The 56,786-nt window shown below is 71.5% G+C and carries 46 protein-coding genes and 5 pseudogenes; 26 read left to right on the forward strand and 25 right to left on the reverse strand.

Annotated features, from left to right (window positions below):
* The first annotated feature begins 272 nt into the window (after nucleotides 1–272).
* A complete protein-coding gene (locus tag ACZ6JT_RS03430) occupies nucleotides 273–1,163 on the forward strand; it encodes an SDR family oxidoreductase (protein WP_469206716.1) in 891 nt (296 codons plus the stop codon).
* A gap of 18 nt (nucleotides 1,164–1,181) precedes the next feature.
* On the opposite strand, the gene ACZ6JT_RS03435 is transcribed toward ACZ6JT_RS03430, so the two are convergent.
* On the reverse strand, nucleotides 1,182–2,102 hold the full coding sequence (locus tag ACZ6JT_RS03435) for an SDR family oxidoreductase (protein WP_469206718.1): 921 nt from the start codon (nucleotides 2,100–2,102) through the stop codon (nucleotides 1,182–1,184).
* 166 nt (nucleotides 2,103–2,268) lie between these two features.
* On the opposite strand from ACZ6JT_RS03435, the gene ACZ6JT_RS03440 reads away from it, so the two are divergent.
* Complete coding sequence (locus ACZ6JT_RS03440) at nucleotides 2,269–3,501, forward strand: amidohydrolase (protein WP_469206720.1); 1,233 nt, start codon at nucleotides 2,269–2,271, stop codon at nucleotides 3,499–3,501.
* A gap of 99 nt (nucleotides 3,502–3,600) precedes the next feature.
* On the opposite strand, the gene ACZ6JT_RS03445 is transcribed toward ACZ6JT_RS03440, so the two are convergent.
* Nucleotides 3,601–4,080, reverse strand: a complete 480-nt coding sequence (locus tag ACZ6JT_RS03445; protein ID WP_469206722.1) for an MSMEG_6728 family protein — start codon at nucleotides 4,078–4,080, stop codon at nucleotides 3,601–3,603.
* Nucleotides 4,081–4,352: 272 nt separating this feature from the next.
* On the opposite strand from ACZ6JT_RS03445, the gene ACZ6JT_RS03450 reads away from it, so the two are divergent.
* From ACZ6JT_RS03450 to ACZ6JT_RS03470, 5 genes are all read left to right on the forward strand, one after another.
* Nucleotides 4,353–4,679, forward strand: coding sequence for a plasmid stabilization protein (locus ACZ6JT_RS03450; protein WP_469206724.1), 327 nt, complete (start codon nucleotides 4,353–4,355; stop codon nucleotides 4,677–4,679).
* Between the two features lie 105 nt (nucleotides 4,680–4,784).
* The gene (locus tag ACZ6JT_RS03455; protein ID WP_469206726.1) at nucleotides 4,785–5,237 is read left to right on the forward strand and encodes an SRPBCC family protein; all 453 of its coding nucleotides are present in this window, start codon (nucleotides 4,785–4,787) and stop codon (nucleotides 5,235–5,237) included.
* On the forward strand, nucleotides 5,230–6,819 hold the full coding sequence (locus ACZ6JT_RS03460; protein ID WP_469206728.1) for a phytoene desaturase family protein: 1,590 nt from the start codon (nucleotides 5,230–5,232) through the stop codon (nucleotides 6,817–6,819). The genes ACZ6JT_RS03455 and ACZ6JT_RS03460 overlap by 8 nt, the downstream gene beginning before the upstream one ends.
* An 83-nt stretch (nucleotides 6,820–6,902) precedes the next feature.
* Nucleotides 6,903–8,159, forward strand: coding sequence for a cytochrome P450 (locus tag ACZ6JT_RS03465; protein WP_469206730.1), 1,257 nt, complete (start codon nucleotides 6,903–6,905; stop codon nucleotides 8,157–8,159).
* Between the two features lie 234 nt (nucleotides 8,160–8,393).
* The gene (locus tag ACZ6JT_RS03470) at nucleotides 8,394–8,786 is read left to right on the forward strand and encodes a hypothetical protein (protein WP_469206732.1); all 393 of its coding nucleotides are present in this window, start codon (nucleotides 8,394–8,396) and stop codon (nucleotides 8,784–8,786) included.
* Nucleotides 8,787–8,955: 169 nt separating this feature from the next.
* On the opposite strand, the gene ACZ6JT_RS03475 is transcribed toward ACZ6JT_RS03470, so the two are convergent.
* Nucleotides 8,956–10,071 carry a glutamate--cysteine ligase gene (locus ACZ6JT_RS03475; protein WP_469206734.1) on the reverse strand — a complete coding sequence of 372 codons (1,116 nt, stop codon included), beginning with the start codon at nucleotides 10,069–10,071 and terminating at the stop codon, nucleotides 8,956–8,958.
* Nucleotides 10,072–10,263: 192 nt separating this feature from the next.
* Here ACZ6JT_RS03475 and ACZ6JT_RS03480 point away from each other — a divergent pair, with 192 nt between their 5' ends.
* From ACZ6JT_RS03480 to ACZ6JT_RS03495, 4 genes are all read left to right on the forward strand, one after another.
* Nucleotides 10,264–10,680, forward strand: coding sequence for a DUF1622 domain-containing protein (locus ACZ6JT_RS03480; protein ID WP_469206736.1), 417 nt, complete (start codon nucleotides 10,264–10,266; stop codon nucleotides 10,678–10,680).
* Between the two features lie 72 nt (nucleotides 10,681–10,752).
* The gene (locus ACZ6JT_RS03485; RefSeq protein WP_469206738.1) at nucleotides 10,753–11,916 is read left to right on the forward strand and encodes an FUSC family protein; all 1,164 of its coding nucleotides are present in this window, start codon (nucleotides 10,753–10,755) and stop codon (nucleotides 11,914–11,916) included.
* A 143-nt stretch (nucleotides 11,917–12,059) separates the two neighbouring features.
* A complete protein-coding gene (locus tag ACZ6JT_RS03490) occupies nucleotides 12,060–13,340 on the forward strand; it encodes an alcohol dehydrogenase catalytic domain-containing protein (RefSeq protein WP_469206740.1) in 1,281 nt (426 codons plus the stop codon).
* A 95-nt stretch (nucleotides 13,341–13,435) separates the two neighbouring features.
* Nucleotides 13,436–14,059: a flavodoxin family protein gene (locus ACZ6JT_RS03495; protein ID WP_469206743.1), complete on the forward strand. Its 624-nt coding sequence runs from the start codon at nucleotides 13,436–13,438 to the stop codon at nucleotides 14,057–14,059.
* A 114-nt stretch (nucleotides 14,060–14,173) separates the two neighbouring features.
* Here ACZ6JT_RS03495 and ACZ6JT_RS03500 read toward each other — a convergent pair whose 3' ends face one another.
* The 4 genes from ACZ6JT_RS03500 to ACZ6JT_RS03515 form a co-directional block, all read right to left on the reverse strand.
* The gene (locus ACZ6JT_RS03500) at nucleotides 14,174–14,629 is read right to left on the reverse strand and encodes a hypothetical protein (RefSeq protein ID WP_469206744.1); all 456 of its coding nucleotides are present in this window, start codon (nucleotides 14,627–14,629) and stop codon (nucleotides 14,174–14,176) included.
* A gap of 106 nt (nucleotides 14,630–14,735) precedes the next feature.
* The gene (locus tag ACZ6JT_RS03505; RefSeq protein WP_469206746.1) at nucleotides 14,736–16,016 is read right to left on the reverse strand and encodes a preATP grasp domain-containing protein; all 1,281 of its coding nucleotides are present in this window, start codon (nucleotides 16,014–16,016) and stop codon (nucleotides 14,736–14,738) included.
* A gap of 111 nt (nucleotides 16,017–16,127) precedes the next feature.
* Nucleotides 16,128–16,343, reverse strand: coding sequence for a hypothetical protein (locus ACZ6JT_RS03510; protein WP_469206748.1), 216 nt, complete (start codon nucleotides 16,341–16,343; stop codon nucleotides 16,128–16,130).
* 109 nt (nucleotides 16,344–16,452) lie between these two features.
* A complete protein-coding gene (locus ACZ6JT_RS03515; RefSeq protein WP_469206750.1) occupies nucleotides 16,453–17,088 on the reverse strand; it encodes a carbonic anhydrase in 636 nt (211 codons plus the stop codon).
* Between the two features lie 465 nt (nucleotides 17,089–17,553).
* On the opposite strand from ACZ6JT_RS03515, the gene ACZ6JT_RS03520 reads away from it, so the two are divergent.
* Nucleotides 17,554–19,278, forward strand: coding sequence for a PP2C family protein-serine/threonine phosphatase (locus ACZ6JT_RS03520; RefSeq protein WP_469206752.1), 1,725 nt, complete (start codon nucleotides 17,554–17,556; stop codon nucleotides 19,276–19,278).
* A 92-nt stretch (nucleotides 19,279–19,370) separates the two neighbouring features.
* On the opposite strand, the gene ACZ6JT_RS03525 is transcribed toward ACZ6JT_RS03520, so the two are convergent.
* From ACZ6JT_RS03525 to ACZ6JT_RS03535, 3 genes are all read right to left on the reverse strand, one after another.
* Nucleotides 19,371–19,817, reverse strand: a complete 447-nt coding sequence (locus ACZ6JT_RS03525; protein WP_469206754.1) for a DUF2267 domain-containing protein — start codon at nucleotides 19,815–19,817, stop codon at nucleotides 19,371–19,373.
* A 54-nt stretch (nucleotides 19,818–19,871) separates the two neighbouring features.
* A complete protein-coding gene (locus tag ACZ6JT_RS03530) occupies nucleotides 19,872–20,267 on the reverse strand; it encodes a DUF2267 domain-containing protein (RefSeq protein ID WP_469206756.1) in 396 nt (131 codons plus the stop codon).
* A gap of 99 nt (nucleotides 20,268–20,366) precedes the next feature.
* Nucleotides 20,367–20,801 carry an Hsp20/alpha crystallin family protein gene (locus ACZ6JT_RS03535; protein ID WP_469206758.1) on the reverse strand — a complete coding sequence of 145 codons (435 nt, stop codon included), beginning with the start codon at nucleotides 20,799–20,801 and terminating at the stop codon, nucleotides 20,367–20,369.
* Between the two features lie 127 nt (nucleotides 20,802–20,928).
* Here ACZ6JT_RS03535 and ACZ6JT_RS03540 point away from each other — a divergent pair, with 127 nt between their 5' ends.
* Entirely contained in the window at nucleotides 20,929–21,600 is a 672-nt protein-coding gene (locus ACZ6JT_RS03540) for an HSP18 transcriptional regulator (protein ID WP_469206760.1), read from the forward strand.
* A 119-nt stretch (nucleotides 21,601–21,719) separates the two neighbouring features.
* Here the strand turns inward: ACZ6JT_RS03540 and ACZ6JT_RS03545 are convergent, their stop codons facing one another.
* On the reverse strand, nucleotides 21,720–24,344 hold the full coding sequence (locus ACZ6JT_RS03545; protein ID WP_469206762.1) for an RICIN domain-containing protein: 2,625 nt from the start codon (nucleotides 24,342–24,344) through the stop codon (nucleotides 21,720–21,722).
* Between the two features lie 242 nt (nucleotides 24,345–24,586).
* On the opposite strand from ACZ6JT_RS03545, the gene ACZ6JT_RS03550 reads away from it, so the two are divergent.
* The 3 genes and pseudogenes from ACZ6JT_RS03550 to ACZ6JT_RS03560 all read left to right on the forward strand — a co-directional run.
* Nucleotides 24,587–26,128 (forward strand): sigma-70 family RNA polymerase sigma factor, encoded by a 1,542-nt coding sequence (locus ACZ6JT_RS03550; RefSeq protein ID WP_469206764.1) that lies wholly within the window; start codon nucleotides 24,587–24,589, stop codon nucleotides 26,126–26,128.
* Between the two features lie 370 nt (nucleotides 26,129–26,498).
* Nucleotides 26,499–28,826, forward strand: coding sequence for a non-reducing end alpha-L-arabinofuranosidase family hydrolase (locus ACZ6JT_RS03555; protein ID WP_469208162.1), 2,328 nt, complete (start codon nucleotides 26,499–26,501; stop codon nucleotides 28,824–28,826).
* 474 nt (nucleotides 28,827–29,300) lie between these two features.
* Nucleotides 29,301–29,527 (forward strand): annotated as a pseudogene (locus ACZ6JT_RS03560) (endo-1,4-beta-xylanase); the annotation flags it as partial.
* Between the two features lie 93 nt (nucleotides 29,528–29,620).
* Here the strand turns inward: ACZ6JT_RS03560 and ACZ6JT_RS03565 are convergent.
* Both ACZ6JT_RS03565 and araD read right to left on the reverse strand, forming a co-directional pair.
* Complete coding sequence (locus ACZ6JT_RS03565) at nucleotides 29,621–30,103, reverse strand: NUDIX domain-containing protein (RefSeq protein ID WP_469208164.1); 483 nt, start codon at nucleotides 30,101–30,103, stop codon at nucleotides 29,621–29,623.
* Nucleotides 30,100–30,837: an L-ribulose-5-phosphate 4-epimerase AraD gene (araD, locus tag ACZ6JT_RS03570; RefSeq protein WP_469206766.1), complete on the reverse strand. Its 738-nt coding sequence runs from the start codon at nucleotides 30,835–30,837 to the stop codon at nucleotides 30,100–30,102. Before araD ends, ACZ6JT_RS03565 begins: the two co-directional genes overlap by 4 nt.
* 294 nt (nucleotides 30,838–31,131) lie before the next feature.
* On the opposite strand from araD, the gene ACZ6JT_RS03575 reads away from it, so the two are divergent.
* Nucleotides 31,132–32,154 (forward strand): LacI family DNA-binding transcriptional regulator, encoded by a 1,023-nt coding sequence (locus tag ACZ6JT_RS03575; protein ID WP_469208166.1) that lies wholly within the window; start codon nucleotides 31,132–31,134, stop codon nucleotides 32,152–32,154.
* Nucleotides 32,155–32,737: 583 nt separating this feature from the next.
* On the opposite strand, the gene yjfF is transcribed toward ACZ6JT_RS03575, so the two are convergent.
* The 4 genes from yjfF to ACZ6JT_RS03595 all read right to left on the reverse strand — a co-directional run bounded on the left by yjfF (nucleotide 32,738) and on the right by ACZ6JT_RS03595 (nucleotide 37,531).
* Complete coding sequence (yjfF, locus tag ACZ6JT_RS03580; RefSeq protein WP_469206768.1) at nucleotides 32,738–33,760, reverse strand: galactofuranose ABC transporter, permease protein YjfF; 1,023 nt, start codon at nucleotides 33,758–33,760, stop codon at nucleotides 32,738–32,740.
* Nucleotides 33,757–34,857 carry an ABC transporter permease gene (locus tag ACZ6JT_RS03585; RefSeq protein ID WP_469206770.1) on the reverse strand — a complete coding sequence of 367 codons (1,101 nt, stop codon included), beginning with the start codon at nucleotides 34,855–34,857 and terminating at the stop codon, nucleotides 33,757–33,759. Before ACZ6JT_RS03585 ends, yjfF begins: the two co-directional genes overlap by 4 nt.
* Nucleotides 34,854–36,413 (reverse strand): sugar ABC transporter ATP-binding protein, encoded by a 1,560-nt coding sequence (locus ACZ6JT_RS03590; RefSeq protein ID WP_469206772.1) that lies wholly within the window; start codon nucleotides 36,411–36,413, stop codon nucleotides 34,854–34,856. Before ACZ6JT_RS03590 ends, ACZ6JT_RS03585 begins: the two co-directional genes overlap by 4 nt.
* A 113-nt stretch (nucleotides 36,414–36,526) precedes the next feature.
* Nucleotides 36,527–37,531: an ABC transporter substrate-binding protein gene (locus tag ACZ6JT_RS03595; protein WP_469206774.1), complete on the reverse strand. Its 1,005-nt coding sequence runs from the start codon at nucleotides 37,529–37,531 to the stop codon at nucleotides 36,527–36,529.
* Nucleotides 37,532–38,037: 506 nt separating this feature from the next.
* On the opposite strand from ACZ6JT_RS03595, the gene araB reads away from it, so the two are divergent.
* Together araB and araA are read left to right on the forward strand one after the other, a co-directional pair.
* Nucleotides 38,038–39,732 carry a ribulokinase gene (gene araB, locus ACZ6JT_RS03600; protein WP_469206776.1) on the forward strand — a complete coding sequence of 565 codons (1,695 nt, stop codon included), beginning with the start codon at nucleotides 38,038–38,040 and terminating at the stop codon, nucleotides 39,730–39,732.
* Nucleotides 39,733–39,817: 85 nt separating this feature from the next.
* Nucleotides 39,818–41,329, forward strand: a complete 1,512-nt coding sequence (gene araA / locus ACZ6JT_RS03605; protein ID WP_469206778.1) for an L-arabinose isomerase — start codon at nucleotides 39,818–39,820, stop codon at nucleotides 41,327–41,329.
* Nucleotides 41,330–41,386: 57 nt separating this feature from the next.
* Here araA and ACZ6JT_RS03610 read toward each other — a convergent pair whose 3' ends face one another.
* Complete coding sequence (locus tag ACZ6JT_RS03610; protein WP_469206780.1) at nucleotides 41,387–42,598, reverse strand: ROK family protein; 1,212 nt, start codon at nucleotides 42,596–42,598, stop codon at nucleotides 41,387–41,389.
* 14 nt (nucleotides 42,599–42,612) lie between these two features.
* Nucleotides 42,613–44,043 (reverse strand): xylulokinase, encoded by a 1,431-nt coding sequence (gene xylB, locus ACZ6JT_RS03615; protein ID WP_469206782.1) that lies wholly within the window; start codon nucleotides 44,041–44,043, stop codon nucleotides 42,613–42,615.
* A gap of 93 nt (nucleotides 44,044–44,136) precedes the next feature.
* Between xylB and xylA the strand changes: the two genes are divergently transcribed.
* Nucleotides 44,137–45,309, forward strand: a complete 1,173-nt coding sequence (gene xylA / locus ACZ6JT_RS03620) for a xylose isomerase (RefSeq protein ID WP_469206784.1) — start codon at nucleotides 44,137–44,139, stop codon at nucleotides 45,307–45,309.
* Between the two features lie 63 nt (nucleotides 45,310–45,372).
* On the opposite strand, the pseudogene ACZ6JT_RS03625 reads toward xylA, so the two are convergent.
* Nucleotides 45,373–45,843, reverse strand: a pseudogene (locus ACZ6JT_RS03625) (family 1 glycosylhydrolase); the annotation flags it as partial.
* A 192-nt stretch (nucleotides 45,844–46,035) separates the two neighbouring features.
* Complete coding sequence (locus tag ACZ6JT_RS03630; RefSeq protein ID WP_469206786.1) at nucleotides 46,036–46,374, reverse strand: acetylxylan esterase; 339 nt, start codon at nucleotides 46,372–46,374, stop codon at nucleotides 46,036–46,038.
* 61 nt (nucleotides 46,375–46,435) lie between these two features.
* On the opposite strand from ACZ6JT_RS03630, the pseudogene ACZ6JT_RS03635 reads away from it, so the two are divergent.
* A pseudogene (locus ACZ6JT_RS03635) lies at nucleotides 46,436–47,204 on the forward strand (transposase family protein).
* Between the two features lie 75 nt (nucleotides 47,205–47,279).
* Here the strand turns inward: ACZ6JT_RS03635 and ACZ6JT_RS03640 are convergent.
* Nucleotides 47,280–47,786 (reverse strand): annotated as a pseudogene (locus ACZ6JT_RS03640) (IS5 family transposase); the annotation flags it as partial.
* Between the two features lie 29 nt (nucleotides 47,787–47,815).
* Here ACZ6JT_RS03640 and ACZ6JT_RS03645 point away from each other — a divergent pair.
* Nucleotides 47,816–48,271: pseudogene (locus ACZ6JT_RS03645) on the forward strand (phospholipase D-like domain-containing protein); the annotation flags it as partial.
* 192 nt (nucleotides 48,272–48,463) lie between these two features.
* Nucleotides 48,464–49,627, forward strand: a complete 1,164-nt coding sequence (locus tag ACZ6JT_RS03650; protein ID WP_469206788.1) for a PP2C family protein-serine/threonine phosphatase — start codon at nucleotides 48,464–48,466, stop codon at nucleotides 49,625–49,627.
* 11 nt (nucleotides 49,628–49,638) lie between these two features.
* Here ACZ6JT_RS03650 and ACZ6JT_RS03655 read toward each other — a convergent pair whose 3' ends face one another.
* Complete coding sequence (locus ACZ6JT_RS03655) at nucleotides 49,639–50,139, reverse strand: MarR family winged helix-turn-helix transcriptional regulator (RefSeq protein WP_469206790.1); 501 nt, start codon at nucleotides 50,137–50,139, stop codon at nucleotides 49,639–49,641.
* Nucleotides 50,140–50,458: 319 nt separating this feature from the next.
* Here ACZ6JT_RS03655 and ACZ6JT_RS03660 point away from each other — a divergent pair, with 319 nt between their 5' ends.
* From ACZ6JT_RS03660 to ACZ6JT_RS03670, 3 genes are read left to right on the forward strand one after another with little or no spacing between them, the layout of a single operon-like run.
* A complete protein-coding gene (locus tag ACZ6JT_RS03660) occupies nucleotides 50,459–52,072 on the forward strand; it encodes a SpoIIE family protein phosphatase (protein ID WP_469208168.1) in 1,614 nt (537 codons plus the stop codon).
* Complete coding sequence (locus ACZ6JT_RS03665; protein WP_469206792.1) at nucleotides 52,069–53,151, forward strand: cobalamin B12-binding domain-containing protein; 1,083 nt, start codon at nucleotides 52,069–52,071, stop codon at nucleotides 53,149–53,151. The genes ACZ6JT_RS03660 and ACZ6JT_RS03665 overlap by 4 nt, the downstream gene beginning before the upstream one ends.
* Nucleotides 53,148–53,576: an STAS domain-containing protein gene (locus ACZ6JT_RS03670; RefSeq protein WP_469206794.1), complete on the forward strand. Its 429-nt coding sequence runs from the start codon at nucleotides 53,148–53,150 to the stop codon at nucleotides 53,574–53,576. The genes ACZ6JT_RS03665 and ACZ6JT_RS03670 overlap by 4 nt, the downstream gene beginning before the upstream one ends.
* 736 nt (nucleotides 53,577–54,312) lie before the next feature.
* Here the strand turns inward: ACZ6JT_RS03670 and ACZ6JT_RS03675 are convergent.
* Entirely contained in the window at nucleotides 54,313–55,362 is a 1,050-nt protein-coding gene (locus ACZ6JT_RS03675; RefSeq protein ID WP_469206796.1) for an aldose epimerase family protein, read from the reverse strand.
* A gap of 283 nt (nucleotides 55,363–55,645) precedes the next feature.
* Entirely contained in the window at nucleotides 55,646–56,635 is a 990-nt protein-coding gene (locus tag ACZ6JT_RS03680; RefSeq protein WP_469208170.1) for a LacI family DNA-binding transcriptional regulator, read from the reverse strand.
* Nucleotides 56,636–56,786: the final 151 nt, after the last annotated feature.

Genomic DNA, 56,786 nt, shown 5'->3' on the forward strand with positions numbered 1-56,786 from the left:
CCTTTTTTCTTGTCCCCCCCTTTCCCTTTCCCCCCGTGCCAGTTGTTCCCCCCCCCCCCCCCCCCCCCCCCCCCCCTTCTTCCCCCCCCCCCCCCCCCCCCCCCCCCGCAGCCGGCTGTGGGCGTAGACGCCTCTCGCCTCTTCGGCACCGTTCAGGCCGCATGCGCAGGGCCGGCCGCCGCCGTCGGATGGCGGGCGGGTGCGGATGCCCACACCATGGCCGTGATGTGAAGCCCCCTGATCCGCCCGAGAAGGGCACCCACGGAGATCCCATGCCTCAGGAAGAGCCCCGGGTCCCCGACCCGGTGACACTCCACCCACGCCCGCCCTTTCCCGACCAGGAGCAGGACCATCCCGGCTCCACGGAGCGGATGGAGCCACGACCAGACCACGGCGAGGACTCCTACGAGGGCCACGACGTACTGGTCGACCGGGCGGCGGTCGTCACCGGCGGCGACTCCGGCATCGGCCGGGCCGTCTGTCTGGCGTTCGCCCGCGAAGGTGCGGACGTCGTCTTCACCCACCTTCCCGAAGAGGCGGACGAGGCGGCCGAGACGGCGCGCCTGATCCGCGCGGCGGGCCGCAAGGCCGTACCGGTCGCATGCGACATCCGTGACGAGGAGCAGTGCGAGGCTCTGATCGACCGGGCCGTGCACGAACTCGGGCGCATCGACCTCCTCGTCAACAACGCCGCCTATCAGATGTCCCAGCCCGACGGCATCGAGGCGATCACCACGGAGCAGTTCGACCGGGTGATGAAGACGAACCTGTACGGGATGTTCTGGCTGACCCGTAAGGCTCTGGAACACATGCCGCGCGGCGGCTCGATCGTCAACACCACTTCGGTGCAGGGCTATCAGCCGAGCCCGCACCTCCTCGATTACGCGATGACGAAGTCGGCGATCATCTCCTTCACCCACGGACTGGCCCAGATGCTCGCCGAGCGCGGCATCCGCGTCAACGCCGTCGCACCCGGGCCCGTATGGACACCGCTGATCCCCGCGACGATGCCCGACGCGACGAAGTTCGGCGAGCAGTCACCCCTGGGCCGCCCCGCCCAGCCCGCCGAGATGGCGCCCGCGTACGTGTTCCTGGCTTCGCCGCAGGCGAGCTACATCACCGGGGAGATCGTCAACGCCACCGGCGGCACACCCCTGCCCTGACCATGTCGCTCCGCACCTCTACCTGTCGGGTCCGTCCGCGCTCCCCCGCTCCGAACGCGGCGCGGTGTCGCGGCGTTCGTCGGCGCGGCCGCCGGCGCCCAGCAGACCGGTGGCTTCGAAGGGCTGCGTACGCTCCAGGCGCGGCAGTTCGCTGCGGGCGATGCGGGTGACGAGGGGCGGGAGAGCGGCCCGTACCGGTTGGACGGCACGAAGCCAGGCGGGCATGTAGACGGACGACGCCCGTCGTTCCGCAGCGGTGGCCAGCCGGTCGGCGACCTGCGCCGCCGGGTACACCTTGCGTGCGGGCGGCGGCATGTGGGCGCGCAGTTCGCGCAGGACGGCATGGCGGTCGGCGTCCCGGACCATGTCCGTGTCGGTCCAGTTGATGTAGGCGATGCCGACCCCCACCCCGCGGTGGGCGAGTTCGGCGCGCAGGGCGTGCGCGAAGGACTCGACGCCCGCCTTGGAGGCGCAGTAGGCGCTCATGAGGGGTGACGTCCCCAGGGATGCCAGGGAGGCGACCTGCAGGTAGTAGCCGTGGGTGTCGAGGAGGTCGGGCAGGAAGCAGCGTGCTGTCGCCGCACTGCCGATCAGATTGACCTCGATGACGCGGCGCCAGACCTGCGGATCCGAGTCGGCGAACGGGCCTCCTTCGGCGACTCCGGCATTGCCCACCACGACGGACGCGGGTCCGAGGCGGGCGTGGACCTGCCGGGCCGTGTCGGCCATGGCCGCATCGTCGGTCACGTCGACTTCCCAGCAGGCGGATTCGTTGTGCAAGGAGTCCGCCACCTCTTGGAGGCGTGGGCTCTGGTGGCCCAGCAGGGCCAGTCGCGCACCCCGCGCGTCGAACGCCCGGGCCAAGGCCGCGCCCAGCCCCCGGGCCGCTCCCGTCACCACGACCGTACGGCCCTGTAGGGGCCGGCTGTCCTTCCGCACGCCCACGTGGTGCCACCGCCCATCCGCAGCCCTGTCCTCCGGTCCTCCTGCTTCCAGGATGCGCCCGCTGAGCGGTCGCCCGCAGGCCGAGGGACCGGGAGCGCGGCGAGCGCGCGTAATCGGGCGGCCTGCGGACAGAAGCGGGACGACGCTACGAGGAGACGACATGGGCGATGGGGGCGATGGGGGCGGCGTGGGCGACGTGGGCGATCCACCCGATGAGCTGTACGGGCGACTGCGGCGGGAGTGCGGCCGCCGGGCGGGCGATCTGTGGGCCGTCAGCAGCGCCCTGCACGCGGATCCCGAGCTCGCCTACGAGGAGCACCACGCGGCCCGGCTGCTGACCGGCGAACTCCGGCGGGCGGGGTTCGCCGTCGAGTCGGGCACGGCCGGGCTCGACACGGCTTTCGTGGCCCGCGCGGGAAGCGGGCGGGGGCGGCGCGTGGCCCTGCTGATGGAGTACGACGCGCTGCCGGACCTCGGACACGCATGCGGACACAACCTGATCGCCGCGTCCGGACTGGGAGCCGCACTGGCGTTGCGCAGCGTCCTGGGGGAGGAGTTCGAGGGGACGGTGCTCGCCGTGGGGACGCCGGCGGAAGAGCGCGGCGGGGGCAAGGTCGCTCTGGCCGAAGCGGGCGTGTTCGACGGTGTGGACGCCGCGCTGATGTTCCATCCGGGCGTGCACGACTGGTCATGGGCGCCGCTCACCGCGCAGACGCAGGTGCGCGTGGGCTTTCACGGCCGGGCAGCGCATCCGACGGGCGATCCCACCCGGGGGATCGATGCCCTGGCCGCCCTCGTCCAGTTGTTCAACACGGCCGCCGTGATGGGCAGGCGGTTGCCGTCCGGCTCGCACGTGCAGGGGATCGTCACCGACGGAGGCAAGGCGACCAACATCGTGCCGGCCTTCGCCGAAGGCCTGTTCGGCCTGCGCGCGGCCACGAGCACCGCCCTCGACGCCCTGGTGGCCGAGATCGGCGCCTGGGCGGAAGGGGTCGCGGCCGCGACCGGCACCACGGTGGAGGTGACCCGACTGGGCAAGGGCTACGCCCACTTCCGGGACAACGACGTCCTCTCGGACCGGTTCGGCCTGCACCTCGCACGCTCGGGCATCCGGCTCACCCAGCCCGTCGGCGGGGTGTTCCTCGGATCGTCCGACATCGGCGACGTCAGCAGCCGCGTCCCCGCCATCCATCCGTTCGTCGCGATCCTGGGCGACGACGCCTCGGACCACACCCCCGCCTTCGCGCGCGCCGCCGCCTCGGAACGTGGGCGCGAGGTGATGCTGGCGGCTGCCGAAGCCCTGGCCTGCACGGCCGCCGACGTCCTGAGCGACGCCGACTTGACCGCCCGGGCCTGGGCCCGCCAGCGGGAGAAGGCGGCGGCGGGGCTCTGATGCCCGGGCCGCGGTGCTTCGCACCGCCGTCCGCGACTGTCCGTACGAGGGCGTGGGTGCTCCCGGGCGGGGTCGCCCCCTCCCCTCAGGGGCCTGCGCTCACGGCCCGCCGTCCGTCTCCCGGTCGGACCGGGGCCATACGTACGGCAGGTCGTCCGGCACGCCCGGGAAGCGCTCCCGGTAGAAGGCCGGGGCCTTGCGCACCAGGGCGGACTGATGGCTTCGATGGAATTCCGGTGCGCCCAGCCACGGCGGCAGATCACCGTCGGCGGCCAACTGCTCCTGCGTCCGCGGGGCTCCCGTCGGCTGCCACGCACCGAAGTCCCGCACCAGAGTGACGGCGCAGGTATCGGCACGCCCTGCGGCGGTCCAGACCCCGCAGATCTCCAACCCGTACCTGACGAGTGCCTCCTCGTACCCCGCCCACATCCGCACCGCCGGGTGCCTGCGCCATCCGTACCCCGGAACGACCAGGCCGCGCAGCACCTGCACGGCCTCGACGCGCTGCTTGCCGAGCCTCCTCACGTCCAGCACGGCCGCTGAGGCGTCGAACGACGGAAAGGGAAGGAATGTCTGCACGAGGTCTCCCTCCGGGACGACGGTGCAACCGGAAGCCGCGGGCCGCGGCCCGCTGCTCCGCGGGCACGGTGCGAGCCTGGCAGAGGTCACGGAGTAACGCGCCCGGACGCGTCTCGTCGGGGGATCGGATCCCGGTTTCCCCGTGTGCCGCAACGGACGGCACGGCACGACCTCGCCGACGCGAGCCGCTGGTCCGAATTGCGTGAGATGCGGCGTGATCGGGGTACGCGCACCATGACCGTGACATCACACCGTCGATGAAAGGTTCCGTCATGCCCCGAGGTTCCAGCCCCAAGCGCGAACGTCAGTACGAACACATCAAGGAGTCGGGCGAGAAGCGCGGCATGTCGGAGGACCGCGCGAAGGAGATGGCCTCCCGCACGGTGAACAAGGAACGCGCCCGTTCCGGGGAGAGCAAGACCGCGAGCCGCAGTTCCACCCAGGGCAAGTCCGCCTCGCAACGCGGCGGCGAGAAGTCAGGTGGCGGCGGCTCCTCCGAACGCACCAAGGACGACCTCTACCAGGAGGCGAAGGAGCGCGGCATCGACGGCCGCTCCACGATGACCAAGCAGCAGCTCAAGAACGCCCTCGGCCACTGACCGCGGGACGTGCCCCCGGGGGCCGGCGGCTCCGCCCTCCCCCGGCTCGGGTACTTCTCGCGCGTGCGCCCCGTCCATGCCGTTCCGGTAGCAGGAGGAGTTCCCGTGGCCGTCCGTCATCAGCTCATCCGGCGCCCCCCTCGAAGTGTGTGGGCCGTGCTGGCCGACCCGACCCTGTACGGGGAGTGGGTGGTGGGCCCGTCCGAGTCCACACCGCTCGATCAGAGCTGGCCGGAAGTCGGATCCCGACTCCGGTACACCCTGCGGCTGGGCCCCTGGTCGGCCGAAGGGGTGACCACGGTACGTCACCGGGAACTCGGCCGGGAGCTGGAACTGGAGGCGGCGTTCAAGGCATTGGGCACCGCGAGGATCTTCCTCCAGCTCCGGCCGTGGGGCGAGGAGACCCTCGTCGTCTGCGACGAGCACCCCCTGCGCGGCCTGGGTGGCTCCCTGCACAACTCCGTCGTCGAAACAGCCCTGCAGTTGCGGCACCGGGGCATGCTGGCCCGGCTGGCCAAGGTCGTGGAGGGGCAGCCGGGCAGGGTGCCGCATGCCTGACGCGGTGGTGATCGGCGCCGGCCCGAACGGGTTGGTGGCCGCGAACGTGCTGGCCGACGCCGGCTGGAGCGTGGAGGTTCTCGAGGCGCAGGCGGAGCCCGGAGGAGCCGTACGCAGTGACCGCGGGGTGCACCCGGACTACGTGTCGGACGTCTTCAGCGCCTTCTATCCGCTCGCCGCCGCCTCCCCGGTCCTCGCGGATCTCGACCTGGCCGCGGAGGGCCTGCGGTGGAGCCACGCCCCGGCCGTACTGGCCCACCCGCTGCTGGACGGGCGGTGCGCGGTGCTGGAGCGGCGGGTGCAGGACACCTGCGCCGGCCTGGCCGACTTCGCCGCTGCCGACGCCGACGCCTGGGAGAACTTGTACCGGGCGTGGGCCCGAGTGGGGCCGGACCTCGTGCAGGCCCTGTTCACGCCCTTCCCCCCGATCCGCTCCGGAATCCGGCTGGCAGTGAAACTCCGCACCTCGGGGGGCCTGCGGATGGCGCGGAAGCTGGCCCTGCCGGTGCGCCGGCTGGGCGAGGAGGAGTTCGCCGGGGAAGGGGGCCGGCTCCTGCTGGCCGGCAACGCGCTGCACGCCGACCTGGCTCCCGAGGCGGCGGGCAGCGGTGGTTTCGGCTGGCTGATGTCGATGCTCGGCCAGAGCCACGGCTTCCCGGTGCCCGTCGGCGGGGCCGGTGCCCTGACCGCGGCCCTCGTGAGCCGCCTGCGACGCAAGGGAGGTGTCCTGCGCTGCGGGGAGCGCGTCGCGTCCGTCGTCGTCCGAGGTGGCACGGCGGTCGGAGTCAGGACCGCGGGCGGGGAAACCGTCGGCGCGCGGCGGGCCGTACTGGCTGACACGTCGGCACCGGCCCTGTACCGGGACCTCGTGGGCGAGGAACACCTGCCCTCTCGCCTGCTGCGGGACCTGGAACGCTTCCAGTGGGACTTCGCGACGTTCAAGGTCGACTGGGCCCTGACCGGGCCGGTGCCGTGGACCGCGCCGCGGGCCGCGGGAGCGGGGACGGTCCACCTGGCCGACGGCGTCGACGGGCTGACCCGGTTCGCCGCCCAGATCGCCATGGGGCAGGTCCCCGACGAGCCGTTCGTCCTCTTCGGCCAGATGACCACGGCGGACCCCACCCGCTCACCGGCCGGCACGGAATCGGCGTGGGCCTACACGCACGTCCCGCAGCGCATCACCTCGGACGCCGGCCCCGACCGCATCACCGGCCGCTGGGACACCGGTGAACAGGAAGCCATGGCCGACCGCGTCGAAGCGCAGGTGGAACGCTTCGCCCCCGGCTTCCGCGGGCTCATCGGCGCCCGCCGCATCCTGGCCCCCACTACCCTGCAGGCGATGGACGAGAACCTGCACAACGGCGCCATCAACAACGGCACCACCGCCCTGCACCAACAGGCCGTCTTCCGCCCCACCCCCGGCACCGGCCGCCCCGAGACCCCCGTCAAGGGCCTCTACCTCGCCTCGGCGGCCGCCCACCCCGGCGGCGGCGTCCATGGCGCACCCGGAGCGAACGCCGCCCGGGCCGCCCTGCGCGCCCACGGCCTCCACGCCGTCCTCCACCGGGCCCAACGCGTGTGACGCATACGGCCCCGCACGACCACGCACGAGTGACACCGGGCCGTCCCACGCGTGCCTCGGGCCATGCCGGGTACGCGCGCTCCATGCCCTCCTCCAAGAAGACCGACGCCGCCCCGTGGAACGACAGCACGCTCGCACTCCTGGTGCACGGATACGCGTGGCTGCCCAACCGGATGCGCGGCAGCCATGACGGCACGGTCCGGACCCGTCTGATGGGTCGGCCCGCGATCGCCCTGCGCGGCCCGGACGCGGTCGCCTTCTTCTACGACGAGAAGCACGTCGTACGCACCGCGGCCCTGCCCGACCCGGTCCTGGACACCCTCTTCGGTCAGGGCGCCGTCCACACCCTCGACGGAGACGAGCACCGGGTGCGCAAGGCGATGTTCGTCGCCCTCCTCAAGGACGGCGCCGGAGTCGCCGCGCTGGGAGAGCAGGTCACCCGGCGGTGGCGCGAGGCGATGGCCGATCGGCGGCAGGACCGCACGGTGCTCTTCGACGAGACCGCCAAGGTCCTCGCACTCGCCGTCCGCGACTGGGCGGGCGTCCCGCTCTCCGACGCGGCGACCGCCGACCTGGCCCGCGACTGCACGTCCATGGTCGACGGGTTCGCCACCCCCGGCCCGCGCCACCTGCGCGCCCGCCGGGCACGGCGCCGCCAGGAAGACGCCCTCGCCGGCCTGATCACCGAGGTGCGCACGACCCCGGAACCGGACTCCACCGGTACGGCACTGGAGGCGGTGGCCTGGCACCGCGACCTGGACGGAACCCTCCTGGACCCGCGTACCGCCGCGGTCGAACTACTGAACATCATCCGCCCCACGGTCGCCATCGCCTGGTTCGCCACCTTCGCCGCCCACGCGCTGCACCGGTGGCCCCGGCACCGCGACCTCCTGCGGGCCGACACCGCAGGCTCGTACGCCGAGGCGTTCGCCCACGAGGTACGACGCTTCTACCCCTTCGCCCCCTTCGTCGCGGGTCTCGCCGCGCAGGACCTGACCTGGCACGGGGAACCCGTTCCCAAGGACGCCCTGGTCCTGCTCGACCTATACGGCCAGAACCACGACCCGGCCCTGTGGGAGGATCCGTACCGGTTCGACCCGCGCCGGTTCTCGAGCCCCGAGGGGCCGCGGGACCCGCTGGACACCCTCGTCCCCCAAGGTGGCGGGGATCCGGCGCGCGGCCACCGCTGCCCCGGAGAGGACATCACTGTCACCGCGCTCGCGGTCATCGCGACGGAGCTGGCGCGGCTCGACTACGAAGTCCCCGACCAGGACCTCGCCATTCCGCTGTCCCGCATGCCCACGCTCCCCCGAAGCGGCTTCGAACTCCGCCTGAGGTGAGCGGCCGGGCCGGTGGCCGGGCGGGCTCGCAGTCGGCCGGGCGGTGGTGGGGCGGGCCCGTAAGGCCCCGCCCGCATACGCCGGCCGCCGGATGGGCCTACGCTTGATGGGGCAGCACAGGACGCGGGCACCGAGGGTGCCGGCGCCCCACGGCTGCAGCGCACCGACCCGGGGGTCTCCGCACAGTGCGGAGGGAGGGGATTCTCCCTATCCGGAAGGCAGGCAGGTCACACCATGGCTAAGCAGCCGAAGTCATCCCAACCCCGGCACGGCGAAGGCCCGAGCCCCCACAAGGGGACCGAGCAGCACGGTTGGTCTCCCGACGTCGACGAGACCCGACAGCAGGACAATCCGAGCGCCCACCGCTCCTTCCACCCGGAGCAGTACGCCCCCGCCAAGGGCCCCGGCCGCAAGGTCTCCAAGGAGGAAGCGGGAAACCCGCACGGCAGACCCACGAAGAGCACGAGCGGTCGCGGCGAGGACCAGAGCAAGGCGGGCAGCGACGAGGCCGGCATGCACGACACCGGCCCCAAGGGCCGCTCGCAGCGCCCCAGCGGCACCAAGGACGCATCCGCCTACACCGGCGTCGACCCGCAGGATCCGCCCGGGACGCGCAGCGCCGGGTGACTCCCGGGCCGTTCGCACAGCCCGAGCCGGCCCGCCCGTACGGGTAGGGCCCTCCGTCGAGTGTCCCCGCCGACGCCTGCGCGTGGTCGGCGGCCGGCCGCTGCGCGTCGCTGCTCGGAGACGATGCGCCTTACGGGCAGGCGGTCCTGCCCGTAGGGCCCGCAGCGCCTCACGGCTGGATCGTCATCTCCGCGCACCGAGTGACGACGGATGCGAGTGCGCGACCGTCGGCCAGCAGCCGGCGCTGCATGCGGGCGCCGTTCCCCCGTTCGTGCAGGTGCGCGATGCCTTCCCGGACCCGCTCGTCATCGCCCAGGTCCTTCAACGCCTCGCGCACGTGCTGGTACAGGGCATCGACCGCGTCTTCGGCAGACGTCTCCCGCATGGTCTCAGGGTGCAACAGGGGCCCGTCCAGGCCTGACCGGCCGGCCCGCCAGGATGCCAGTCGCAGCAGACTCGTACCGATCCTGGCCGCAGGCTGCCCGTCCTGCCAGGCGCGGGCCGCCGTCTCCACCAGAGCGCGGATGAGGGCTGCGAGGAGGACCGGTGTGGAGGCGTCCAGGCAGACGTCCGCGACCCGTACCTCGACGGTGGGATAGCTGGCCGAGAGCCGCGCGTCGAAGTAGATCATGCCCTTGTCGCGCAGCACCCCGGTGTCGATCATCGCGCGGACCTGCTCGTGGTAGCGGTCGGCGGAGCCGAAGACGTCCACCGGGCCGGCGGACGGCCACCGGTTCCACACCCGGCTGCGGTAGCTTCCGTATCCGCTGTCCTCGCCCTGCCAGAAGGGCGAGTTCGCGCTCATCGCGGTCAGGACGGCCAGCCAGGGCCTGATGCGGTCCAGGACGGCGACGCCCTCCTCGTCCGACGCGACCGACACGTGGACGTGGCACCCGCAGGTCAGCTGCTCCTGCGCGGTCAGCCCGAACTGCTCACCCAGCCACCGGTAGCGTGGCCCGACGTTCAACGACGGCTTGACGGACAGCGGAGACGTCGCGAGCGCCGCCACCACGGCGCCGGCACTCGCCGCGTGGTGGGCCGCCTCGCGGCGGATGCGGACGATCTCCTCTTGGAGCTCGCCCATCTCGGTGACGGGTTTCGTGGCGAACTCCAGCTGCTCCTTCTGCAGTTCCTTCTCGAACTCGTGGTCCCGTCGGCCGTTCGTGCCGGGGCGCTGCCAGGCCGAGCGCTCCGCGGCCGCCAGCACGGCCCCCGACACCGCGAGGGGGGCACCGCTGTGCGCGTCAACGAGCAGCAGTTCCTCTTCCACGCCTACGCTTCGCATGTTGCCGCCTGTGAATCGAACCGTCAGATGCCCCGCACCTGCCCGGCCTCCCCTCGACCATGCCGTCGCCCTTGCGTTCTCCCCCCGTGGGGGCCTGCGGCCGGAAGGTTCGGCTGGGGCCGTGACCGAGGCCACGAAGTCCAGAAGTCCCGACGTCCCGTGCAACGGTGGTGCGCGGGGTAGACGAGCCGAATGACGCCGTCAAAAGAACCACTGTCCGAAGCCGGGGTCCAGGAGCTGATCGGATGGCTCGTCCATGCGATCGAGGCCGCCGGGGCACTGATCATCTTCGCCGGTGCGGTGTGGGCGTTCGCCCGGTTCGCCTCGACCGGGCTCCGCGGCCGCTCGCTCATCGGTGAGTTCAACAAGATCCGGTTGAGCCTGGGGCGCTTCCTCGTTCTGGGGCTGGAGTTCCAGCTCGCGGGGGACGTCCTGCGCACCGCGGTCGCCCCCGGCTTCACGGAGATCGGGCAGTTGGCCGCCATCGCCGCGATCCGGACCCTTCTGAACTTCTTCCTCACGCGGGAGATCGCAGAGGAACGGGCCGAGATCGCCCAGGACGCCAAAGAGCCCGAGCCCCGCTTCGCGACTCCGACTCCGACTCCCTGAAGGCGCGTCGCCACGATGATCCGAGAGTCGGGCGCAATCGGCGGGGCAGGCGCGGATCGGAGGTGGTCGATCTTGCCCGGACGGGTGGACGCGGCGCGAGGGATCTGGTCGGCGGTCACGGAGCGGGCCGATTATCTGCGTCGCGCGGCGCGAGGAGCCGGGGCCGAGCGTGACGAGGTACTGCTCGGTGCCAAGACCGTGATCGCGGCGATGGCGGCGTGGGTCCTGGCGCGCTACCTGCTGCCGCCGTCGGTTTCGACGTTCGCGCCGTTCACCGCGCTGGTGGCGCTCCAGGCGACCGTGTACCGCTCGGTGCGCGACTGCCTCCAGTACGTCCTGGCCATGGCGGCGGGGGCCACTCTCGCCGCATCCCTGGCGGCGTCGGCGGGCATCCACGGCTGGACGTTCGGCATCCTCACCCTGATCGCCCTCTGCGTCGGCAAAGTCCGGTGTCTGGGGCAGCAGGGCACTCAGGTCGCCATCGTCGGCTTCTTCGCGTTCTCCTCCGGACAGGGCCAGATCGCCTACATCGGCCACCTGGTCGCCGCGGTGGGCATCGGCGCGCTCTGCGGCCTCGCCGTCCATCTCGTTCTCGCTCCGGCCCGCCACACCCACCATCGGCAGCAAGCCGTCGCCTCCCTCTACACCACCATGGCCCAGCGCCTCGAGGACCTCGCCGAGACCCTCGAAGCAAGCGATCCCGACCCGGACCACCTGCGGCAGTGGCGACGCGACTGGCACGGGCTGTCCGCCGAGTGCGAGCGCATCCGCCACGGCATCGACACCGAGATCGAAAACGGCCGCATGAACCCCCGCCGGAGCGCCGGCGGCGGCGCCGGTGCGGCCCTCCCCCGCGCCCGGGAAGCGGTCACCGTTGCCGAACGCGGCATGGACCACCTGCGCTCCATGACCCGCACCCTCGACTACGCCCTCGACAGCGGGGAGCTCGGGGGTCTGCCTGCCGCCTTCCGAACCCGCTTCGGAGCCGTCCTGCGCTCCGCGGCCACCGCGATGGAGGAGATGGGCCAGGCGTCCCCGACCGATCCGGACGTGCTCGACGCCCGGATCGACCAGGCAGCCACAGAACTCGAGCGGGTGCAGCGGCAGGAACGGACGTCCCAGGGAGCTTCCCCGGCCGTCCACGCCGTGCAGGGCACGCTCCTCACGGATGCCGGCCGCCTCCTGGCCGATATCCGGTCGGGCTGGCAGGGCGTCGCACGAGCGGGCACGGGGTAGACGCGGCAGGAGGGACGCCGGCCGTCGGCAGCCGGGCGTCGCCCGCGGTCGAGTCGTCTGCGTGGCCGACCGTGCCAACCCCCCGAAGATGTCACCACCGCCGTCGACGGCCCGGTGAAGGGTGGCGTCGGCAAGGTCCAACCATGAAAGCGGCAGTGTACGAAGGACCGCGGACGGTGACGGTCAAGGACGTCCCCGACGCGAAGATCGAGCACCCCTGCGACATCCTGGTGAAGATCACCACCACCAACATCTGCGGCTCCGACCTCCACATGTACGAGGGACGGACCTCCTTCGAAACGGGCCGGACCCTCGGCCACGAGAACCTCGGCCAGGTCGTCGAGGTGGGCAGGGCCGTCAGCAAGGTCCAGGTAGGAGACTGGGTGGTCCTGCCGTTCAACATCGCCTGCGGCTTCTGCAAGCAGTGCGAGCAGGGCCTGACGAACTACTGCCTGACCATGCAGCCCGAGCCGGACATGGCCGGCGCCGCGTACGGCTTCGCCGAGATGGGCCCGTACCAGGGCGGTCAGGCGGAACTGCTCCGCGTCCCGTACGGCGACTTCAACGCCCTGCGCCTGGGCGAGGACGCCGCCGAGCGGCAGCTCGACTACGTGATGCTGGCCGACATCTTCCCCACCGGCTACCACGCCACCGAAATGGCGGGCGTGAAGCCCGGCGACCAGACGATCGTCTACGGCGCCGGTCCGGTCGGGCTGATGGCCGCCTACTCGGCGATCCTCAAAGGCGCCGGCCGCGTGTGGGTCGCCGACCACCAGCCCGATCGGCTCCGTCTCGCCGAGGAGATCGGCGCCATCGCCGTCAACACCGCGGACCAGGACCCGGCCGAGGTCGTCAAGGAAGCCACCCTCGGCCTGGGCGCGGACAACGGCTGCGAATGCGTCGGCTACCAGGCCCACGACCCCCAGGGCCGGGAGGACGCGACCCTGACCATGAACGGCCTCATCGACTCGGTCCGCTTCACCGGTGGCATCGGCGTGGTCGGCGTGTTCCTGCCCGAGGACCCGGGCGGCGCCGAGGCGCAGGGGGAGCTCGAAGCCCAGGGGAAGGTACCGCTGGACTTCGGCATGCTCTGGTTCAAGGGCCAGCGCATCGGCACCGGCCAGGCACCCGTCAAGCGCTACAACCGGGCCCTGCGCGACCTGATCGCCGGTGGCAGGGCCGAGCCGAGCTTCCTCGTCTCCCACGAACTCGGCCTCGACGAGGCCTCATCGGCGTACGAGCACTTCGACAACCGCGACGACGGCTGGACCAAGGTCGTCCTCCACCCCAACGGCAGCAGCCGCAGCGCGGGCGGATCCTCCCGCCACACACTGCGGGAACTGCGCCAGGAAGCGCAGGCGCAGGGCATCGAAGGCCGCTCCCACATGAACAGGCAGCAGCTGGAACGGGCGCTCAAGCGCTGAGCTCGCACAACACTGCGGTGAGCTGAATCAACCACACAACGGATGAAGAGGGACGCCCGGGACATCGAAGCGGGATGTGGGGGTAGCCGGACCTCATGGATCTCAACACTCACACTCCGCTCCGGGCCGTCGCGCTCGTCTGCACCCTTTCGCCCTCCCCCGCCCCCTCCAGCTCCCAGTTGCTGGCCGAGCAGACGATGGCGGCCCTCGCCGAGCACGGCGTCACGGGAAAGACCATCCGGATCGCGGACCACGACGTGAAGCCCGGCGTGAAAACGGACATGGGCGACGGGGACGCCTGGCCGGAGATCCGGGACACGATCCTGGGCTGCGACATCCTCGTCCTGTCGACGCCCATCTGGCTCGGCCACCCGTCCAGCCTCGCCCAGCGGGTCCTGGAGCGGCTGGACGCCGAGATCTCCGAGACGGACGACGAAGGCCGCATGCTCACCTACGGCAAGGCCGCCGCGGTCTGCGTCGTCGGCAACGAGGACGGCGCCCACCACGTCAGCGCCCAGCTCTTCCAGGGCCTCAACGACGTCGGCTTCTCCCTCGCCCCGAACGCCGTCACCTACTGGGTCGGCGAAGCCATGCAGGGCACCGACTACCAGGACCTCGACAAGACCCCGGAGAAGACCGCCGCCACCACGGCCACCCTGGCGGCCAACACCGCCCACCTCGCCCGGCGCCTCAAGGCAGCTCCCTATCCGGCGAGTTGACCCGTCCCCGCCGCCCGCCCGCCAGCCCGCGGGCGGGCGGGGGCGGTGGGGAGCGGGAGAGCGGGGCGGAACGCGGTCAGCCCGGGTCGGCCCGGTCCACGCGCGCCCCCGTCGTCAGCTGACCGGGGGCTCGGAGGGGGGCGTCGCGGTGTGGTCCGGATGGTGGTGCGTGCGGCGAATGGTTTTGAGGCGGGCCTCCAGGAGGTGGTCGCGCCCACCGGCAACCTCGTCGACGATGTCCCGTTCCACTGCCGCGAAGGGCTGGTAGTAGGTGGCGTTGTAGGCCTCGACGATCTGGAACGTCCAGTGGCCCGGGATGACATTGCGGCCCACGATCTCACGCTCCACCCGGTCGGCGTGCTCCTCGTGCCCCGCCTCGCGCAAGAGCCGGGCCGCGTCGCCGAGCTCGAAGTCCGCGGTCCCGGTGAGCTGGTGGAACCCGTAGAGGTGACCGCGAGCCCGCTCCGCGGTTTCCAGCGCCTTCGACAGCGCGCCCAGGGCCCGCACCGTCTTCTCGTCCACACCGTCCGGAACCTGGTGTGCCGGATCCATCTCCTGATTGCTGTCCATGGAGGATGTTCTGCCCGTAGGACGCTTCACCGCTCGGGAGGTGGGGCCAAGCGGCGTAAGTCAAATACCTGTTCTCGGTGAATTCAAGGCACCGGCGTCGTGGGGGTCAGCCGCCCTCGAATTCGAGGACCTCGGCCAACGCGGCCTCCTGCTCCTCCACGTCCCCAGCACTCCTGGCGATCACCGCGTACCGCCAGGAGCGGCCATCGGGCGGCGCGTCCGCGTACAGCACCACGCCCTCGCCGCGATCCGGGTCGAACGCGAGGCGGGACGCGCGCAGCCGGGCCAGGGCTCCTTCGAAGTCCAGGGGGCTGCGGGTCCGGCCCTTCGCCACCGACCATGCCGGGGGCGTCGCGGCCGATCCCGCGGTCAGCCGGGTGACCATGGCGTGGGGAGTGGTGGTGGCCGTACGGCGGATGTTGCTCTCACTCGCGTACGCGCGGCCGGCAGTGTCCACCAGGGCGTCGAGCCCGAAAGGCCCGGCGTAGCCGTGGTCGGCAAGGTGGCGGCCCAGGGACGTCCCCCACTCCTCCAGCGCGTCGGCCACGTGCGCACGGGAAGGCGGCAGCGGAGAGGCGTATCCCGTGAAGGAGCCCTGAACCGTGCGCATCGCACCGCTGAAGAGCGCGTGCGCCCCGGAGGCAGCCACCTCCATCTGGATACTCACCGAGTCGGCCACGTCGAGGCACTCCTCCACCACCCACAGGCCCTCGGGCCCCCCGACCGTGTCGAGCAGCAGGGTCGCCCCGCCCCTCAGGTCGTCGCGTGACACGAAGCGCATTCCGTGCCCTCCCGCCGAACGGTCCGGCTTCACCACCACCCGCTCGTGTTCCCGCAGGAGTTCGCGAGCCACGCCTTCGGTCTCCGCGCGACGGCACATCCGCCCCGCGGGCAGCCGCATGCCCAGGTGCCCGGCCGTCTCGCGGAAGCCGGTCTTCGTGTTGAGCAGCATGGTCATCTTCAGGGCGGCCTCTGCGGCCTCGACCGTCGGGTACGGGTGCACGGCGATGCCGATGTCTCGGGCGAAAGCGATCGCCGACGCGTCGAGCGCCGTCGGCAGCAGCGCCGCCCCCCGGTCGGCGGCGAGAGCCCGCACGTGCTCCACGAGGCCGGCTTCGCGCACCGCCCGCGCCAGCGGGACGGCGCCGGCTGGTGGTACCTCGACGACGGCCACCGATTCCGGGGGCACGCCCGTCAGGTCGTACACGTACCGCAGGAACTCCCGGCTCAGCGGCACGGGAGTGACGAACACGTCCCCCGGCCGGAGCAGCCACGCCTTCCGCGGCGCCTGCTGGGCCCACGTCGTCAGGATCTGACCTTCGTCGAGATCCACCGCCAAATCGGAGAGGAAGTTCGCGAACACCACGATCGGGCCGGTCTCAGTCACCGCTCTGCTCCTCTGGTCGCCGCGGGGGCCGTCCACGGGCAGCGTGCGATCGCCTGCTCGGCCCCTGCCGGGTGCGGCGCCCCGCGAGAGGTCGCCACTTGAACGTTGGAGTCAGGGGAAGGGTTCCCAGGTCTCGGGGCCGGCTCCACGCCACTCCACGAAGTCGGGGTCGGTGAGGTCGACGTCCTCGGCGTTCTCCATCCCGGCAGCGGCGAGGAAGGCTCGGACATCGGCCAGGCGGTGTGCCACTCCGATGGCGACGCCGTCATAGCGGACACGGCGCCACCCCTGCTGGTCGGGGGGGTAGATGATCAGCTTGGCGGCCATGGGCCCAGCCTCTGCCGCACCGAGCGCATCGGCACCCCTTCCCGTCCGAACGGGTGAACCTCCCGGGCCGGCTGTCGCCATGGCCCGGGCAAGGACGCGGGCAGTGGTCTCAGACGGCCGCTTCCCGGGGCAGGCCGCGGGTGGTGACGACTCGGGCGCTGCCGTCGGCCAGCCGGTAGGACAGACCGACCACGGCCGTGCGTCCGGTGCCGACCTGGTCGGCGAGCACGCGGGAGCGGTCCAGCAGGAGGTCGACGGTGTGGCGTATGTGCTCGGCGATGATGTCGTCCTCCTCGGTGAGCCCGGCGGCTCGGGCGGCCAGGACACTGGGCGTGACGCGCTCGATGACGTCGCGTACGTATCCGGTGGCCATGACACCGTCGGCCAGGGCGCTGCGGGTGGCCGCGACCGCGCCGCACGTGTCGTGGCCCAGCACCACGACCAGAGGGCAGTCCAGCACGCTGACCGCGTACTCGATGCTGCCCAGCACCTCCGCGCCGGCCACGTGACCTGCGGTGCGGACCACGAACAGGTCGCCCAGGCCGCGGTCGAAGATGATCTCGGCGGCGAGTCGGGAGTCGGAGCAGCCGAACAGGACGGCGAACGGGCGCTGAGCGGGTGCGGTCTCGGCACGCCGCGCCGCGTCCTGGTTCGGGTGCTCGGGCGCGCCTGCGGTGAACCGCTGGTTGCCGGCCAGCAGCAGCTCGAAGGCTTCGGACGGAGTCAGGGAGGGTGCGTCACTCATGGCCGCAGGCTACGACGCCGCCCGGCCCGGCACAGCACGGGGTCCACCCAAAGAGCGCTGGAACCCGCGGTTACAGCGTGAGACCCGCCCTTCCTCAGGGGTCACGGCTCCTGCACATGGGGTACGACCTTGCGCCGGGTCTCGGCGCTGATCGCGGGCGCCGAGAGGTCGGCGGTCGCCCAGGGGCTCCGCCCGAAACCGCGAGGCCACGGAGAAGCCCGGCGGCCGCTGAGCGACCTCGTCCGAGACCGCCACCCGCGTTGCCGACGGATCCCGCCCGCGTGGGTGATCCTGTACCCGAGGTCGGGCGGGAAATGATCCCGTCCGACATCGGGGCCGAGCTGAGCATCAGCCAGATGCAGGCCTCGCGCCCACTGATCCGCGTCCTGACCAGACTGCGTACGGGCAGGATCGCCGCGCACCTCGCGGCGCCGTCCGTGCCCGCTACCCAGCCGGTGATGAGATATGAGCCCCTTGATCCCCCAGGACCCCGAGACGCTCAAGCAGCACCTCGCCCGCGAGGTGAGAGCCTTGCGGGAGGCCGCCCGTCACGAGGCCGGTGTGCGGCTCGACGAAGGCCCGGCACCGGCCGGGGTACCACCGGCGGACGAGGGCGAGGAGCTCTGCTCCTGCGGTACCGGAGGGCCCGGGCACGGGTGCGGTGACGAGGGCGAGGGGCACGACCCGTGGGCGTGCATCTGCGCGACCCTGCCCGCCATCCCGTTGTCGGCCGCGCTGTTCACGCCGGTGCGCGACGAGACCGGGCGGACGGCCGACTTCGTGGTCAAGGCCGGAAACCACGTGCGGGCGGCCGAGTGGCTGGAGGCTCCTGACCGCCAGATCGGCCGGCGGCTGCTCGAAGTCCAGCCCGGGGCCGCGGTCGGCGGACTCGTCGGGGCCCTGGACGCCGTCCTGAGCACCGGTCGTGCCCTGAAGGGGTACGCCCTGGACTACACGGAGCAGCGCAGCGACGGCCTGCACCGCACGAAGCTGCTGTACGACGCCTCGGCCTGCGGTGGCAAGGTACTGGCGACGTGGCGGGCCGCCCACAACCGGATGGAACTGCTCTCGCTCGACGCGCAGTACATCGCGTCCATGGGCTGGGGCACGTGGGACCTGCTGTCCGGCGAGGTCACCTGGTCGGAAGGACTGTCCTCGATCTTCCGCAACGATCCGTCCCGGCCCCTGTCGCTCGCCGAACTGTGCGACACCGTCCTGCTGGACGACGTACCGCGCTTCGGAAAGTTCCTGCTCGCCCTGGTCGACGGCGAGGAGCCGTCGGGGACCGACATCCGCTTCAGCGTACTGGGAGAGGTGCGCACCCTTCACCTGGTCGGACATCCCGTGATCGCGACCGACGGGCTTCCCTGGTCGGTGCACGTCATCGCGCGCGATCTGACGTCCCAGGTACGCAGTCGGCAGCGGCTCGCCGCAACGCGGAGACAGTCCGACCGCCTGCGGCAGGAGGCGGCCGCAGAGCGGCGGGTCGCCGCCGCTCTGCGGGAGGCCCTTCTGCCCACGCACTCCGCCGAGCTCGCCCAGGCGGGTTTGTCCCTGGCGGCCGCGTACATGCCGGCCGAGCCGGACGCCGCGGTGGGCGGGGACTGGTACAAGTGCCGCCTGCTGCCGGACGGACGGATCCTGCTCGCCATCGGCGACGCCTGCGGCCACGGGCTGAGCGCGGTCGCCCGGATGGCGCAGCAACGGCACGCCCTCGCGGGCCTCGCCCACTCCCCCGGGGCCCATGCAGGCCAATTGACCACCTGGCTCAACGAGCTGGTGTGCGCCGACCCGGCCGCCGAGACCGCGACCGGGATCATCGGGCACATCGACCAGGAGAAGCGGTTCCGTTGGGCGTGCGCGGGCCATCCGGCGCCGCTGCTGCTGCGCGAGGGGACGGCCTCGGTGCTGGACACGGAGCACCGGGGTCCCCTCTTGGGACTCCTGCCCGGGCACGAGTACGAGACCGCGACCACGGGCCTCCTCCCCGGCGATCTCCTGCTGCTGTACACCGACGGCATGGTCGAGCGCCGGGGCGAGGACATCGCGGACAGCATCGAGATCCTGCGCAAGGTGCTGAGGGGCTGTAGTGGGCTCGGCCCTCAGCACACCCTCGACCGGATCATGGACGCGTACACGCCCGAGGAACACGAGGACGACACCTGTCTGGTAGCCCTGGGCGTCCACTGACACCCGACCCCGCTCGCCTTGTGGGGCAAGGCCCGTAGAGCGCGAGCCGCAAAGCACTGACCCGTCGCATGTCCGCGCGCAGCCGGCTCCGGTCAGGCGGCGGCGCGCTGAGGCTGGCGTAGCTGCGCCTGCCCGAAGAGGAGGGCGTAGTCGTCGGGCAGTGCTCGCAGGATCCTGGCGAGGAGGCCGGGTCCGGCGAGGGCGGCGACGGCGGCGAATACGGCGCCGGTGTCCCACCGGGCGATGGCCGGGCTCACGCCGGTTCGTGCGGCCAGGTCCTTGACGAAGCCCCAGCCGGTGAGCTGCTCGGTATCGGGGACCTGGGCGGTCAGGGCGAGGGCGGCTTCGACGGGCAGGCACTGGGCGAGATCGACGCGCTCGTCACCGGTGACCTGTCGGCCGAGCCCGGCGAGAACGGCACGGACGGCTTCCTCCGCACGTTCGCGGGTGGGGTAGGCGCCCTCATAGCGCACGCGTTCCAGCATCTGTTCGAACGTCATGGCGGGGGTGGGCCGGTCCGGTCGAGGCTGGTCGTACATGGTGCTGCGGTTGCCTTTCTCTTCGCAGGTTCGGGTTCCGGCCGTCGGAGCCGGTCAGGTGGGCTGGGGGTGACCGAAGAGGAGGTCGTAGCCGGGAGGGAGCTGGAGCAGTACCTCGCGCATGAGGACATCACCCGCCGCGGCGGCCACGGTGGACAGGACCGCGCCGATGTCCCACAGGGCCGTCTTCTCGGTGGCGCCCTCGATCCAGGCCGCGGTCGCGCGGACGAACCGCTCGGGCGAGAGCGGCTCCGCGGCCTGCAGCGGGTTGAGCAGGATCAGGGCGTACTCCTCGGGGAGCCGGGCGGCGAGTTCGGCCCGTACGGTGCCGACCAGGTGCGCGCCCAGCAGGGCCAGGACCACGCGGGCCGCCCGTTCCGCTTCCTGTGGGGTGTGGTATTCGCCGCGTTCCTGCACGTGTGCCAGGAACGACTCCCTGCGTATCGGCATGACGTCACCTCCGGGGCGGGCGAACGATCCGAGGGGTGCGGAGGACGGGGTGCCGGAGGGGGATCGATTCCCCGTCCTCCGCCGCTGATACGGGTCTGGTCAGCCGGAGATCTGCTTGCGGCCGGACTCGCCGCCGATGCTGATCTTGCGGGGCTTGGCACGCTCGGCGATCGGGATCCGCAGGGTCAGGACACCCGCGTCGTAGTCCGCCTCGATGTGCTCGGTGTCGAGGGTGTCAGCGAGCATGACCTGGCGGGAGAACACCCCGAGGGGCCGCTCGGAGAGCTCCATCTGCACGCCGTCGGACTTCCCCGTGGGCCGGCGCTCGGCCTTCACCGTCAGCATGTTCCGCTCGACGTCGATGTCGATCGCCTCGGTGCTCACACCGGGGAGGTCGAAGGCGATCACGTACGTGTCGCCCTGCCGGAAGGCGTCCATCGGCATGACGGACGGCTTCGACCAGGTCCCCGACGTACCCGAGAGCTGCTGGACGATCCGGTCCATCTCGCGGAACGGGTCGGTGCGCATCAACATCGCGAAACACCTCCAGTTGGTTCGGGCAGGAACTGCCAATGCGCTTCAACGTGCCTCCGTTGTAACATGTCATCGAAACGATGACAAGCACGCAGTCATCTGAAGGATGACAAGCCGGGAGAACGTCATGAACGAGGCCCCCGAGCCGCCCGAGCCGATCCCTTTCCTGGCCGCCGCCGCGGCACTGGAGGCGATCAACCAGGCCGTGAGGGACACGCGGCAACCCTCCGCGCGCCCGACGACGGCCGACGCGGCGGCGACCGACGCGGACACCGACCCCCGCGTCGCTCTGGCGGCGCTGGTGACGCTGCGCGAGGTCCGCGAACAGCTCGCCGGCTGGGAGAGCGGCCTGATCGAGACCGCCCGCGGGCAGGGCGCGAGCTGGGCCGACCTCGCTGGCCCGCTCGGGGTCGCCAGCCGCCAGGCCGCCGAACGCCGCTACCTGCGGCTGCGCCCGGGAGCGGCCGGGAGCACCGGTGAGCAGCGCGTCCAGGCCATACGCGACACGCGCGCCGCCGACCGCACCGTGACCGCCTGGGCCCGTGACCACGCGGCAGACCTCCGCCGCCTCGCCGCCCAGGTCACCGCACTGACCGGTCTCCCCGCCGGCGCCGAGGGCGCCGTCGGCGACCTGAACCTGGCCCTCGCCGACAACGACGCCGCCCGCCTCGTCCGTCCCCTGGTCGACACCCGTGACCACCTGCGGCCCGAGGACGCGGAGCTCGCAGAACGCATCGACGCCCTGACCCGGCACACCGACCAGCTCCGCCAGGACACCCACGACCAGCGGAGCCCCTGACACGTCCCTCCCCCGAACCCTCGACCGGACCTCGGCGGGCTTCGGGGGCGGCGGTCAGGTCCCTCGGCCGTGGCGGGGCCGCAGGCCGCCCGGCCTGCGGCCCCGCCGGAGCATCGGGGTCAGGACGGGTCGCCGTACTGGAGGCCGCGGCCGTTGGTGCCGACGTACACGCGGCCGAAGGCGTCGGGGTCGCCGGTGATGACGCCGGTGCCGCCGATGCCGCCCCACTGGTGGGCGTCGTCGTTGACGCGGAGCCAGGTGGCGCCCTTGTCAGTGGAGCGGAAGACTCCGGTGACGTCCTTGACGGTACCGATCAGGTACAGGGCCTGATAGGAGGCGCCGGGTGCGGCCTTGCCGAAGCCGAGGGCGGAGGCGGACTGCACCGTGGTGAGCGTGGTGAAGGTGTGGCCGCCGTCGGTGGAGTGCAGCAGGCCCTTGCCGTGGCCGGAGATCCACAGGTCGCCGGCGACGCCGGGGACGGCCGTGAGCCGGCCCGCGGGCAGGCTGCCGGCTCGGGCGGTGAAGGTCGCGCCGCCGTCGGTGCTGGCGTAGAGCTTGCCGTCGGACAGGGAGTAGAAGGTCTTGGCCGAGGAGCGGTCGGCGACGACCACCGCGTCGGTGCCCAGGCCGCTGACCTTCGACCAGCTCGCCCCCTTGTCGGTCGAGCGGTACGGGGCCTGGCCGGCCTGGGTCCAGACGATGGTGGAGCCGTCCGCCGAGAGCGCGACACGGCCGTCCCGGGCCCCGGCCACCGGCTCTGCCTTGAAACCCTTCCAGGTGCTGCCGCCGTCGGTGGAGTAGGCCCCGTCCTGCTCGCCGCCACTGCCGACGCGGACCATCATCGAAGGGTTGGACTGGGCGAAGTCGATGTCGGTGCTGTTGCTCATCATCGGGCTCTTCAGCCGCCCGGCGGACACTTCGGTCAGGGAGTCGTGGCGGAAACCGCCTTGGTCGCCCATGGCGGTGACGACATTGGCGCCGCCGGGCGGGGCGATCGCGTCCATCAGCGCGGTCTCCTCCAGCCCGCGGGCCCCCGCGGTCCAGTGGCTGGTGCCGCCGCCGTCGGTGGCGTTGGCGTCCTTGCTGCGCCAGATGCCGTTGCCGGTGCCGTACAGCACGTGCCCGGAATTGAAGGGATCGATGGCCAGGGCGGTCATCCAGTGCCCGGTGTGGGTGCCGACGTAAGGAGCGGCGGAGGCCTCCCGCACCGACTTGTCGGCCAGTGCCTTCCAGGTCCCACCGCCGTCGGTGGTCCGGTAGATCTCGTCCTCGGGCCACCAGCGGTCGAGGGTGGTGACCATCACCGTGGACGGCTTCTGCGGGTCGACGGCCAGACCGGAGAACCCGTAGGTGCCCTGGGACGGGGAGACGTTCCTCCACGCCCCGCCGGACGGCGTGTACTTCCACACCGAGCCCGCCGTCGCGTCCATGGGGCCGACGCTGTTGCTGTAAGACAGGTACAGCGAGCCGTCACCGGAGACCACGCCGTGCTGCGGCATCTGGCCGGTGGGCTGCCCGGAGACGGCCTGCCAGCTGTTGCCGCCGTCGGTGGAGCGGTACAGGGAAGTGGACCTGTCGTTGACGCCGACGTAAACCGTGTTGCTGCCGGCCGGGCCGTACGTCACGAAGGAGATGCCCGCGCCGCTGCTCGCCCCGTCCTTGACGGGGAACGCGGAGACCTGATTCCAGGTCTCGCCGTGGTCGGTGCTGCGCCACAGGCCGTTCTTGCGGGTGCCCAGCAGCAGCGTGCCGGGGTTCGAGGGGTTGATCACGAGCCGTTCGCCCGCCCCGCGGCCGGGCTCGTTGGCGCCCAGCTTGAAGGGCAGATCGGTGCGCTTGAAGGTGCGGCCCCGGTCGGTGGAGCGCAGGATCGCGCCGTTGCCGGCCCACTCGTTGGTGTAAGTGCCCGCTCCGAGGTAGAGCCGGTCGGGGTCGACGGGGTCGGTGGCCAGCGAATCGATGCCCAGCAGGTTCCAGTCCTTCTCGCCGAGCCAGTCGGTCAGCGGGATCCACTGCTCGGCCGCGCTGTCCCAGCGGTAGGCGCCGCCCATGTCGGTACGCGCGTACAGCAGGCCCTTCTCCCGCGGGTTGAACACCAGCCCGGTGACGTAACCGCCGCCCACCACCTGGGCGTTGCGCCACGTGTACGGCCCCGACCCGGGCGCCTGGCGCTCGGCCGTCCGCGCCAGCTTCCACTGCTGGTTGGTGCTGCCATGGCCGCCGTACTGGATGACGGCCGCGCCGTCGGCCGTGGAGCCTCCGGAGACGTCCAGGACCTGGCCGCTCCTGCGGGAGGTGAGGACGACGGCGTCGGAACCGCTCACGTCGTCGATCCGCCATTCCTGGGATCTGGAGGAGCTGTCGGTCTGCTGCTCGGCGGCGGCCGCCTGAGCGGTCGAGTCGCCCGCTATGCCCAGTACTTTGCCGCTGTTGCGGTTCACCAGCTCGTAGTAGCCGTCCCCGGTGGGCCGCAGCTTCCACTGCTGGTTGGCGGTGTTCTGATCGGTCCACTGCTGGATGCGGGTTCCGTCGGCGGTGGAGAAGGCGTGGACGTCCAGCGCCTTGCCGCTGCGTACGGAGACCAGCCGGTAGTAGGCGTTGCCGTCGACCGTAGCGGCCTGCGAGTCCTCCTGTACGAACAGGAGGTACGGCCCGAGGACGGCGGGCACACCGAGCAGCAGACCGGTCGCGGTCCAACGACGGCGGTGACGACCGCGGCGCCCGCCGTTCGTGGGGTTTTTCATGGGGGGGTTCTCCTTGCATGCCACCAGAGGGGAGGTGGACCCGGCTACCGGACGGCCGGATCCGACTCCTTGTGGTCACGGGCCCCGCAAAGGGTTGCCTTGAGCCGGGAACTTTTTGCGGGTCACCTCGGGACGTCAACCCCGTTCCGAAACACGGGTTTTGCGCGCATACCCTTGCCGACGTCATGGTGTTGCGCCGCACTCGGCGGATCGCTCCCCTGAGGGAGGTGGGAATGGGTCTCATGGATACGGATCACACGGGGCTGGTTGTCGCGGCGCAGGCCGGTGACGAGCGGGCGCGCGAGGAACTGATCGCCGCGTACCTGCCGTTGCTCTACAACATCGTCCGGCGAGCGCTGAACGGCCAGGCCGACGTCGACGACGTCGTCCAGGAAACCCTGCTGCGCGTCGTGCGCGACCTGCCTGCCCTGCGTACGCCCGAGAGCTTCCGGTCCTGGCTGGTGTCGATCGCGCTCCGCCAGATCAATACCCACTGGCACCGCCAACGCGCGCTCGCCGGCCGGACGACGGTCATCGACGAGGCACTCCGGATACCGGACGCCGGCGCGGGACCCCAGGACATGACGATCCTGCGTCTGCACGTGTCGGACGAGCGCCGTCAGGTCGCCGAGGCCGGCCGCTGGCTCGACGCGGACCACCGGGTGCTGCTGTCGCTGTGGTGGCAGGAATGCGCCGGACTGCTGAGCCGGGACGACATCGCCGCCGCGACGGGGCTCACCGTCGCCCACGTCGGAGTACGCCTGCAACGGATGCGCGAGCAGCTGGACCTGAGCCGGACGATCGTCGCCGCGCTGGAGGCCCACCCGCGCTGTCCGCAGTTGGGTGAGACCGTCGTCGGCTGGGACGGTCTTCGTACATCGGTGTGGCGCAAGCGGATCGCACGGCACACCCGCGACTGCCAGGTCTGCACGGCGACCACGGCCGAACGGGTCCCTGCCGAACTCCTGCTCCTCAGCCTCGCGCCGCTGGCCGTCCCGGTGGGACTCGTCGCCGCGCTGGCCGCCAAGGGCCTGCTGTCGGGTACGGCCGCGAGCGCCGCCGGGCTGGCCACGGCGCCCGTCGCCGCCGGCACGGCGACGGGCGGAGGCGCTCTGCACAGTTCGCTGATCGCCAAACTCCATGCGGTGACCGCTCAGCAGCTGGTGGGCCTCGCCACCGGCGCGGTGCTCATCACCGGGGCCGCCACCTACGCGGCCTGGCCCGAACCGGCGCACCGGGCGCCCGGCGTCATGGCCGCTCCCACGGTCGGCACCCCCACACCGGTCCCGTCGAGCACCACCACGTCGGCCGAACCGTCCCCGGTGAATCCGTCCGCCGCCGCAGGCATCGTTCCGCTGGGCGGACAGGCACTGGAGTCCGTGGACGAACCCACCCTGTACCTCGCGTACGCCGGCGACTTGGCGACGCTCGGCCGGGTCTCCGCGTCCAGCAGCGCGCAGACACGGCAGCGGGCCACGTTCACGGTCGTCCGGGGGCTGGCCGACGCGCGGTGCGTCACCTTCCGCGCCGCCGACGGCCGCTACCTGCGCCATCGTGAACTGCGGCTTCGGCTGAGCACCGACGACGGCAGCGAACTGTTCCGTGAAGACGCCACTTTCTGTCCGCGTGCCGGGTCGGCCGCCGGGTCGGTGACCCTGCACGCGCACAACTATCCCGGGTCGGTCATCCGCCACCGCGACGGTGGCATCTGGCTCGACGGCTCCGACGGCACACGGGCCTTCGCCGACCAGGCTTCCTTCCTCGTGCGCGGGGGCCTCGGCTGACAACCGCACCTTGAGGGTGAGGCGCCCTTTCCGCGGGCCGACCAGGCCGCGGGGCCCGGCGTAACACTTTTTGCCTGCGAGATGCATCACCGGGAAATCGTCGGGGTGGCGCGACTTTTTTGTTACGCGACCACGAGCTCGGCGGCCTCCACTTCGTGGGGTGTTCTTCCCGCCGTTCACCGCGTGTGCCGGCGTCGGAGGTTGCCCCACTCGACCGACGATGCATCTGCTGAAGAAAGCGCTTTCCATGACCCGACACAGATCAGGCGGCTTGGGCCGACGCGCCCACGATCACCGCTCCCCAGTCGACCCGCAGTCCCCGAGGAGAATCACGAAGGGCCTGCACCGGCTCGGCCGGCGCGGCCGGACCCTGACGATAGGCCTGTCGGCCGCGACGCTGCTGGCCGGTGTGCTGACGCTTCTCCCCGACCCTGCCGGAGCGGCGAGCCTGGGTACGCAGGCGACCCCCTCGGGCAGGTATTTCGGCACGGCCGTCGCTGCCGGGAGGCTGGGCGACTCGACGTACGCCGCGATCTCGGACCGGGAGTTCAACATGATCACCCCGGAGAACGAGATGAAGTGGGACGCCGTCGAACCGTCCCGCGGCAACTTCACCTTCGGCCCCGCCGATCAGATCGTCAACCGTGCCGCGGCCCACGGTCAGCGCCTGCGCGGCCATACCGCGGTCTGGCACTCGCAGCTCCCGTCCTGGGTCGGCTCCATCGGCGACGCGAACACGCTGCGCGGCGTGATGAACAACCACATCACCACCTTGATGAACCACTACAAGGGCAAGGTCTACGCCTGGGACGTGGTCAACGAGGCGTTCGCCGACGGCTCCTCCCAGCACCGCAGCTCGGTGTTCCAGAACGTGCTGGGCAACGGCTTCATCGAGGAAGCGTTCCGCACCGCCCGGGCAGCCGACTCCTCGGCCAAGCTCTGCTACAACGACTACAACATCGAGAACTGGTCGGACGCCAAGACCCAGGGCGTCTACAGCATGGTCAAGGACTTCAAGTCCCGTGGCGTGCCGATCGACTGCGTCGGATTCCAGAGCCACTTCGGCACCGGCGGGCCGCCGTCCAGCTTCCAGACCACCTTGTCCAACTTCGCCGCCCTGGGCGTCGACGTCCAGATCACCGAGCTGGACATCGCCCAGGCGTCGCCCACCCACTACGCCGACACGGTCAAGGCCTGTCTGTCCGTCGCCCGGTGCACCGGCATCACGGTATGGGGCATCCGTGACAGCGACTCCTGGCGCAGAGGCGAAAGCCCCCTGCTGTTCGACAACAACGGCAACCCCAAGGCCGCCCACGCCGCCGTCGTGAACGCCTTCAAGGCCGCCTCCGCCCCCACCGGCGGGACCAGTACCGGGGCGATCAAGGGCGTCGCCTCCGGTCGCTGTATCGACATCAACGGCTCCACCACCGACAACGGTACCCAGACGCAGCTGTGGGACTGCCACGGACGAACCAACCAGCGCTGGACCTACACCTCCGGCAAGCAGCTGATGGTCTACGGCAACAAGTGCCTGGACGCCAGGGGTACCGGCAACGGCGCCGCGGTGGTCATCGAGGACTGCGACGGCGGCGCCGGCCAGCAGTGGAACATCAACGCCAACGGCACGATCGCCGGCGTCCGGTCCGGGCTGTGCCTCGACGCCGTCGGCGCGGCCACCGCCAACCGCACCAAGATCCAGCTGTACGCCTGCTGGTCCGGCGGCAACCAGAAGTGGAGCGGTCTGTCCGGGACGCCGGCCCCGACGACGCCCGCGCCGACGGGCGGCCCGTGCGCTCTTCCGGCGGCGTACCGGTGGACGTCGACGGGTGCGCTGGCGCAGCCTGCGAACGGGTGGGCCTCGCTGAAGGACTTCACGAACGTGACGTACAACGGCAAGCACCTGGTCTACGGGTCCGACTTTTCCGGATCGTCGTACGGCTCGATGATGTTCGCCCCCTTCACGAACTGGTCGGACATGGCCTCGGCCGGCCAGTCCGGCATGAACCAGGCCACGGTGGCGCCCACCCTGTTCTACTTCGCGCCCAAGAAGATCTGGGTGCTGGCGTACCAGTGGGGCGCGTGGCCGTTCATCTACCGCACGTCGAGCGACCCCACCAACCCCAACGGCTGGTCCGCGCCGCAGCCGCTGTTCACCGGAAGCATCCCCCGCACCGAGTCCCCCACCGGCCCGATCGACCAGACACTGATCGCTGACGACCAGAACATGTATCTGTTCTTCGCCGGGGACAACGGCAAGATCTACCGGGCGAGCATGCCGATCGGGAACTTCCCGGGCAACTTCGGCTCCTCGTACACGACGGTCATGAGCGACACGCCGGACAACCTGTTCGAGGCGCCGCAGGTCTACAAGGTCAAGGGCCAGAACCAGTACCTCGTGATCGTCGAGGCGAGGGGCGCGAAGGGGCGCTACTTCCGCTCGTTCACGGCCACCAGCCTGAACGGCTCATGGACGCCCCAGGCCGCCGGCGAGAGCAACCCCTTCGCGGGCAAGGCCAACAGCGGTGCCACCTGGACCAACGACATCAGCCACGGTGACCTGGTCCGCGAGAACCCCGACCAGACCATGACGGTCGACCCCTGCAACCTGCAGTTCCTCTACCAGGGCAAGTCCCCCACCGCCGGCGGCCCCTACGACCAACTGCCGTACCGTCCGGCTGTCCTCACCCTCCAGCGCTGACCTGCCCGCCCGGTCCACCGTCTCCGAGGAACCCCAGCCGTGCGCCGGCTGGGGTTCCTCCCCCGGAGCCGGGCTGGAGCGGCTCGCCCCGCTCCAGCGGCAGGTGACCGGATCCGGCCGATCAGGCCGGGGCGGGCAGATCAGGGGGCGGACTCGCGGACGGTCAGGCAAACGGCCGGGGCGCCTGGACCCCGCCCGCAGGCAAGTACAGCGGGGACCCGCAGACCTGGTGCAACGCTCCTGGTCGCGACATCGGCGCGCGGCCGACCGCGAACACCCGTACCGCGCTCGTCGACGCCAGTCCGACGGCCAGTGCAACCGGGGGATCCAGGGCGGCACCATCGACCCGGAGTACGGCATCGTCGATCCCGCGGCCGGGGTGTGGTGGCCGGAACAGGCCAGGTCCCTCGTCCGGAAGGCCGATCCGTACCGGCCCTCGATCTTTCCGTCCCGGTGGCGAGCCTCGGCCGGTAATTCAACGCGGTGACGCCCGAGAACGAAATGAAGATCGACGCCACCGAGCCCAACAGGGCCGGTTCCACTTCGCCGCCGGCGACCGCGTCCACAACTGGGCGGCGCAGAACGGCAAGCAGGTACGCGGCCACACCCTGACCTGGCACTCCCGGCAGCCCGGCTGGATGCAGAACCTCGGCGGCAGCGCACTGCGCCAGGCGATGACCCACCACATCAAGGGCACGCTGATCCCGCTCCACTCCTGCTCGAACGGCAGCCACCAGTGCTGGACCCGCACCTGAACCACTGAAGACCCACGCCGCGGCCTTCCCGCGCCTCCACTAGGACTTGTCCAGGGGATCTCCGATGGCCCGTGCGATGAGGTCGTGGATCAGGAACTCTCCGGGTCTGCGGTTCTCTTTGAGGCGGGCGAGGTTGTCGGGGTCGAACCACTCGTAGGCAGAGTGCTTGGACCATTCCAGCGTGGGGTGGTCCAAGTCGCCGTCGACCTCGACGAGATAGTCGGCTTCGTGACGGAGTCCACCGCCGTCGTCCCCTGTCCAGGTCGTGGTGCCAAGGAAACGCCGCACATGGGTCAGGCGCCAGCCGGTCTCCTCCTCAACCTCGCGTGCGAGAGCCTCCAGAACCGTTTCCCCGGCCTCGACGTGGCCGCCCACGATGTCCCAGGTATCGGGAAACAGGCGACGGTCTGGGCTCCGCTTTTGGGCAAAGGCCGAAGCTCGTGCTGCCGCCGGACGCCCGCGTGCCGTTCCACCCGGCGGTGGCGGGCCCCGGGCGGCTCGTTGGGCGGTGTGCGGCGTCAGTGGCCGGCGGCGTGGGGGGCGTTGCCGTAGTAGGCGTCCGGTCCGTGCTTGCGGGTGAAGTGCCGCTCCAGCAGATGTGCCGGCGGTGCGGAGGCCTCCCCGAGCCGGGACCCCAGCGCCAGGGTGTGCAGCGCCATCTCCGCCACGGCCTCGCAGACGATGGCGTTCTCCAGCGCTGCTTTCGCGGTGGCGCCCCAGGTGAAGGGGCCGTGTCGGGAGACGAGCGCTCCGGGGACCTCGTCGGCCCGACGGGGGTCGCCGTCCAGCCGGGCGACGATCACCTGGCCGGTGTTGTACTCGTAGTCCTGCGCGCACTGCTCCGCGGTGAGGTCCGCCGTCACGGGGACGGGCCCGTTGAAGGTGTCGGCGTGTGTCGTGCCGAGGACGGGGATCGGGCGGCGCGCCTGGGCGAAGGCGACGGCGTGCGCCGAGTGCGTGTGGGTGACGCCGCCGATGGAGGGGAAGGCCCGGTAGAGGCACCGATGGGTTTCGGTGTCGGTGGACGGCCTGAGGTTCCCGTCGACGACCCGGCCGTCCTCCAGCGCCACCACCACCAGGTCCTCCTCGGTGAGGTCGGCGTAGGAGACCCCGGACGGCTTGATGACGAAGACGCCGGCGTCTCGATCCACTCCGCTGACGTTTCCCCAGGTGAGGGTGGCCAGACCAGCCTCCGGGATGCGCAGGTTGGCCGCGAGGACCTCGCGACGGAGGTCCTTGAGGAGGGTCCCGCTCACTACGCTTCCACCGTCTCTCTCCGACATGCGCGGTGGCTGCCAGACGTCCGCAGCCTTGATCGAATTGTGAGCGCTAACAAGCAGAAATCTCAAGAGGTACGGGACAAGATTCCTACCCCTACCCTGCGGTCATCCCGAGATAATGTGAACGCCCACATCGATACTCTGTCGACAAGCTCCCGGTCGGTCCGAGACGTGTGCGGGCCGCGGCTGGTTCGGTACCTTGAGGGAAGGCCGCTCGATGTGAAAGGAAGGCAGTTGACCCAGCTCCCAGACGTCTCGCGAGCGCCCACGATGACGGACGTCGCGCGCGTCGCCGGCGTGTCCCATCAGACCGTTTCACGGGTGCTGAGCGATCACCCGAACGTCAGCGCCAAGACCCGGGCCGCGGTGACGCAGGTCATCGAGCAGCTGGGGTACCGCCGCAACTCGGCGGCCCGGGCTCTGGCCACGCGCCGGACCCACACGCTGGGCGTCATCGCGGTGAACACCACTCTGCACGGGCCCGCCAGCACCGTGGCGGGAGTTCAGGAGGCGGCTCGGGACCGGGGCTACCTGACGTCCGCCGTCACGCTTCGGACGGCCACGCAGACGGCCCTCGCCGAGGCCGTGCAGCACCTCGCCGGGTGGGGCGTGGAGGGGATCGTCGCCGTCACCCCCCAGCGCGCCGCGGTGAGAGCCCTGGCGGCGTTGGAAGCACCGTGCCCGGTGGTCACCGTGGAAGGCGGCCACACCCTGGACCTGCCCGGGGTGTCCCTGGACCAGAACCTCGGGGCCCGCCTGATCACGGAACATCTCCTCGCCTCGGGCCACTCCACCGTGTGGCATGTCGCAGGCCCTCCCGACTGGCTCGAGAGCGAGGCCCGCACGCAGGGGTGGGAGGAGGCGCTGCGCGATGCCGGCGCCGAGGTGCCGCCCCTGCTGCGCGGCGACTGGAGTCCACTGTCGGGCTACCAGGCCGGCCAGCAGCTCGCGGGTCGGGTACGGGCGGCACGAGGGCAGGAGGCGGGGCTCACCGCGGTGTTCGTCGCCAACGACCAGATGGCCCTCGGTGTCCTGCGGGCCTTGCGGGAAGCGGGCCTGCGCACGCCGGAGGACGTAGCGGTGGCCGGCTTCGACGACATCCCCGAGGCGGAGTTCTTCCCACCCCCGCTGACGACGATCCGTCAGGACTTCGCCTCGCTCGGCCGCGACAGCATCGGCCTGCTCCTGGATCACATCGAAGGCCGGACCGACGAGTCGACGCACCTGGTGGTGGCGCCCGAGCTCATCGTCCGCGCCAGTACGGCCCGCAGGAGCGCTCCGTCCGGCGAATGACCCCCACCGCCTGGCAGCGGACGGAACCGGCCCGCCCCCCTCGGGCGGTGACGTGGTGAAGCTGTGGACCCTGGTCGACGCCGTCGGGACCGCCGTGCATCGTGGTCCCGGTCTCATGGGTCGCGAACCCCTGGCTGCAGCCGCGACGCCGAGCCGGCCGCGCGCGATGCGGTCGGCGCAACGGCCCGCCGTCGCGCCGAAGTGGCATACGGGGCGTACGGGGCGTTCGCAAGCGGCGAGGTCGCGGGCCGTGAGCGCCACAACGGCCGGGTGGCCCCAGCCGTCCGGCAGGATCAGCGGAGGAAGGCGGACGCCGCGCGCGTGGACCTCCGCGCGACCCGGCCGGGGCACCCGAACCGCCCCTCCGACCCGTTCCCGCACCCTCCGGGTGCAGGGAGCGTACCGTCCGCCGACGACGCACTTCCTGCCCGGGCCCGGAAGCCTGGTCGACGGCTGGGTTTGCGTGTTCCACGGTGGTGTGCCCTGCGCCCGTTCCGCCGGGCGCGTGCCGCGAGAGGCAAGCGGTGCGGGCAGCATGCAGCGCAGCGGCACGGGCGGACGGGCCCCTGCCCCGGCCCCGGGGTCAGTCGGCGGCGGGGCGGCGGCCGCTCATCAGACGTTGCAGCACGATGAACACGAGCAGCAGGGCGCCGATGACGATCCGGGTCCACCAGGAGCTGAGCGTGCCCTGGAAGTTGACGACCGTCTGGATCATGCCGAGGACGAGCACGCCGAGGGCCGTGCCCAGGACGAAACCGGAACCTCCGGTCAGCAGCGTGCCGCCGATCACGGTGGCGGCGATCGCGTCGAGTTCCATGCCCATCGCGTGGAGGGCGTAGCCGGAGAGCATGTAGAAGGTCAGCAGCAGGCCGCCGAGGGCCGAGCACAGGCCGCTGACGGCGTATACGGCGATCTTGGTGGAGCCCACCGGAAGACCCATCAGGCGTGCGGAGGACTCGTTGCCGCCCAGCGCGTACACGTTGCGGCCGAAGCGCGTGTGGTGCAGTACGACGAAGGCGATCAGCAGCACGGCCAGGGCGATGACCACCGGGATCGACACGAACAGTCCTCCCGGGCCGTACAGCCGGGTCTGCGCGATCCCCGCCGTGGTGGGGTCGCTGATCGTGATGGATTCGGTGCTGATCGTGTAGCAGAGCCCGCGGGCGAGGAACATGCCGGCCAGGGTGACGATGAACGGCTGGATCTCGAAGGTGTGGATGATCCAGCCCATGAACGTCCCGCTCGCGGCACCGACCAGCAGGACCAGGGGAATGACGGCGGCCAGGGGCCAGCCGTGCGACTCGACCAGCCAGGCGGTGAGCGTGGTGGACAGGGCCACCATGGAGCCGACGGACAGATCGATGCCGCCGGTGAGGATGACGAAGGTCGCCCCGACCGCGACGACCAGGAGGAATCCGTTGTCGATCAGCAGGTTCAGCACGACTTGCGCGGAGAGGAAGCCCTCGTAGCGCACCGACCCGACGCTGAACATGACGACCAGCAGGACGGCCGTGACGATCAGTGGGATACGGGTGCGGGTGCGCGGGGACACCCTCGCGAGGGGGCGGGTGAGCCCGGCGGCGGCGCTCGCGATGCCCGTACTCATGCGCGTACCTCCTGCTGCTGCGGGGCGGCGCCCGCCGTGGTGGGGGGTCGGGGTGTGCTCGCCCTGCGGCGGCGCAGGACCTTGGTTCGGAAGACCGGGGACTGGACGAGGCAGACGACGATGACGACGAAGGCCTTGAAGACGAGGGTGGTCTCGGGTGGGACACCGAGGGTGTAGACGGTGGTGGACAGGGTCTGGATGGTCAGGGCGCCCAGGACGGTGCCGCCGAGGGAGAAGCGTCCTCCGGTCAGGGCGGTGCCGCCGACGACCACGGCGAGGATCGCGTCGAGTTCGATCCACAGGCCGGCGTTGTTGCCGTCGGCGCTGGAGACGTTGGAGCTGATCATCAGCCCGGCGACGGCGGCGCACAGCGCGCTGAAGACGTAGACCAGGGCGAGCAGACCGCCGGCGCGGATGCCGACCAGGCGGCTGGCGGCGGGGTTGCCTCCCACGGACTCGATCAGCATGCCGAGTGCGCTGCGACGGGTGATGAACGCGGTGAGCGCGACGAGGGCGGTGGCCAGGAGGACGGCGAACGGGAAGGTCAGCCAGTAGCCGCCGCCGATCATCTTGTAGGGGGCGCTGGTCACCGTGATGATCTGGCCGCCTGTGATCAGCTGGGCGACGCCGCGGCCCGCCACCATGAGGATCAAGGTGGCCACGATGGGCTGCACTCCCAGCCCCGCCACCAGGAAGCCGTTGGCGAGGCCCAGGACGAGGGCGACGCCGAGGGCGAGGGCGACCGCCGTGAGCATGGTGGCGACACTGCCGGGGTGTGCGGCGGTGGAGATGTGCCCACAGGCGAGGGCGCCGGCGATGGCGACGGTGGACCCCACGGAGAGGTCGATGCCCCGGGTGGCGATGACGAGGGTCATGCCGAGCGCCACGAGGGTGAGGGGCGCGCCGAACTGGAGGATGTCGATGAGGCTGCCGTAGAGGTGGCCGTCGCGTACGCGGACGGAGAAGAAGTCGTGGTGGAACGCGAGGTTGCCGAGGAGCAGCGCGAGCAGGATGAGCGTGGGCCACAGCAGGCGGTGGCCGGCCAGGCGTCTCCCGGTTCCGCCGGCCGCCTCGGGTTCGGCAGGCTGGGTGGTCATGAGTCCGCTCCGGTGGCGATGGTCGTGAGGATGCGTTCGGGTGTGACGGTGTCGTCGTTGGTGAGGGTGGCCACCATGCGGTGGTCGCGGAGCACGGCGATGCGGTGGCTCAGGCGCAGGACTTCTTCGAGTTCCGCCGAGATGAACAGCACGGCGGTACCTTCGCCCGCCTGACGGGCCACAAGTTTCTGGATCTCCGCCTTGGCCCCGATGTCGATGCCCCGGGTGGGTTCGTCGAGGATCAGGAGCCGGGGTTCGGTCAGCAGCCAGCGCGCGAGGAGGACCTTCTGCTGGTTGCCTCCGCTGAGGTGGCGTACCTGCGCTTCGGGGTCGGCGGGGCGGATGTCCAGGGCTCCGATCCAGTGCCGGGCCAGTTCGTCCTGTTTCGCACGGGTCAGCGGCCGGGTCCAGCCGCGGGCGGCCTGCAGCGCGAGGACGATGTTCTCGCGGACCGTGAGCTCGCCCACCAGTCCCTCGGACTTGCGGTTCTCGGAGCAGAACGCGATGCCCCGGGCGATGGCGTGGCGCGGGGTCCGCAGGAGTACCGCCTTGCCCTCGATGCTCACTTCTCCGGCGTCCGCGCCGTCCGCTCCGAACAGGAGGCGCGCCACCTCGGTGCGGCCCGAGCCCAGGAGGCCGGCCAGTCCGATGACCTCACCGGCATGGACGTCGAGGTCGTACGGTTCGATCGAGCCCGCGCGGGTCAGTTGTCGTGCCTGGAGGAACGGCTCGCTGGTCGCCCGTTCGGCCGCTTCCTCGCGCGCACGGTCGGACAACTGGTCGAGGGTGGCCAGCTCTCCGCCGATCATGCGCCGTACCAGCGTCACCGGAGTGAGTTCGCCGATGGGGTACTCGCCTTCCAGGCGGCCGTTGCGCAGGATGGTGACGCGGTCACAGAGGTCGAATACCTGGTCGAGGAAGTGCGTGACGAACAGGATGGCCACACCGCGGTCGCGCAGGCGCCGCACCAGGGTGAAGAGCTGGGCGACCTCCTCGCGGTCCAGGCTGGAGGTGGGTTCGTCCAGCACCAGCACCTTCGCCGAGACGTCCACCGCCCGGACGATGGCGACCAGTTGCTGCACGGCGAGCGAGTGCGAACCGAGCGGACCGGTGACGTCCAGGTCGAGGTCCAGTTCCGTCAGCAGCTCTGCCGCCCGCTGCCGCAGCGCGGACCAGTGGATGAGGCCGAACCGGCGCGGTTCGCGCCCGATGAGGATGTTCTCGGCGACCGAGATGTTCGGGCAGAGGTTGACCTCCTGGTAGACGGTGCTGATTCCGGCCCGCTGCGCCTGGAGGGGGTCCGCGAACGCGTGGGGTCGGCCGTCGACGAGGACGGTGCCGCCGTCGGCGGGGTGGACACCGGTGAGCACCTTGATCAAGGTGGACTTCCCGGCGCCGTTCTCGCCCATCAGGGCGTGCACCTCACCGGGGAAGAGCCGCAGGGCGACTCCGTCGAGGGCGAGCACGCCCGGGAACTGCTTGCGGATGCCCTGGGCTTCCAGGACCGGCCGCGGGCCTGCGGCGTCCGTGGGCCGCGGGGTGGACGGGGATGCCATCCGCCCTCCTCTCGTGGGTGGGGTGGTGGAGCGGACTGCGGTGCCGGGGACCGCGGGCCCCGCAGGATCCAGGAGGACCCGGGCCGGGCCTCTTCCGGCACCGGCCGGCCGCGTCAGTAGTTCCGGGAAGGCAGCGCGGCCGCGGCCTTGTCCTGCGGGAAGACGCCCTCCTGGGTCTCGACCCGGGTCGGCACGCTTTCTCCTGCGACGACCTTCTTGGCCAGCTCCATCAGCTGGTCGCCGAGCAGCGGGTTGCACTCCACCACGACGTTGATCTTGCCCTCGGTCATCGCGACGAAGGCGTCCTTGATTCCGTCCACCGAGATCACCTTGATGTCCGTACCGGGCTTCTTGCCGGACTCCTCGATGGCCTGGATGGCGCCGAGCGCCATGTCGTCGTTGTGGGCGTAGAGGACGTCGATGTCCTTCTGCGACTTCAGGAACGCCTGCATGACCTCCTTGCCCTTGGCCCGGGTGAAGTCGCCCGACTGCGAGGCCACGATCTTGAACTTGCCGTCGGTGCGGATGGCATCGGCGAAGCCGGCCTTGCGGTCGTTGGCGGGTGCGGAGCCCGTGGTGCCCTGGAGCTCGACGATGTTGACCGGACCCTGCTCGTTGGCGTACGCGCTGGTCAGCCACTCGCCCGCGGACTTGCCCTCCTTGACGAAGTCCGAGCCGAGGAAGGTCTTGTAGAGGGAGGTGTCCTTGGTGTCCACGGCGCGGTCGGTGAGGATGACCGGGATGCCGGCGTCCTTGGCCTCCTTCAGCACCGTGTCCCAGCCGGACTCCACGACCGGCGAGAAGGCGATGACGTCGACCTTCTGCTGGATGAAGGTGCGGATCGCCTTGATCTGGTTCTCCTGCTTCTGCTGCGCGTCGGAGAACTTGAGCTCGATCCCGGCCTTCTTCGCCGCCTCCTGGACGGACTTGGTGTTGGCGGTGCGCCAACCGCTCTCGGCGCCGACCTGGGCGAAGCCCATCGTGAGCGTGCCGCCGGTGCCTCCCTTGGCTCCCGAGGAGGAGGAGGAGGAGGCTGCGGGGCCCTCGGTCGAGCAGGCGGTCAGCGCCGAGGAGGCGAGGAGGGCGGCGGTGAGGACGAGAGCTGCTCTGCGAGCCATGACGGGTGTCCTTTCGGATGTACGGAAGAGCTCCGCACGGCCGGGGCCGGGCTGTGCCGGGGGCAGGTGGCGGGGCGGGGTCGGAGCCGGGCTCGAAGCCGGGGCCGACAGGAGACGGACGCCCTCGGGCGGGGGCGCCGTCGCATTGTGAGCGTTAACAAGCGCGGTTCTCAACCCCCTTGTACGCGTTACCTGTCCGTTATCGCGCGCCGCGTGGGGCAACGAGGCCGACTCCACCCCTTCGCGAGACCGTCGACTTCACCGTCTCGACCGGGCAAGGCAACCCGCGCCGAACCAACGCCAGATCGAGTCGAGCCCCCGTATACGGAGGCCGCCACGTCGGGGGAGCTCCCCACGTGATCCACGCAGAGCTCTTGCCTATCGACATTGTTAGCGCTCACACTGCCATGGCGGCGGACCGCCGACCGCCGGGACCGCCGGAAGGGCATCTCCGGCTGCCGGGCCGCGCCGCCCACCACCCCACGGCTCCTTCGAAAGGCACTCCGTTGACGTCACCCCATCCCCTCACGCCCACCCCGCCTTCCGAGGAATCGGAGCAGTACACGGTCGGCGTGGACTTCGGCACCCTGTCGGGCCGCGCCGTGGTGGTGCGGGTTCGCGACGGTCAGGAGCTGGCCGCGGCGGTCCACGCCTACCGGCACGGCGTCATCGACCGGCACCTGCCGCACGGCGGTGCGCAACTGCCTCCGGACTGGGCCCTGCAACACCCGCAGGACTGGCGGGACGTACTGCGTCACGCCGTCCCGGAGGCCGTGGCGGCGGCCGGAGTCGATCCTGCCGCGGTGATCGGCATCGCCACCGACTTCACCGCCTGCACCGTCCTGCCCACGCTGGCCGACGGGACTCCCCTCGCCGAGACCGACCTCGCCGGACGGCCGCACGCGTGGCCCAAACTGTGGAAGCACCACGCGGCCCAGCCCCATGCCGACCGCATCAACGAAATCGCCCACGCCCGCGGAGAACAATGGATCACCCGCTACGGCGGCCGGATCTCCGCGGAATGGCAGTTCGCGAAGGCCCTCCAGGTCCTGGAGGAGGATGCGCTCGTCTACGACAGCTGCGCGCGGTGGATCGAGGCCGCCGACTGGATCGTGTGGCAGCTCACCGGAGCCGAGTCCCGCAACGCCTGCACCGCCGGATACAAGGGCATCCACCAGGACGGCGCCTACCCGAGCGAGGAATACCTGGCCGCGCTGAACCCCCGGTTCGCCGACTTCGCACGCACCCGCCTCGCATTCCCCCTCTCCGCGCAGGGCTCACGCGTGGGCTCGCTCAGCACGGAGGCGGCGGCCTGGACGGGGCTGCGCCCCGGCATCGCCGTTGCCGCGGGCAACGTCGACGCCCACGTCACCGCAGCGGCGGCCCAGGCCGTCGAGGACGGTCAACTGCTCGCCATCATGGGCACCTCCACCTGCCACGTCGTGAACGCTCCCGTCCTCGCCGACGTCCCCGGCATCTGCGGTGTCGTCCACGGCGGAATCGTCGAAGGAGCCTACGGATACGAGGCCGGCCAGAGCGCGGTCGGCGACATCTTCGCCTGGGTACTGGACCAGGGCGTCCCGTCGGACTACCTCGCCGAGGCCGCCGACCGCGGCGAGGGCCTGCACACCCTGCTGACCCGGAAAGCCGCCCTGCAGCCGGTCGGCGGCCACGGACTGGTCGCCCTCGACTGGCTGAACGGCAACCGTTCCGTCCTCGTCGACCACCACCTCTCCGGAGTGGTCGTGGGGCTCACCCTCGCGACCCGTCCCGAGGACGTCTACCGTGCGCTGCTCGAGGCCACCGCGTTCGGCACCCGCGTCATCGTGGAGGCCCTTGAGAAGGGCGGCGTACCGGTGCACGAGTTCATCGTCGCCGGCGGACTGGCCAAGAACGAACTGCTGATGCAGATCTACTCCGACGTGCTGCGCCGCCCCGTTTCCCTGGCCGCGTCCGACCAGGGCCCTGCCCTCGGGTCGGCCATCCACGCCGCCGTGGCCGCCGGCGCGCACCCCGACGTCCGCACGGCCACCGCCGCCATGGGCCGCAGACTGCCCGCCGTCTACACGCCCGACGCCTCCCGTGCCGACGCCTACGACGCCCTCTTCGCCGAGTACCGGCTCCTGCACGACCACTTCGGTACCGGCGGCCTGCTGCACCGCCTGAGGCGAATCCGCGATACGGCCCGCGCCGCGGGCTGACCCCCCGCTCTCCCTTCCCCGCTTCCCCACCCGCCCCGCCCGCCCCGCCCACTGCCGCCGCGGGACGTCACCTTCAGGAGTCGAAGTGCCCAGCCGAACATCTCCCACGCGGGAAATCTGGTTCCTCACCGGAAGTCAAGGCCTCTACGGGGAGGGGACGCTGAAGCAGGTCGCCGACCAGTCGAGGCAGATCGCCGCCGTACTGGCCGACGCCTCCGGCATGCCCGCGCGCGTCGTGTGGAAGCCGGTACTGACCGCTGCCGATGCCATCCGTCGGGTGTGCCTCGACGCGAACGCCGACGACCGCTGCATCGGGCTCATCGCCTGGATGCACACCTTCTCGCCGGCCAAGATGTGGATCGCCGGGCTGGACGCACTGCGCAAGCCGCTGCTGCACCTCCACACCCAGTCGAACGTGGCCCTGCCCTGGGACACCATCGACATGGACTTCATGAACCTCAACCAAGCCGCCCACGGCGACCGCGAGTTCGGGCACGTCCAAGCCCGCCTCGGCGTACCCCGCAAGACCGTGGCCGGGCACGTCACCGACCCGGCGACGACCGCACGTGTCGCGATCTGGGCCCGGGCGGCCGCCGCACGCTCCGAACTGGCCACACTCAAGGTCGCCCGCTTCGGCGACAACATGCGCGATGTGGCCGTCACCGAAGGGGACAAGGTCGAGGCGCAGATGCGCTTCGGCGTCTCCGTCAACACCTACGGTGTCAACGACCTGGTGGAGGTCGTCGACTGCGCTGACGAGACCGAGGTGACTTCCCTCGTCAAGGAGTACGGGGACCTGTACCAGCTGGCGCCGGAACTGCGGCCGGGAGGCGAACGGCACGACTCGCTGCGTTACGCCGCTCGCATCGAAGCCGGCCTGCGCACCTTCCTCGAGACGGGCGGCTTCGGGGCCTTCACCACCAACTTCGAGGACCTGGGCGGACTGCGCCAGCTGCCCGGCATCGCGGTCCAGCGGCTCATGGCCCAGGGATACGGCTTCGGAGGAGAGGGCGACTGGAAGACCGCCGTCCTGCTGCGCGCCCTCAAGGTCGCCGCCGCCGGCCTCCCGGGCGGCACCTCCTTCATGGAGGACTACACCTACGACCTGACACCCGGCAACGAGCTCATCCTCGGCGCGCACATGCTCGAAGTCTGTCCCACCATCGCCTCCGGCAGGCCCCGGTGCGAGATCCATCCCCTCGGCATCGGCGGGCGGGAGGACCCGGTGCGTCTGGTGTTCGACGCCGCCCCCGGTCCGGCCGTGGTGGTCGGCCTCGCGGACCTCGGCGACCGCTTCCGCCTGATCGCCAACGACATCGACGTGGTGGCACCCCCCCAGCCCCTGCCTGCCCTGCCCGTGGCCCGCGCGGTCTGGCAGCCCCGACCCGACCTGCGGACCTCCACCGAATCCTGGCTGACGGCCGGAGGACCGCACCACACCGTCCTCAGTACCGCCCTCACCTCCGACCACCTCGACGACCTGGCGGAAATGCTCCGCATGGAACTCGCCCTCATCGACGAGACCACCACCCCGAAGCAGTTCCGGCGCGATCTCCGCTGGAACCAGGCGTACTACCGGCTGGCACGGGGGCTGTGAACCGGTGCGGCCGGGGCGGCCTGCCGCACCGGACGGCGGAGCCTCGCAGCCGCGGCGCTAGCGGGCCGGCAGGCGGGTGGGGTCGGCGATGATCTGTCGGACGGTCGACCATGCCGCGCCCAGCACCGGTCCGCGCCGGCCCAGGGCTGAGGGGCGTACCGCCTCCGGGGTCCAGGGCCGGACGGTGATCCGGGCGGCGAGTTCGGCGCGCAGGGACGGAAGGAGCCAGTCGGCGAGTTCGGCGTAGGCGCCGCCCAGGACGAGGCCGTCCGGGTCGATGAGGTTCACGGCCGAGGTGAGAGCCAGGCCCAGGGCCCGTCCTGCACGCTCCAGGGCGCGCAGGGTCGCCGCGTCCCCGGCGGCCGCCCGTTCGGCCAGCAGGGCCACCGGGTCGCCGGCGTGCGCGAGCCCGGCCTCGTGCAGTACGGCCGCTTCGCCCGCGTACTGCTCCAGGCAGCCGCGTGCCCCGCAGGGACACGGTGCGCCCTCCGGGTGGACGGGCAGGTGGCCGAGTTCGCCCGCGAAGCCGCGGGCGCCCCGGAACAGCTGCCCGCCGATGATCAGTGCGGCGCCGATTCCGGCCTCGGCGGAGACGTGGACGAAGGTCTCGGCGGGGTGTCCCTGGTGCCACTGCTCGGCCAGCGCCCCGAGGTTGGCCTCGTTCTCCGGGGCGGGCACGGTGTCGGGGTCGGGCCAGTGGTCAGCGGGGCGGACGGCCTGCCAGCCGAGGTTGGGGGCGTTCGCGACGAGTCCGCTCGGCTCGTTCGGCACCACCCCGGGCACGGCCAGGACGCGGCCCGCGACGCGCAGGCCGAGGGCGGCGGCCTCGGCCTCCGCGTCGGCGCCCAGCGCGGCGGCCTCCGCCAGTACCTGCGCGGCCGGTCGGCCCGCGTTGGCCCGCGCCACTCGACGCCACACCCGGGGTTCACCGCGCAGGTCCACGACGCACGCGGCGAGATGGGTGACGCCTATCTCCAGGCCGAGGCCGGCGGGGCCCCGGTCGTTCAGGGCCAGGGCCCGCCCGGGGCGGCCGACGCGTCCGCTGGGCGCGGTCTCCGTCTCGGTCAGCGCGCCGCGGCCGATGAGCTCGTCGACCATGGAGGAGACGGCCGGCCTGGTCAGACCCGTGCGCCCGGCGACGTCCGCCCGGGAGAGCGGGCCGTGCGCGGCGACCGCGCCGATCACCACCGCGAGGTTCCGCCGACGCATCCCTTGCTGTGAGGCGGGCGCGTCCTCCACTCCCCCGCCCGCCCTGCCGATCCCCGCCATGGCAGCCGACCCTCCTATCGTTCTTCCGGCGGCGCCTCCTGCAACGCCCGCGCCCGCCGCAGCGTACTGGTGATCCGTTCGAGTGTGTCGTCGTCCCGGGGTACGGGGTCCAGTACCCGGCCCTCGGCGGTCCGCCAGCGCCGGGCGACGGCGTCGGCCGACTCACCGGTGAGCAGAGCGGCGGCCTGGGCCGCTGCCCCGAGCGCGACCAGTTCCCGGGCCGCGGGCACCTGGACCGCTCGGCCGGACAGTCTCAGGACGGTCCGCTGCCAGGCCGCGCCGCGGGCTCCGCCGCCGATCAGCAGCAGTGGTTCGTCGGGGGCGGGGTCCTCTCCTGCGGCCAGGAGCACGCCGCCCAGCGCCGTGAGCAGGGCGTGGGCGGCGCCGTCGTAGGCGGCCTGGAGCAGCTGTCCCGGTGTGGTGTCGTGGCGCAGACCGTGGACCAGGCCGGAGGCGCCCGGGAGGTCCGGCGTGCGCTCGCCGTCGAGGTAGGGAAGCACCACCACCGTGCCTCCTTCTTCGACGGCCTCGCGGTCGCGGCCGACGAGGGTGGCGAAGCGGTCGACGGCGAGGGCGCAATTGAGCGTGCAGGCGAGCGGCAGCCAGCCGCCGAGGGCGTCGGCGAATCCGGCCACGGTTCCGCTCGGGTCGGCGGGGCGCGTGCGGCCGACGGCGTAGACGGTGCCGGAGGTGCCGAGGCTCAGCACGGGACGTCCGGGGGGCAGGCCCAGCCCGAGCGCGGCGGCCATGTTGTCCCCGGTCCCGGTGGCCACCAGCGCGCCCTCGCGCAGGGGCATCCCGGCGCGGACGAGGCCCGCCCGGGCGCCCGGCGGGAGGACTTCCGGCAGCAGCTCGGAGTCGAGTCCGATCCGGGCGAGGACCTCCTGGTCGTAGCCGTGCGGACCCCACCAGCCGGTGCCGGAGGCGTCCCCGCGGTCCGTCACCGCCTCACCGGTCAGCCGCTCCGTCAGGAAGTCGTGGGGAAGCCGGACCGCGGTGACGCGGTCGGCGGCGGCAGGCTCGTTCGCACGCAGCCAGGCCCACTTGGCGGAGGTGAAGGCGGCCGTCGGGACGCTCCCGGTGCGGCGGGCGAGCTCTGCCGGGCCGAACGCGGCTGCGAGTGCCGTGGCCTGCGGGGCGGAGCGGACGTCGTTCCACAGCAGTGCCGGGCGCACCGGCCGGCCGGCCGGGTCGAGGGTGACCAGGCCGTGCTGCTGACCGGCGATCGAGCATGCGGCGACGCGATCCGCCCAGCCGGTGCCCGCCAGGGCCGCGCCGAGCGCCCGCCACCACTCTTCTGGGTCGCTCTCGCGTCCGGCGCCCGCGCTGACGGCGTGCGTGGCGCGGCCCTCCCCCAGGACGGTGCCGGTATCCAGGTCGACGGCGAGGGCCTTGGTGGACTGGGTCGAGCTGTCGACGCCGATCACGACACGCTGAGCAGCCATGCGTTCCTCCGGTGGGGTTCCTTCTGGCGTCTCCGCATACTAATTTGTTTTCCGTCATTACTAATAGCCCTCGGCCCGGATCCGGAGCGCCCCATGACCAGCGACCCGCTCGTCCCCACTCCCGCTCACAGGTTCACCTTCGGCCTGTGGACCGTCGGCTGGCAGGGCCGGGACCCCTTCGGCGACGCCACCCGGCCCGCCCTCGACCCGGTCGAGACCGTGGAGCGGCTGGCCGGGCTCGGCGCCTACGGCGTCACGTTCCACGACGACGACCTGATCCCCTTCGCGGCCGGTGACGCCGCGCGCGAGCAGGCGGTCAAGCGCTTCCGCACCGCACTCGACACGGCCGGGTTGAAGGTGCCGATGGCCACCACCAACCTCTTCACCCACCCCGTCTTCAAGGACGGCGCCTTCACCGCCAACGACCGGGACGTCCGCCGGTACGCGCTGCGCAAGACGATCCGCAACATCGACCTGGCCGTGGAACTCGGCGCCTCGGTCTACGTGGCCTGGGGCGGCCGCGAGGGCGCCGAGTCGGGCGGGGCCAAGGACGTGCGCACCGCCCTCGACCGGCTGAAGGAGGCCTTCGACCTGCTGGGCGAGTACGTCGACAGCCAGGGCTACGACCTGCGCTTCGCAATCGAGCCCAAGCCGAACGAGCCACGCGGCGACATCCTGCTGCCCACCATCGGCCACGCCCTGGCGTTCATCAACGAGTTGGACCGGCCCGAGCGGGTCGGTCTCAACCCGGAGGTCGGCCACGAGCAGATGGCCGGGCTGAACTTCCCGCACGGCATCGCCCAGGCCCTGTGGCACGGCAAGCTGTTCCACATCGACCTCAACGGCCAGTCCGGCATCAAGTACGACCAGGACCTGCGCTTCGGCGCGGGCGACCTGCGCCAGGCCTTCTGGCTGGTCGACCTGCTGGAGTCGGCCGGCTACGACGGCCCCCGCCACTTCGACTTCAAGCCGCCGCGCACCGAGGATTTCGCCGGCGTCTGGGCCTCGGCGGCCGCCTGCATGCGCAACTACTTGCTCCTGGCGCAGCGTTCCCGCGCCTTCCGGTCCGATCCGGAGGTCCAGGCCGCGCTCGCTGCCTCCCGACTGCCCGAACTCGCCCTCCCCACCGCCGAGGACGGCCTCGCCGGTCTCCTGGCGGACCGCTCCGCCTTCGACGACTTCGACGTCGATGCCGGCGCCCGCCGCGGCATGGCCTTCGAGCACTTGGACCAGCTCGCCCTCGAACACCTCCTCGGCGCCCGCTGAGCCGTTGTGCCCGTGAGCCGGGCCGTGGCGTTCCACGGCCCGGGTCCGCACGCACCAGTGGTAGCTGTCCTTGGGCCTCCGGGTCAGGGTGTCGTGGTCCACGTGGACCAGGCCCAAGCGCTGACGGTGGCCGCGCGCCGCATCGAAGTCGTCCAGCAGCGACCACACGTAGTAGCCGCGCACGTCCACCCCGGCGGAGAGGGCGTCGGCGACGGCGGCGAGGTGGTCCGCCAGGTAGTCGATCCGCACGGTGTCATGGACCCGGCCGTCGAGGCCGACGGTGTCATCCTCCGCGGAGCCGTTCCCGGTGATCCAGACCGGCGGAAGCCGCGGGTGGCGGGCGTGGAGTGCGCGGAGCAGTTCCGTGAGCGCGTCCGGGACGACGGGCCATCCCATGGTGGTGCGCCGGGTCTCCCTGACGCGCCAGCCACCGCGGCCCTCCAGGGCCTGGGGCAAATCCCGGTGGTAGAGGGTGACGGCGGGGGCGACTCCGACGGCCAGGAGATCGTCGATCAATCGGTCGTAGAAGTCCAGGCAGCGGGCAGTTCCGGGAGGCCGGGGTGCTCATGGGCGGTACCTCATGGGTCTGTCGGGCTCCTCGGTTTCGGGGGCGTGGCGCGGTGAGGGGAGCGGCCCGGTCGGCCCGGTCCGGTGGTACGGGGCGCTCAGAGCTCCGGTGCCAAGCAGAACCGCAGCCGCCGCCGTGGTCGCCGAACGGCCATACGGTCATGCCGCTTTCTCGCCCGCGTACCGGTTGAAGGTGGCGCAGACCGTGGAGGGCGGGCAAACCGGGCCCCTCAGGCCCACGCTGAACAGCGTCGGCGCGGTGGCGCGCCAGGCGAAGTGGGCGGGGGTGGCGAACGCCGGCTCCACGCGGTGGCGGCTGTACCGGCGCAGGTACGTGGCGATCTCCTGGTCCGGACCGTCACCGCAGATCGCGGCAGCCCGGCGGAAGGGGCACAGGACCGGAACGTCCGGCATGGCCACCGCCACGCCGTCCCGGGCGAGACGGGCGCCGGCAGGAATCCGCCGACAGAAGGCGTCGACGTCGGCGGGCTCGGACACGTGTGGTCGGTGATCGTCCAAAGGGTGTTGCAGAAGGCTCGTCTTCGGGCATTTTGCCTTTATGGGTGGGGTGTTGCGGGCTGAGTCGTTGTGGGTGGAGACGTTCACGGGCTTGCGGACGGATCGGTTCGCGAACTGGTGAAGGTGGTCCGGGAGCGGGGCGGGAATGGTCCTGGTGGCGGCCGGCCGTGGTGCCTTCCGTTGGCGGAGCGGGTGCTGCTGGTGGCCGTGTACTACCGCACGAACCTCACGATGCGACAGCTCGCCCCGCTGTTCGGGATCTCCTCGGCGACGGTCTGCCGGGGCATCCCGCGGCTCGGGCCGCTGCTCGCCCTGGAGCCAGCCCCGCGGCCTGTCGCGGACGTGGGCCGGTTGTGGATCGTGGACGGCACCCTGATCCCGGTCCGCGACCGCAAAGTCGCGGCCTCGTCGCGCAACTACCGGTTCTCGGCGAACGTGCAGGTCGTCATCGATGCCGACAGCCGCCTGGTGGTCGCTTCGGCCCGGCCGGCGCCGGGGAACAGGCCGAGGCCCACGTGTGGCGGGAGTCGGATCTTCCGGCCGCGGCGGCCAAGGCGACGGTGATCGCGGACGGCGCCTACCGGAGCACCGGGCTGATCGTCCCGCACCGCAGAAGGGCCGGCCGTCCCCTCCTGCGAGGTCAGGAGGAGGACAACGCCGAACACCGACGGGTCCGTGCCCGCGTCGAGCACACCTTCGCCCGCATGAAGAACTGGAAGATCCTCGGCGACTGCCGGCAGAAGAGCGACGGCCTCCACCACGCCGTCCAGGCAGTCGCCACCATGCACAACCTCGCCCTCACCGGGTGAAATAGCAGGTCAGAAACCACTCAGGCCTGCCCGAGACAAACCTTCTGCAACACCCTTTAGCTTCTGTCTCTTTGGTCAGCGTCGGATCCAGATGAGGATGCCGGCGAGGTGGAGTGCGGCCTGCTGGGCGAGGGCGAGTTTGTCGGTTCGTGTGGCCAGGCCGCGCCACTGCTCGAGGCGGTTGATGCACCGCTCGACGGTGTTCCGCTGCTTGCAGACCTCGCGGTCGAAGCCTGGCGGTCGGCCACCGAGTCGGCCTCGCCGCAAATGGTGGCCGATCTGGTCGGACGGTTGAGGGATGACCGCCCGGATTCCGCGGCGCCGTACGTGGCTGCGGATGGCGCGGGATGAATATGCCCGGTCGGCCAGCACGGCGAAGGGCCTCGTTCGTGGTCGGCCAGGCCCGCCGCGGGGAACGCGGATGCGGGACATCACCGCCTCGAAGGTGGGTGCGTCACCGGCCTGGCCTGCAGTGACGGCGAAGGCCCGGAGGCGTGCCCCGCCGTCTGCGGCGAGGTGAACCTTGGTGCTCAGCCCGCCGCGGGAGCGTCCGAGTGAGTGATCGGCGGGCTCGCCCGAGCGAGCCGCCCCTTTTTGTCGGCCGACGTACGGTCCGGCTGGCGACCGCCTACTTCGCGCCCGACGTCTACTTCATCGACCTGCTCTGCGCCACGGCCCGCCGCGGCGTGGAAGTCGACATCCTGCTCCCCGGCCCCCACACGGACAAACGGGTGTGTCAGCTTGCGGGCCAGCACCACTACGAGGCGCTGACCGCCTGCGGGGTGCGCATCCACGAGTACCAGCCGACCATGATGCACGCGAAGATCATGACCATGGACGGCGTGGTCTCCCTGGTCGGCTCCACCCACTTCAACCGTCGCTCCCTCGATCACGACGAGGAGGTCATGCTCGCCGTCATGGACGTCGAGTTCACGGCCTCCCTCGACCCGCACTACGACGAGGACCTCGAGGCCAGTGAGCTCATCCGCCCCGACCGCTGGAAGCGGCGGTCGGTGCTGCAGCGCGCCCGGGAGTCAGCGGTGCTGCCGATCCGCCGCTACCTGTAGCCAACGGGCGCTAAAATCAGGGCGTGGTTGCTGCATGGCAATTTTTTAGGTGCTGAACAGTGGTCGTGGTCGGCGAGGGCGAGCCCGCGCCTGCTGCCCGTGTGCGCTCCGTCAAGCTCCGCCCCGCACATGGGCACCGCGCGAACGACCGTCGGCTCTCCCTCGACCGCTCTGCAAGAAATGACGCTCTCCATGACGAATTTCCTGGCTGTGGAGCGTGCGCTGCGCACTGCCGCACCGCACGATCTGCTCCGCACGGTTCGCTCCGCGCTCATGACGCACTACGAGGCCGTCCAAGTCCACCTCCTGATGGCGGACTACAGCCTGAGCGTCCTGCAACGGCTCACCACACCGCCCGACACCGCAGAGCCGCTGCCCGTCCAGACCACGCCGGAGGGCCGCGCGTTCGGCAGCCAGGAACCGTACGGTCAGTACTCAGCCGAGGGCGACGCCCTGGACCTGCACCTGCCGGTGACCGTGCGCGGTGACCGGCTCGGGATCCTCACCGTGCGCATGCCCGACCGCCTGTGCACGCCGGAGGCCGTCGGCGAACTGACGGACATCGCGGAACTGCTGGGCCACGAGATCATCGTCGCGGAACGGGACACCGATCTGTACCTCCGGGCCCGCCGGGCCAGCCGGCTGACCCTGGCTGCCGAGATGCAGTGGCAGCTGCTGCCCGGGCGGGCGTGCGCGCGGCCGGAGTACGCCATCGGAGCGCAGCTCGAACCCGCTTACGACATCCACGGCGACAACTTCGACTGGTCCACCACCGCCGAAACGCTCACCATGACCGTCACCAACGGCATGGGCGAGGGGATCCAGGCCTCGCTGCTGACGAATCTCGCCATCAACGCGCTGCGCAACGCCAGGAGGGCCGGGGTCAACATCGCGGATCAGGCGGCGCTGGCGGACCAGGCCGTCTTCGCGCAGTACCGCGGCCGGGAGTACGTCTCCACCCTCCTCCTGTGCCTGGAGCTGGCCACCGGCCGCGGTCAGGTCGTGGACGCCGGGTCGCCACAGCTGTGGCGCTACCGGGAGAGATCCGTGGAGAGAGTCCCCTTCGAGGCCCAGTTCCCCTTGGGCATGTTCGAGGAGTCCTCGTACACGGTGCAGCCCTTCGAAGCCCTCCCGGGCGACCGTCTGATCTTCGTGAGCGACGGCGTCTACGGGGCCGCGGACCGGGGCGGGGTGGCCTACGGCGAACGCGCGCTGGCCCGCGCCATCCACGCGACCAGCCTTCTGCCCGCCGCCGCTGTGCCGCGCGCGATCCTGGAGGAGCTGGCCACCTACCGCGACACCACTGCCGATGACGACGCCCTGGTCACCTGCCTGGACTGGTTCGGCAGGCCCTGAGCTCAAGGCGCTCAGCCGGTGTCGGGCAGGGCCTCGTCACGGTCCGGAAGCCCTCCGAGCCTGACGTGCGCGGCGGCCGCGTCGCGGAACGCGGCGAGGCCCTGGGCCAGGGAACGACGGTCCTGGAGGGACATGTGCTGGAGCACCTCGGCCGCCTTGTGCGCCCGCAGGGCCCGGGTCTCCGCCAGGACGGCGCTTCCGCGCCGGCTCAGGGTCAGCTCCACCTCGCGGCGGTTGATCCTGCCGCGGGAACGCTCGAGGAGGCCGGCCGCTTCCAGGCGGTCGCACAGGCGGCTCACCGCGGGTGGCGCCGAGCCCAGCGCCTCCCCGAGGTCACGCAGATTGATGCCGGCCCGCTGTTCGATCACCGTCAGAGCACGCAGCTGGGACGGCGGGACCGGCCCCACGGCGGTGTCCTGGTTCGAGCACCAGAGGACCTCGAGCAGCTCCGCGACGGCACAGGCGTCGAGAGCACCCTGCTCTTCGGCATGTGGGGTAACGGCTCGGGGCATCGCACCACTGTGTCAGCCGCGAGCCCATTTGTCAGGCGCCGCCGCATGCGAGACCCACCCGGCGGGGAGATGTCATGCCCGAGCGCCCCGGCCGCACCGTGCCGTGCGCCGGGACCTTGTGCGGCACCGGCGCAGGAAGGCGTAGGAGATGTGTGCAATCGGTGCGCATGTCGTGGGGGACGCGGGTGAACGGGGGGCGCGGTTGTGGGAAAGCCGCCAAGTGGACGATAGTTGCCACAAGGCAACTGTCGTCTTCGATGTGATGGGGTGAGGGGTTCGCGCAGCGGGCCTTCAGTATTTGGTGAATTCCACCGAGACCATGTACGACCGTGCCGTGGTGCGCAGTGCGTGGGGTGACGCACCCTATCCAGTGCTCGTGACGGATGCCGAGTCGGTGCTGCTGTTCGTCAACAAGGCGGCCGGCCTGGTTTTTCCCCGCGCCCGTCCCGGCTCGGCCCTGGGGGACGCGGTCCCCGACTGGCTCTCCTCGGCTCATACGCGACCTCCCGGCGCCGGGATCCCCGCCGTCCAGGGTCCGGTCGGCGGCCGCACCTACGAGGCCCATCCGACGGTGCGCGACGACGGCACCGTGGTGTGGTGGCTGGTCGACGACACCGACCACCGGCTGGCCCGTGAAGCACTGCGGGCGGAGCGCGAACGTACGGCGCTCCTGACCGAGGCGTCGAACCTGCTGCTGTCATCGCTGAACCTGGAGCGGTGCATGGACGTCACGGCGCGCATGGCCGCGGCCCACCTCGCGGACGCGGCCCTGGTCATCGCTCCCTCGCGCGGCCGCGAGCTGCCCGTGGTGGCCTGCCTGCGCGGAGGGTCCCCCTCCTCGTCCCGTATCACCGCGGATCCGGGGCAGGTCCCGGGACTCGGCGAGGCGCTGCAGGGATTTCCTCCGGTCCCCTCCCGCTGGATCGCCCCCGCCACCGCTCCGGCCTGGCTGATCCCCGACGGTTTCGGCCCCGTGGGATCCATCGTCATCACCCCCCTGCCCGGCCACGGCGTGCCGGCGGGGGCGCTGGTCCTGCTGCGCGGCGCCGGTACGAACGAGTTCAGCGCGGAAGAGGAGGTGTTCGCGAGGCTGTTCGCCGCGCGCGCCGGCGCCGCGATGTCCGCCGCCCGGCTCTACGCCGAGCAGACCTCCATCACCAACGTCCTGATGCGCGAACTGCTGCCGCCGTTGCTGCACCAGGTCTCCGGCGTGGAGTACGCAGGCGGGTACCGACCCTCCATGGACCACGAGCGGATCGGCGGGGACTTCTACGACGTGCACCCCGCCACCGTGCCGGGCGACGCGTCCCTCGTCGTTCTGGGAGACGTCTGCGGCAAGGGGCTGGAAGCCGCCGTGATGACCGGAAAGATCCGCAACACGCTCCACGCCCTGCTGCCGATAGCACAGGACCACCAGCGGATCCTGAGCCTTCTGAACACCTCGCTCCTCAACTCCCACAACGCCCGCTTCGCGACCCTGGTCCTGGCCTCAGCGATGCGGGACGGCAACACCGTGCGGCTGCGACTGACCAGCGCGGGCCACCCCGCACCGCTGATCCTGCGCTCCGACGGGCGGGTCGAGGAGGCTCCGACCAAGGGCACCCTCGTGGGCGCGCTTCCCCAGGTCACCGCCGAGACCGTACAGGTCACTCTGGCGCCGGGCGAGAGCTGCGTTCTGTACACGGACGGGATCAGCGAGGCGCGAGGCGGCCCGATGGGCGGGACGCAGTTCGGCGAGGCGAGACTCGTCCGGGCCCTGGAGGAGTGCGCGGGCATGCCGGGCGAGGCGGTGGTGGAGCGGGTGCAGATGCTCGCCTCCCAATGGGTGGGGACCGGACGCCACGACGACATGGCCGTCGTGGTCATCTCCGCGCCCCGCACCAACCACCTCAGTGCGGTGGACGGCCATACTCGGGGCAGGTTCACCTCATGAGCATCGACACGGTCAGGACCTCGACCCTCGCAGCCCTGGCGCAACGCGTGTGGGAGGCCGCCCTGTGCGGCGACGAGGCGTCCGCGACCACAGTGGTGCGCAGGGCCTTGGACGAAGGCCTCGACGCCGAGAGCGTGCTGCTCGATGTCATCGCGCCCACTCAACGGCGGGTGGGCGAGGAATGGGCCGCCAACCGCATCACCGTCGCACAGGAACACGCCGCCACCGCCATCAACGAGCGGGCCGTGGCGGCGGTCGCCCAGCACCCGGCGGCGCGCACGACACCCACGCGCGGCCGGATCACGGTGGCCTGCGTCGACGGCGAATGGCACGCCCTGCCCGCCCGGCTCCTGGCGGAAGTGATGAGACTGCGGGGCTGGCGCGTGGACTACCTCGGCGCCCAGGTCCCCACCGCGCACCTCATCACGCACATCCACTCCACCGACACGGACGTGGTGGCGCTGTCCAGCTCCCTTCCCACCCGCCTGCCCACCGCGCACGCCACGATCACCGCCTGCCAGGCCGCCGGCACCCCCGTCCTCGTCGGCGGCGCCGCCTTCGGACCCAACGGGAGATACGCCCGCATGCTCAAAGCGGACTCCTGGGCCCCCGACGCCCGGACGGCGGCACGCGACCTCGCCCGCCGTCCGCTGCCCCGTCCCCGGCTCGACCACCAGGTCATCGACGACCTCCCCCACCTGACCGACCAGGAGTACACCCTGGTCACCCGCACCAGGCCCCAGCTCGTACGCACGGTCTTCGACGGACTGCTGAAGGCCTACCCGGCCATGCGCGGCTACAGCGACACGCAGCGCGAGCGGACAGCCGAAGACCTCTCCCACATCGTGGAATTCCTCGCCGCCGCCCTCTACACCGACGACGAAGACCTCTTCACCCGGTTCCTGCAGTGGACCGCCGGCATCCTCACCGCACGCGGTGTCCCCGCCCACTCGCTGCCTCCGGCCCTCGAGCTCCTCGGGCAGGAGCTCAAGGACTTCCCGCGCGCGACCGCGATCCTCAGATCCTCCGCGACCTTCCTGCCCCGCACCCATGTCCCCGGCGCCAGGACTTCCGTATGACCTTCGCACCGTCCGACCCACTCCGGCTGACGTACGTGGACACCGTCGACACCGTACGCATCGAACTGCACGGCCACTTCGACTACGAGTGCGCGGACGACCTCCTCGATGCCGTCGTACGCATCCTGGCGGACCGCACCGGCATGACGGACCTGCACCTGCACTGCGGGAACCTCACCGCGGTGGACTCCACCGGGCTGTCGACCCTGCTGATGATCCGACGCCTCACCGACACCGCAGACGTACAACTGCACCTCGTGGACCGGCCCGTCTGCCTGGACCGCATCCTGGAGCTGACGGGGACCCTCGGCCACCTGACGGCCCGGCGCACCGCTGCGGGCACCCCCTCCGCCGGCACCCAGGAGGAAGCCGAGGCCGCGGAGGAGCCTGTACAGGCCCGCTCCAGCCATTCCGACTCCAGCTGACGGCTTGCCCGAGCGGGCCCGGCGACCGCCGTACGCCGCACACCTCCGAGGGATCAGCGCCATCCGGCAGGTGGGGGACCAGCGGGTCTGGTGTGTCACGAGGGCTCACGTGCCCTCGGTGCGGCATGTTCTCCTCGGCGGGCGATATCCCGTGAACCCTGGTGTGCCGGAGTCTGCGGAGGTGTCCCTGGGCGCGAGCGGTAGCGGGCGGAGCGGTCCCGAAGACACCGCCGGTCGCCCCGCGGGTGCCGAAGTCGGTGACCACCGATCTGATGCGGCGCCCACAGGTCGCGCGGGAGATCATCTGGATCCGACGCTGACCAAAGAGACAGAACCTGGTTCGTCCGCCTCGGGGTCGGTGAGCGGCATGGGGCTTCGGCGGTCCCGGCGCCCTGCCCCGGGTATGGGCACAGATGTGGGGAGGGTGGCGGCCCGCCCCCCGGACGGGCCGCCGGTCTCGTGGCAGCGGGGCCCCTGTCGGTCCCGCGGACGCGGCGGAGCTGAAGGCGGCCAGGCGGAAGCAGCCGTGCAGCGTCAGCCGCAGGTCACGAACGCCGGCCGGCGGAGCGGCGGGACCGGCCGCGACGGTCGTCGACGTGTAGCCGTCGCCGGTGACGGAACACCGAGCGCCGCCGACGGCCGGTCACCGGCGCGGAGTTCCGGCCGCACCACCCGGGGACCGCGCTCCCGAGGGCGGTCACGCGGTGCGGACGAGAAGCCCTGCGGGCCGCGCACACTAGTCGGCCGAAAAGCGGTACACCGTCATCGAGCGGTACTCCTCCCCCGGGCGCAGGCAGGTGGAGGGGTACTCGGGCCGGTTGGGCGAGTCGGGAAAGTGCTGGGTCTCCAGCGCGATGCCCGCGTACGCGAAGTACGGGCGACCGGAGCGGCCGGTCAGCGAGCCGTCGAAGTGGTTTCCGGTGTAGACCTGGAGCCCCGGCTCCGTCGTCAGGCATTCGACACGGCGGCCGCTGGCAGGGTGACTCAGGACGGCGGCCCGCCTGAGCCCGGTGCCGTCGAGCACCCAGTTGTGGTCGAAGCCGTCGCCGGCCCGGCGGATCTGCGGGTGTTCCTCGGTGATGCGGGCACCGATCGTCTGGGCCTCGCGGAGGTCGAACGGCGTGCCGGTGACGGGCTCCGCCGGACCGAGCGGTATCAGTTCTGCGTCCACCGGGGTGTAACGGGCGGCTTCGACCCGCAGCAGGTGGCCGAGCACCGTCCCACAGCCCTCGCCGGCCAGGTTGACGTACATGTGGTTGGTGAGGTTGACGACCGTCGGGGCGTCCGTGGTCGCGCGGTAAGTGAGGGAGAGTTCACCGTCGGGGCCGAGCAGGTAGGTGACCTCGGCCGTGAGGGCGCCCGGGAATCCCTGGTCGCCGTCGGGGCTGTGCATGCGGAAACGGACGCCGGCCCGCCTGCCCACGCGGACCGGCACGCCGTCCCAGAGGCGGGTGGCGAAGCCGTCCGGTCCGCCGTGCAGGGTGTGGCGGTCCTGCTGGGTCGCCAGCCGGTGCGTCGTGCCGCCCAGGGTCAGCGTTCCGCCGGCGATCCGATTGGCGTAGCGGCCGACCGTCGCGCCGAAGTAGGCAGCCTCCCCGAACAGATCCGCTGTGCTCTCGCAGCCCAGGACGACGTTGGCACACCGCCCGTCGCGGTCCGGCGTGTGCAGGGCCTGCAAGCGGGCTCCCAGACTGAGCACCTCCGCCGTCACGCCCCCCGGGGACCCGAACGTCCAGCGGGTGATGCGCCGCCCGTCCGGGAGCCCTGCGGCAGTCTCCTGGGTCACCGTCACTTCACCATGGGATACGAGTGCGTCTCGCGACACGCGACTACTCCGTTCAACGCGGCAGGGAGGGGACCGACGCCCGCCGTACGGGCGGGTGCCATCGGCGGGGCGGCGGGGAAGGGGCGGCGCGAGGGCGGCTCCGCTGACGACGTGGCAGGTACCATAGAGTGTTAGCGTTAACAATCAGCTCTGTCAAGGGATGCCGGAGCTCGGTCGAATGTGTCCGACGCGGCAGTGGGCGTGGCCCGAAGGGGCGGTCAGCCTCGGGGCGGAGGTTGCCGGCTCAACGACGGGTGACGGGGCCCGCGCTGCGACGCAGCACCATCTCGGGCGGAATCCGCACGTGAGCACCGGCGTGGGCGGTGCCCCCCAGTTCCTCGACGAGCAGTTCCAGGGCCCGGCGGCCGAGCTCGCCGAAGTCCTGCCGCACGGTGGTCAGGGGCGGGGTGAAGTAGGCGGCCTCGGGAATGTCGTCGAAGCCGACCACGCTGATGTCGCCCGGGATCGAGCGGCCGGCCTCGTGCAGGGCGCGTAGCAGGCCGAGCGCCATGTGGTCGTTGGCGCAGAAGACGGCGGTGACCTCGTCCAGTTCGGCGATCCGCAAGCCCGCCTGGTAGCCGGCGCGCGCGCTCCAGTCGCCGGGCTCGACACGCGGCACGGCGGCGCCGGCGGCCTCCAGCGCACCGCGCCAGCCCTCCTGGCGGTCCCGGCTCTCCAGCCAGCCGGCCGGGCCGGCCAGGTGGTGCACGGTGCGGTGACCCAGATCGAGCAGGTGCCTGGTGGCCGCTTCGGCGCCGGACCGGTTGTCCACCGAGACCATCGGAACCCGCGACTGACTGCCCGGTCCGACCGCGACGACCGGCACGGAGCTGGAGAGCCTGGCCACCGCACTGACGGCGGAGATCTGGGGCGCGATCACGACCACGCCTTCCACGCCTTGGTCGCGCAGTCGGTCGACGGCCTCCTGAACCGAGCGGCCGTCCAGGGAGTGCAGACTCGTCACGCTGACGAAGTACCCCGCACTACGCGCGGCCTGTTCGATGCCGTGCAGCATCGAGGCGGGACCGTACAGGGTCGATGCGAAGCTGACCACGCCGAGAGTCTGCGAGCGGCGGGTGACCAGAGCGCGGGCAGCGGAGTTGGGCCGGTAGTCCAGCTCGCGGATGGCGGCGAGCACCCGCTCCCGGGTCCCGGGCCGCACGTGCGGGGCGCCGTTGAGCACCCGGGACACCGTCTGGTGGGACACGCCGGCCAGTTTCGCCACGTCCGCCATCACGGGGTGACGACGCTCGGTCCCGGCGCTGTCGTTTCCCACGGGCACTTCCCTCCTCGGCTCCGGGCCACGGTACGCTACCGACCCTCGACGAAGGCGATGCGAGCATGCGGTCAGCTCCGTCCTCGAGCAGACCAGCGGCAGGCGCTCG

Source organism: Streptomyces sp. NPDC046308 (assembly GCF_055588065.1).

Coding starts and splice junctions, on each gene's coding strand:
- ACZ6JT_RS03490 (WP_469206740.1), top strand. CDS start 12,060: ATGAAAGCGGCAGTGTACGAAGGACCGCGGACGGTGACGGTCAAGGAC.
- ACZ6JT_RS03515 (WP_469206750.1), bottom strand. CDS start 17,088: ATGAGTGACGCACCCTCCCTGACTCCGTCCGAAGCCTTCGAGCTGCTG.
- xylB (WP_469206782.1), bottom strand. CDS start 44,043: ATGGCTGCTCAGCGTGTCGTGATCGGCGTCGACAGCTCGACCCAGTCC.
- ACZ6JT_RS03610 (WP_469206780.1), bottom strand. CDS start 42,598: ATGGCGGGGATCGGCAGGGCGGGCGGGGGAGTGGAGGACGCGCCCGCC.
- yjfF (WP_469206768.1), bottom strand. CDS start 33,760: ATGAGTACGGGCATCGCGAGCGCCGCCGCCGGGCTCACCCGCCCCCTC.
- ACZ6JT_RS03510 (WP_469206748.1), bottom strand. CDS start 16,343: ATGGCCGCCAAGCTGATCATCTACCCCCCCGACCAGCAGGGGTGGCGC.
- ACZ6JT_RS03665 (WP_469206792.1), top strand. CDS start 52,069: ATGAGCATCGACACGGTCAGGACCTCGACCCTCGCAGCCCTGGCGCAA.
- ACZ6JT_RS03575 (WP_469208166.1), top strand. CDS start 31,132: ATGACGGACGTCGCGCGCGTCGCCGGCGTGTCCCATCAGACCGTTTCA.
- ACZ6JT_RS03495 (WP_469206743.1), top strand. CDS start 13,436: ATGGATCTCAACACTCACACTCCGCTCCGGGCCGTCGCGCTCGTCTGC.
- ACZ6JT_RS03650 (WP_469206788.1), top strand. CDS start 48,464: ATGACGAATTTCCTGGCTGTGGAGCGTGCGCTGCGCACTGCCGCACCG.
- ACZ6JT_RS03500 (WP_469206744.1), bottom strand. CDS start 14,629: ATGGACAGCAATCAGGAGATGGATCCGGCACACCAGGTTCCGGACGGT.
- ACZ6JT_RS03520 (WP_469206752.1), top strand. CDS start 17,554: ATGAGCCCCTTGATCCCCCAGGACCCCGAGACGCTCAAGCAGCACCTC.
- ACZ6JT_RS03550 (WP_469206764.1), top strand. CDS start 24,587: ATGGATACGGATCACACGGGGCTGGTTGTCGCGGCGCAGGCCGGTGAC.
- ACZ6JT_RS03540 (WP_469206760.1), top strand. CDS start 20,929: ATGAACGAGGCCCCCGAGCCGCCCGAGCCGATCCCTTTCCTGGCCGCC.
- ACZ6JT_RS03440 (WP_469206720.1), top strand. CDS start 2,269: ATGGGCGATGGGGGCGATGGGGGCGGCGTGGGCGACGTGGGCGATCCA.
- ACZ6JT_RS03680 (WP_469208170.1), bottom strand. CDS start 56,635: ATGGCGGACGTGGCGAAACTGGCCGGCGTGTCCCACCAGACGGTGTCC.
- ACZ6JT_RS03595 (WP_469206774.1), bottom strand. CDS start 37,531: ATGGCTCGCAGAGCAGCTCTCGTCCTCACCGCCGCCCTCCTCGCCTCC.
- ACZ6JT_RS03670 (WP_469206794.1), top strand. CDS start 53,148: ATGACCTTCGCACCGTCCGACCCACTCCGGCTGACGTACGTGGACACC.
- ACZ6JT_RS03475 (WP_469206734.1), bottom strand. CDS start 10,071: ATGCGAAGCGTAGGCGTGGAAGAGGAACTGCTGCTCGTTGACGCGCAC.
- ACZ6JT_RS03655 (WP_469206790.1), bottom strand. CDS start 50,139: ATGCCCCGAGCCGTTACCCCACATGCCGAAGAGCAGGGTGCTCTCGAC.
- ACZ6JT_RS03530 (WP_469206756.1), bottom strand. CDS start 20,267: ATGCCGATACGCAGGGAGTCGTTCCTGGCACACGTGCAGGAACGCGGC.
- ACZ6JT_RS03545 (WP_469206762.1), bottom strand. CDS start 24,344: ATGAAAAACCCCACGAACGGCGGGCGCCGCGGTCGTCACCGCCGTCGT.
- ACZ6JT_RS03450 (WP_469206724.1), top strand. CDS start 4,353: ATGCCCCGAGGTTCCAGCCCCAAGCGCGAACGTCAGTACGAACACATC.
- ACZ6JT_RS03465 (WP_469206730.1), top strand. CDS start 6,903: ATGCCCTCCTCCAAGAAGACCGACGCCGCCCCGTGGAACGACAGCACG.
- ACZ6JT_RS03585 (WP_469206770.1), bottom strand. CDS start 34,857: ATGACCACCCAGCCTGCCGAACCCGAGGCGGCCGGCGGAACCGGGAGA.
- ACZ6JT_RS03460 (WP_469206728.1), top strand. CDS start 5,230: ATGCCTGACGCGGTGGTGATCGGCGCCGGCCCGAACGGGTTGGTGGCC.
- ACZ6JT_RS03525 (WP_469206754.1), bottom strand. CDS start 19,817: ATGTACGACCAGCCTCGACCGGACCGGCCCACCCCCGCCATGACGTTC.
- ACZ6JT_RS03590 (WP_469206772.1), bottom strand. CDS start 36,413: ATGGCATCCCCGTCCACCCCGCGGCCCACGGACGCCGCAGGCCCGCGG.
- ACZ6JT_RS03535 (WP_469206758.1), bottom strand. CDS start 20,801: ATGTTGATGCGCACCGACCCGTTCCGCGAGATGGACCGGATCGTCCAG.
- ACZ6JT_RS03480 (WP_469206736.1), top strand. CDS start 10,264: ATGACGCCGTCAAAAGAACCACTGTCCGAAGCCGGGGTCCAGGAGCTG.
- ACZ6JT_RS03430 (WP_469206716.1), top strand. CDS start 273: ATGCCTCAGGAAGAGCCCCGGGTCCCCGACCCGGTGACACTCCACCCA.
- ACZ6JT_RS03470 (WP_469206732.1), top strand. CDS start 8,394: ATGGCTAAGCAGCCGAAGTCATCCCAACCCCGGCACGGCGAAGGCCCG.
- xylA (WP_469206784.1), top strand. CDS start 44,137: ATGACCAGCGACCCGCTCGTCCCCACTCCCGCTCACAGGTTCACCTTC.
- ACZ6JT_RS03660 (WP_469208168.1), top strand. CDS start 50,459: ATGTACGACCGTGCCGTGGTGCGCAGTGCGTGGGGTGACGCACCCTAT.